This window comes from Saccharopolyspora taberi, assembly GCF_039534165.1.
GTDB lineage: Bacteria > Actinomycetota > Actinomycetes > Mycobacteriales > Pseudonocardiaceae > Saccharopolyspora_D > Saccharopolyspora_D taberi.
In genome coordinates, this window is record NZ_BAAAUX010000016.1 from 332,233 (window position 1) to 389,903 (window position 57,671).

Annotated in this window: 47 protein-coding genes (2 of these 47 only partly in view); 34 read left to right on the forward strand and 13 right to left on the reverse strand. The window is 71.4% G+C overall.

Annotated elements, in window-relative coordinates:
• From ABD691_RS20460 to cydC, 4 genes are all read left to right on the forward strand, one after another.
• Window positions 1-519 carry the 3' portion of a cytochrome ubiquinol oxidase subunit I gene (locus ABD691_RS20460; RefSeq protein WP_344682052.1) on the forward strand. 924 nt of this gene lie to the left of the window's left edge, so the window shows 519 of its 1,443 coding nt (coding positions 925-1,443); the start codon falls outside the window, past its left edge; its stop codon occupies window positions 517-519.
• Between the two features lie 19 nt (window positions 520-538).
• A complete protein-coding gene (gene cydB, locus ABD691_RS20465; protein ID WP_344682054.1) occupies window positions 539-1,543 on the forward strand; it encodes a cytochrome d ubiquinol oxidase subunit II in 1,005 nt (334 codons plus the stop codon).
• Between the two features lie 107 nt (window positions 1,544-1,650).
• Window positions 1,651-3,351, forward strand: coding sequence for a thiol reductant ABC exporter subunit CydD (gene cydD / locus ABD691_RS20470; RefSeq protein ID WP_344682056.1), 1,701 nt, complete (start codon window positions 1,651-1,653; stop codon window positions 3,349-3,351).
• A gap of 54 nt (window positions 3,352-3,405) precedes the next feature.
• Complete coding sequence (gene cydC / locus ABD691_RS20475; protein ID WP_344682058.1) at window positions 3,406-5,124, forward strand: thiol reductant ABC exporter subunit CydC; 1,719 nt, start codon at window positions 3,406-3,408, stop codon at window positions 5,122-5,124.
• Between the two features lie 83 nt (window positions 5,125-5,207).
• On the opposite strand, the gene ABD691_RS20480 is transcribed toward cydC, so the two are convergent.
• Both ABD691_RS20480 and ABD691_RS20485 read right to left on the reverse strand, forming a co-directional pair.
• A complete protein-coding gene (locus ABD691_RS20480) occupies window positions 5,208-6,098 on the reverse strand; it encodes an IS630 family transposase (protein WP_344682060.1) in 891 nt (296 codons plus the stop codon).
• A gap of 111 nt (window positions 6,099-6,209) precedes the next feature.
• On the reverse strand, window positions 6,210-7,244 hold the full coding sequence (locus ABD691_RS20485; protein ID WP_344682062.1) for an IS4 family transposase: 1,035 nt from the start codon (window positions 7,242-7,244) through the stop codon (window positions 6,210-6,212).
• A gap of 635 nt (window positions 7,245-7,879) precedes the next feature.
• On the opposite strand from ABD691_RS20485, the gene ABD691_RS20490 reads away from it, so the two are divergent.
• The 6 genes from ABD691_RS20490 (at window position 7,880) to phzG (ending at window position 14,884) form a co-directional block, all read left to right on the forward strand.
• Complete coding sequence (locus ABD691_RS20490; RefSeq protein WP_344682063.1) at window positions 7,880-8,377, forward strand: PhzA/PhzB family protein; 498 nt, start codon at window positions 7,880-7,882, stop codon at window positions 8,375-8,377.
• Window positions 8,378-8,481: 104 nt separating this feature from the next.
• Entirely contained in the window at window positions 8,482-9,912 is a 1,431-nt protein-coding gene (locus tag ABD691_RS20495) for a 3-deoxy-7-phosphoheptulonate synthase (RefSeq protein ID WP_344682065.1), read from the forward strand.
• 26 nt (window positions 9,913-9,938) lie between these two features.
• Window positions 9,939-11,555, forward strand: a complete 1,617-nt coding sequence (locus ABD691_RS20500; protein WP_344682066.1) for a glutamine amidotransferase-related protein — start codon at window positions 9,939-9,941, stop codon at window positions 11,553-11,555.
• Between the two features lie 35 nt (window positions 11,556-11,590).
• A complete protein-coding gene (locus ABD691_RS20505; protein ID WP_344682067.1) occupies window positions 11,591-12,253 on the forward strand; it encodes an isochorismatase family protein in 663 nt (220 codons plus the stop codon).
• A gap of 11 nt (window positions 12,254-12,264) precedes the next feature.
• Window positions 12,265-14,160: an anthranilate synthase family protein gene (locus tag ABD691_RS20510; RefSeq protein ID WP_344682069.1), complete on the forward strand. Its 1,896-nt coding sequence runs from the start codon at window positions 12,265-12,267 to the stop codon at window positions 14,158-14,160.
• A 94-nt stretch (window positions 14,161-14,254) separates the two neighbouring features.
• The gene (gene phzG, locus ABD691_RS20515; protein WP_344682071.1) at window positions 14,255-14,884 is read left to right on the forward strand and encodes a phenazine biosynthesis FMN-dependent oxidase PhzG; all 630 of its coding nucleotides are present in this window, start codon (window positions 14,255-14,257) and stop codon (window positions 14,882-14,884) included.
• A gap of 67 nt (window positions 14,885-14,951) precedes the next feature.
• Here phzG and ABD691_RS20520 read toward each other — a convergent pair whose 3' ends face one another.
• Window positions 14,952-15,932, reverse strand: coding sequence for a LysR family transcriptional regulator (locus ABD691_RS20520; protein WP_344682073.1), 981 nt, complete (start codon window positions 15,930-15,932; stop codon window positions 14,952-14,954).
• On the opposite strand from ABD691_RS20520, the gene ABD691_RS20525 reads away from it, so the two are divergent.
• From ABD691_RS20525 to ABD691_RS20560, 8 genes are all read left to right on the forward strand, one after another.
• Entirely contained in the window at window positions 15,931-17,124 is a 1,194-nt protein-coding gene (locus ABD691_RS20525) for an MFS transporter (protein WP_344682075.1), read from the forward strand. The genes ABD691_RS20520 and ABD691_RS20525 overlap by 2 nt on opposite strands.
• Before the next feature lie 144 nt (window positions 17,125-17,268).
• Window positions 17,269-18,372 (forward strand): hypothetical protein, encoded by a 1,104-nt coding sequence (locus tag ABD691_RS20530; RefSeq protein WP_344682350.1) that lies wholly within the window; start codon window positions 17,269-17,271, stop codon window positions 18,370-18,372.
• 448 nt (window positions 18,373-18,820) lie between these two features.
• Window positions 18,821-19,378 (forward strand): class I SAM-dependent methyltransferase, encoded by a 558-nt coding sequence (locus ABD691_RS20535; RefSeq protein ID WP_425565132.1) that lies wholly within the window; start codon window positions 18,821-18,823, stop codon window positions 19,376-19,378.
• Window positions 19,379-19,535: 157 nt separating this feature from the next.
• Entirely contained in the window at window positions 19,536-20,207 is a 672-nt protein-coding gene (locus ABD691_RS20540) for a Crp/Fnr family transcriptional regulator (RefSeq protein ID WP_344682077.1), read from the forward strand.
• A gap of 99 nt (window positions 20,208-20,306) precedes the next feature.
• On the forward strand, window positions 20,307-22,094 hold the full coding sequence (locus ABD691_RS20545) for an FHA domain-containing protein (protein WP_344682078.1): 1,788 nt from the start codon (window positions 20,307-20,309) through the stop codon (window positions 22,092-22,094).
• Window positions 22,091-23,251 (forward strand): hypothetical protein, encoded by a 1,161-nt coding sequence (locus tag ABD691_RS20550; protein WP_344682079.1) that lies wholly within the window; start codon window positions 22,091-22,093, stop codon window positions 23,249-23,251. Before ABD691_RS20545 ends, ABD691_RS20550 begins: the two co-directional genes overlap by 4 nt.
• The gene (locus ABD691_RS20555) at window positions 23,248-24,117 is read left to right on the forward strand and encodes a putative Ig domain-containing protein (RefSeq protein WP_344682080.1); all 870 of its coding nucleotides are present in this window, start codon (window positions 23,248-23,250) and stop codon (window positions 24,115-24,117) included. The genes ABD691_RS20550 and ABD691_RS20555 overlap by 4 nt, the downstream gene beginning before the upstream one ends.
• A 39-nt stretch (window positions 24,118-24,156) precedes the next feature.
• The gene (locus ABD691_RS20560; protein ID WP_344682082.1) at window positions 24,157-25,848 is read left to right on the forward strand and encodes an SUMF1/EgtB/PvdO family nonheme iron enzyme; all 1,692 of its coding nucleotides are present in this window, start codon (window positions 24,157-24,159) and stop codon (window positions 25,846-25,848) included.
• On the opposite strand, the gene ABD691_RS20565 is transcribed toward ABD691_RS20560, so the two are convergent.
• Entirely contained in the window at window positions 25,812-26,687 is an 876-nt protein-coding gene (locus tag ABD691_RS20565) for a helix-turn-helix domain-containing protein (RefSeq protein WP_344682352.1), read from the reverse strand. The genes ABD691_RS20560 and ABD691_RS20565 overlap by 37 nt on opposite strands.
• Window positions 26,688-26,796: 109 nt before the next feature.
• Here ABD691_RS20565 and ABD691_RS20570 point away from each other — a divergent pair, with 109 nt between their 5' ends.
• Window positions 26,797-28,287, forward strand: a complete 1,491-nt coding sequence (locus tag ABD691_RS20570; RefSeq protein ID WP_344682084.1) for an MFS transporter — start codon at window positions 26,797-26,799, stop codon at window positions 28,285-28,287.
• Between the two features lie 122 nt (window positions 28,288-28,409).
• On the opposite strand, the gene ABD691_RS20575 is transcribed toward ABD691_RS20570, so the two are convergent.
• Together ABD691_RS20575 and ABD691_RS20580 are read right to left on the reverse strand one after the other, a co-directional pair.
• Window positions 28,410-28,784 (reverse strand): DUF397 domain-containing protein, encoded by a 375-nt coding sequence (locus ABD691_RS20575; protein WP_344682086.1) that lies wholly within the window; start codon window positions 28,782-28,784, stop codon window positions 28,410-28,412.
• 21 nt (window positions 28,785-28,805) lie between these two features.
• On the reverse strand, window positions 28,806-29,681 hold the full coding sequence (locus ABD691_RS20580; protein WP_344682088.1) for a Scr1 family TA system antitoxin-like transcriptional regulator: 876 nt from the start codon (window positions 29,679-29,681) through the stop codon (window positions 28,806-28,808).
• Window positions 29,682-29,876: 195 nt separating this feature from the next.
• Here ABD691_RS20580 and ABD691_RS20585 point away from each other — a divergent pair, with 195 nt between their 5' ends.
• Window positions 29,877-30,137 carry a hypothetical protein gene (locus tag ABD691_RS20585; RefSeq protein ID WP_344682090.1) on the forward strand — a complete coding sequence of 87 codons (261 nt, stop codon included), beginning with the start codon at window positions 29,877-29,879 and terminating at the stop codon, window positions 30,135-30,137.
• A 448-nt stretch (window positions 30,138-30,585) separates the two neighbouring features.
• Window positions 30,586-30,969, forward strand: a complete 384-nt coding sequence (locus tag ABD691_RS20590; protein WP_344682092.1) for a hypothetical protein — start codon at window positions 30,586-30,588, stop codon at window positions 30,967-30,969.
• Between the two features lie 82 nt (window positions 30,970-31,051).
• On the opposite strand, the gene ABD691_RS20595 is transcribed toward ABD691_RS20590, so the two are convergent.
• Both ABD691_RS20595 and pruA read right to left on the reverse strand, forming a co-directional pair.
• The gene (locus tag ABD691_RS20595; protein WP_344682094.1) at window positions 31,052-31,981 is read right to left on the reverse strand and encodes a proline dehydrogenase family protein; all 930 of its coding nucleotides are present in this window, start codon (window positions 31,979-31,981) and stop codon (window positions 31,052-31,054) included.
• A gap of 131 nt (window positions 31,982-32,112) precedes the next feature.
• Entirely contained in the window at window positions 32,113-33,741 is a 1,629-nt protein-coding gene (gene pruA, locus ABD691_RS20600) for an L-glutamate gamma-semialdehyde dehydrogenase (RefSeq protein WP_344682354.1), read from the reverse strand.
• Between the two features lie 166 nt (window positions 33,742-33,907).
• On the opposite strand from pruA, the gene ABD691_RS20605 reads away from it, so the two are divergent.
• The 3 genes from ABD691_RS20605 to ABD691_RS20615 are packed head-to-tail and all read left to right on the forward strand — an operon-like array spanning window position 33,908 to window position 37,300.
• A complete protein-coding gene (locus tag ABD691_RS20605) occupies window positions 33,908-35,560 on the forward strand; it encodes a PucR family transcriptional regulator (protein WP_344682096.1) in 1,653 nt (550 codons plus the stop codon).
• 37 nt (window positions 35,561-35,597) lie between these two features.
• Entirely contained in the window at window positions 35,598-36,143 is a 546-nt protein-coding gene (locus tag ABD691_RS20610; RefSeq protein ID WP_344682098.1) for a Chromate resistance protein ChrB, read from the forward strand.
• On the forward strand, window positions 36,140-37,300 hold the full coding sequence (locus tag ABD691_RS20615; RefSeq protein ID WP_344682100.1) for an MFS transporter: 1,161 nt from the start codon (window positions 36,140-36,142) through the stop codon (window positions 37,298-37,300). Before ABD691_RS20610 ends, ABD691_RS20615 begins: the two co-directional genes overlap by 4 nt.
• 495 nt (window positions 37,301-37,795) lie before the next feature.
• On the opposite strand, the gene ABD691_RS20620 is transcribed toward ABD691_RS20615, so the two are convergent.
• Complete coding sequence (locus ABD691_RS20620; protein WP_344682102.1) at window positions 37,796-40,090, reverse strand: ATP-binding protein; 2,295 nt, start codon at window positions 40,088-40,090, stop codon at window positions 37,796-37,798.
• 630 nt (window positions 40,091-40,720) lie between these two features.
• Between ABD691_RS20620 and ABD691_RS20625 the strand changes: the two genes are divergently transcribed.
• Genes ABD691_RS20625 through ABD691_RS20635 form a run of 3 tightly spaced genes read left to right on the forward strand, consistent with a single transcriptional unit; the run spans window position 40,721 to window position 42,852 of the window.
• Window positions 40,721-41,314 (forward strand): DUF6230 family protein, encoded by a 594-nt coding sequence (locus tag ABD691_RS20625; protein ID WP_344682104.1) that lies wholly within the window; start codon window positions 40,721-40,723, stop codon window positions 41,312-41,314.
• Between the two features lie 12 nt (window positions 41,315-41,326).
• Entirely contained in the window at window positions 41,327-41,719 is a 393-nt protein-coding gene (locus ABD691_RS20630) for a DUF6114 domain-containing protein (protein ID WP_344682106.1), read from the forward strand.
• The gene (locus tag ABD691_RS20635; RefSeq protein ID WP_344682107.1) at window positions 41,716-42,852 is read left to right on the forward strand and encodes a hypothetical protein; all 1,137 of its coding nucleotides are present in this window, start codon (window positions 41,716-41,718) and stop codon (window positions 42,850-42,852) included. Before ABD691_RS20630 ends, ABD691_RS20635 begins: the two co-directional genes overlap by 4 nt.
• A gap of 20 nt (window positions 42,853-42,872) precedes the next feature.
• Here the strand turns inward: ABD691_RS20635 and coaA are convergent, their stop codons facing one another.
• Both coaA and ABD691_RS20645 read right to left on the reverse strand, forming a co-directional pair.
• On the reverse strand, window positions 42,873-43,805 hold the full coding sequence (gene coaA / locus ABD691_RS20640; protein ID WP_344682109.1) for a type I pantothenate kinase: 933 nt from the start codon (window positions 43,803-43,805) through the stop codon (window positions 42,873-42,875).
• Between the two features lie 131 nt (window positions 43,806-43,936).
• Entirely contained in the window at window positions 43,937-45,391 is a 1,455-nt protein-coding gene (locus ABD691_RS20645; RefSeq protein WP_344682111.1) for an amino acid permease, read from the reverse strand.
• Between the two features lie 300 nt (window positions 45,392-45,691).
• On the opposite strand from ABD691_RS20645, the gene ABD691_RS20650 reads away from it, so the two are divergent.
• Both ABD691_RS20650 and ABD691_RS20655 read left to right on the forward strand, forming a co-directional pair.
• Window positions 45,692-46,144 (forward strand): universal stress protein, encoded by a 453-nt coding sequence (locus tag ABD691_RS20650; protein ID WP_344682113.1) that lies wholly within the window; start codon window positions 45,692-45,694, stop codon window positions 46,142-46,144.
• Window positions 46,125-47,102 carry an adenylate/guanylate cyclase domain-containing protein gene (locus ABD691_RS20655; RefSeq protein ID WP_344682115.1) on the forward strand — a complete coding sequence of 326 codons (978 nt, stop codon included), beginning with the start codon at window positions 46,125-46,127 and terminating at the stop codon, window positions 47,100-47,102. Before ABD691_RS20650 ends, ABD691_RS20655 begins: the two co-directional genes overlap by 20 nt.
• A gap of 122 nt (window positions 47,103-47,224) precedes the next feature.
• On the opposite strand, the gene ABD691_RS20660 is transcribed toward ABD691_RS20655, so the two are convergent.
• Window positions 47,225-47,800, reverse strand: coding sequence for a GNAT family N-acetyltransferase (locus tag ABD691_RS20660; RefSeq protein WP_344682117.1), 576 nt, complete (start codon window positions 47,798-47,800; stop codon window positions 47,225-47,227).
• Window positions 47,801-48,062: 262 nt separating this feature from the next.
• Between ABD691_RS20660 and ABD691_RS20665 the strand changes: the two genes are divergently transcribed.
• The 4 genes from ABD691_RS20665 to ABD691_RS20680 all read left to right on the forward strand — a co-directional run bounded on the left by ABD691_RS20665 (window position 48,063) and on the right by ABD691_RS20680 (window position 55,612).
• Window positions 48,063-49,445, forward strand: a complete 1,383-nt coding sequence (locus tag ABD691_RS20665; RefSeq protein ID WP_344682119.1) for an FAD-binding oxidoreductase — start codon at window positions 48,063-48,065, stop codon at window positions 49,443-49,445.
• Window positions 49,446-49,472: 27 nt separating this feature from the next.
• Complete coding sequence (locus ABD691_RS20670; RefSeq protein ID WP_344682121.1) at window positions 49,473-50,702, forward strand: class I SAM-dependent methyltransferase; 1,230 nt, start codon at window positions 49,473-49,475, stop codon at window positions 50,700-50,702.
• A 98-nt stretch (window positions 50,703-50,800) separates the two neighbouring features.
• A complete protein-coding gene (locus tag ABD691_RS20675; RefSeq protein ID WP_344682123.1) occupies window positions 50,801-54,667 on the forward strand; it encodes a tetratricopeptide repeat protein in 3,867 nt (1,288 codons plus the stop codon).
• 102 nt (window positions 54,668-54,769) lie between these two features.
• Window positions 54,770-55,612, forward strand: a complete 843-nt coding sequence (locus ABD691_RS20680; protein WP_344682125.1) for a metal-dependent hydrolase — start codon at window positions 54,770-54,772, stop codon at window positions 55,610-55,612.
• A gap of 36 nt (window positions 55,613-55,648) precedes the next feature.
• Here ABD691_RS20680 and ABD691_RS20685 read toward each other — a convergent pair whose 3' ends face one another.
• Window positions 55,649-57,058 carry a lipase maturation factor family protein gene (locus ABD691_RS20685; protein WP_344682127.1) on the reverse strand — a complete coding sequence of 470 codons (1,410 nt, stop codon included), beginning with the start codon at window positions 57,056-57,058 and terminating at the stop codon, window positions 55,649-55,651.
• Window positions 57,059-57,205: 147 nt separating this feature from the next.
• On the opposite strand from ABD691_RS20685, the gene ABD691_RS20690 reads away from it, so the two are divergent.
• A protein-coding gene (locus ABD691_RS20690) for a methyltransferase domain-containing protein (protein WP_344682129.1) crosses the window boundary here: on the forward strand, window positions 57,206-57,671 show its 5' portion. The gene runs 371 nt beyond the window's last position; 466 of the gene's 837 nt are visible here — the first part of the coding sequence; it begins with the start codon at window positions 57,206-57,208; the stop codon falls past the right edge of the window.

Below are 57,671 nucleotides of genomic sequence, written 5' to 3' on the forward strand. Positions count from 1 at the left end.
CTGGTGCTCTACCGCCGGGCGCTGGTCCGGTTCCTGCCGCTGGGGCTGCTGGTCGTGGCGATCGCGGCCTACCCGGTCGGCGAGTTCGTCGGCGGGATCATCTACTACGGCACCGCGGGCCCGAACCGGCTGACCATCTACATCGCCACTGCGGTCGTCCTGGCCGTGCTGCTCTGGTTCGGCGACCGGGTGGCCCGGGCGCGCTGGCTCGGTTACGTGCTGGCCGCGCTGATCCCGCTGCCGTTCATCGCCGCGCTGGCGGGCTGGCTGTTCCGCGAGGGCGGGCGGCAGCCGTGGGTCGTCTACGGCGAGCTGACCGCCGAGGAGGCGATCGGACCGGTCAGCACCGGAGCGGCGATGCTGTCGTTCGTGTCGTTCACCGCCGTGTTCGCGGCGCTGGCCGTGACCAACTGGATCATGATCGCCCGCTACGCGCGCCGCGGGCCCGCCGGCACCCAGCTCGGGACCGAGGAGCTCACCGTCCTCACCCCGCGCGAAGAACCCCGACCGACCTTCTGAGTTCAGGGAGAAAGTGGTTATGAGCCTGGAAACGGCGTGGCTGGCCCTGCTCGGGTTCCTGCTGTGCGGCTACTTCGCGCTGGGCGGATACGACTACGGCGTGCAGATGCTGCAACCGATCGTGGGTCGTGACGGGTCCGGCCGGAAGGCGATGCTCGGGGCGCTGGGCCCGTTCTTCCTCGGCAACGAGGTGTGGCTGGTGGCCTTCGCCGGTGTGCTGTTCGGCGCGTTCCCCTTCCTGGAGGGGACGCTGCTGGGCGGCATGCAGTCCCTGGTCGTGGCGATCCTGATCGGGATCGTCGTCGGCAACGCGGCGGTGCAGCTGCGCAGCCGGTCCGGGGACGCCGGCCGGAAGGTGTGGGACGGGCTGGTCGTCTTCGGCGGGCTGGTGCCCGCCCTCGCGTGGGGCCTGTTCGTCGGCGTGCTGCTCAACGGCGTTCCGATGGGCGCGGACCACCGGTGGGCCTTCGGCCTGTCGGAGCTCGCGAACCCGTTCGTCCTGCTGTCCGGGGTGACCGGAGCGGTCCTGTTCGCCGCGCACGGAGCGACTTTCCTGGCGCTGCGCACGCACGGCGACCTGGCCGAGCGGGCGGCGGGGATCGGCCGGTCGCTGCTGCTGGCGGCGATCGCGGCCTTCGCGGTCACCTTCGTGGTGGGCACCTTCACCGTGAACCTGACCAACGCGGTCGCCGCGGTGGTGTTCAGCGTGCTGGTCGCGCTGGCCCTCGTGGTCGCCCGGTTCTCGCTGGCGCAGCAGCGCCCGGGACGGGCGTTCGGCGCGACCAGCGTGGCGGCGGCGCTGCCGGTGCTGCTGCTGGGCTTCGGTCAGTACCCGTACGTGCTGGTCTCCAGCGAGAACCCGGAGCTCTCGATGACGGTGTCCGAGGGCGCCGCCGACACCGCGACCCTGGGGCTGCTGACCGGATTCGGCGTCGTGCTGATCCCGGTGATCATCGCCTACCAGGCCTGGAGCTGGTGGACGTTCCGGGGCCGGGTCGACCAGCAGAGCCCCAGCTACTTCTGAGGGTGTCCGTGAACTCGCTTTGCTTGGCGGTGTGGGTGGCGGAACCCGTTGCTGGGGTGGGCTAAGCGGCTGCGCCGCTTCGAAGACCGGAGGCTGAGGGCGCACTGATGAAACCGACCGAACGGCGGCTGCTCCGGGAGATCCCGGCGCTGCGGTCGCATCTGCTCACCAACGCGGTGCTGGCCGTTCTGGCCGCCGCGCTGGTGATCGGGCAGGCGAGCCTGCTGACCGGCGTGCTCGCCGACGGCTTCGGCGGAGTGCTGCCCATGCCGCTGCTGCTTGCGCAGATCCTCGCTCTAGCGGGGATCGTGGCGCTGCGGGCGCTGCTGGGCTGGGGATGCACGGCCCTGGCCCAGCGCGCTGCGGCGGCGGTCAAGGCGAACCTGCGCGGCCGGGTGCTGGCGCGGACGCAGCGGCTCGGCCCGGTGCGGCTGGCGGGCGAGCGGCACGGCGAGCTGACCACGCTGGTCACCCGCGGGCTCAACGCCCTGGATCCGTACTTCACCGGTTACCTGCCCAAGATGGTCGGCTCGATGATCACGCCGCTGGCGGTCATCGGCTGGCTCGCGCTGGTCGACTGGGCCTCGGCGCTGATCATCGTGGTGACGCTGCCGCTGATCCCGGTCTTCGGCGCGCTGGTCGGCGCGCACACCAAGCACCGGACCGCCCGGCAGTGGGGCCTGCTTTCCCGGCTCGGCGGGCACTTCCTCGACGTCGTGGCGGGACTGCCGACCCTGCGCGCCTTCGGCCGCGCGCACGCCCAGGCCGATGTCGTGCACGAGATGGCCGACGCGCACCGGGGCGCGACCATGCGCACGCTGCGGGTGGCGTTCCTGTCGTCGCTGGTGCTGGAGCTGGTCGCGACGCTGTCGGTGGCGCTGGTGGCGGTGCCGGTCGGGCTGCGCCTGATGGCAGGCGAGGTGGACCTGCACACCGCGTTGCTGGTGCTTTTCCTGGCACCGGAGGCGTACCTGCCGCTGCGCGCTGCCGGGGCAGCCTTCCACGAGAGCGCGGAGGGAATCGCGGTCGCCGAGCGGACTTTCGCGGTGCTGGACTCCGAAGAGGACGAACCCCGCGGCTCGGCGCGTCCCGCCGAGGTCACCGACGTGCGGCTGGAGCGGGTGTCGGTGCGGTACCCGGCGCGGGATTCCGCGGTGCTCTCCGAAGTCGACCTGCACGTGGGTGAAGGGGAGCGGGTGGCGCTGGTCGGGCCGAGCGGAGCGGGCAAGTCCACGCTGCTCTCGCTGCTGCTCGGGTTCGTGCCCGCCGAGTCCGGACGGGTGCTCGTCGGCGGCACCGATCTGTCCGAAGTGGACATCGAGTCCTGGCGGTCCCGGCTGGCGTGGGTGCCGCAGCGCCCGCACCTGTTCGCCGCGTCCGTCGCCGACAACATCCGGCTCGGGCGCCCGGACGCCTCGATGGAGGAGGTCCGCGAGGCCGCCCGCGCGGCAGGCGCGGAGGAGTTCATCGACGGCCTGCCCCGGGGTTTCGACACGCTGCTCGGCGAACGCGGCACCGGCGTGTCGACCGGGCAGCGGCAGCGGATCGCCATCGCGCGCGCCTTCGTCCGGGACGCGCCCCTGCTGCTGCTGGACGAACCGACCGCGCACCTGGACCCGCACAGCGAGTCGGTCGTGGCCGAGGCGTCCGCCAGGCTGATGGCCGGGCGCACGGCCATCGTGATCGCGCACCGGCCCGCGCTGCTGCACCACGTGGACCGGATCGTCCGGGTCTCCGGCGGCCGGGTGCGCGAGTTCACCGGGCACGAACCGGCCGGTGGTCCGGTCCTGCTCGATTCCCGGAGCTGAACGGGCGCGGCGGGGCAAGCCGAATTCGAAGACGAGGCACGGAGGAGCGGGCCCATGTCGTCCGAGGCACCCAGGTTCCCGACACGGCGGTTGCTCGGGCTGCTGACGCCGATCTGGCGCAGGCTGCTGCCCGCCGCCTTCGCGTCCTCGGCCGCCGAGCTCGCCGCGCTGGCGCTGATGGCGACGGCGGCCTGGCTGATCGCCAGCGCCGCCCACCAGCCGCCGATGGCGGCGCTGGCGGTGGCGATCGTCGCGGTCCGCGCGCTGGCGCTGGGACGCGGCGTGCTCCGCTACGCCGACCGCCTGGTGGGCCACGAGGTGGTGCTCGCCGCGATGGCGCGGCTGCGCGCCCGCGTCTACCGCGCGCTGGTTCCGCTCGCCCCGGCCGGGACGAACGCGTTCCGCAGCGGTGAGCTGCTGACCAAGCTCGTCGACGACGTCGACGCCGCGCAGGACCTGCTGCTGCGGTGCCTGATCCCGGCGGCGGTCGCGGGTGCGGTCGCGGTGACCGCGACCGGGCTGTCGTTCGCCCTGCTGCCGGCCGCGGGCGCGGTGCTGGCGACCGGCCTGCTGATCGCCGGAGCGGTGGTGCCGGCGGTGACCTTCGCGGTCTGGGCCCGGACGCGGGGCGCGGGCGACGACCACGGCGAACTCGCGTCCCGAACCGTCGACCTCACCAGGGGAGCGGCCGACCTCGCCGCGTTCGGCGCGACCGAGGCGGCGCTCTCGCGCGCCGCGCGGGCCAGCGAGTCGCTGGCCGCGGCGCAACTCCGCGAAGCGCGCACCACCGGCATCGCCGGTGCGGTCGTGCTGGCGGTCCAGGGCCTCACCACGGTCGCCGTCACGTTCCTCGCTCTGCGCACGGGAATTCCCGGTGACCCGGGGGACGTCGTGCTCGCGGTGGTGGCGCTGACCGCGTTCGAGGCCGTCGCCCCGCTGCCCGAGAGCGCTCGGCGGTTCGCCGACGTGCGCGCGTCGGCCCGCCGCCTGATCACCGTGCTGGACAGCGAGCCCGCGGTCACCGAACCCGAGCAGCCCGCCGAGCCCGTCGAATCGCCGTTCGTGGTGGAGGTCGAGGGACTGCGGGTCCGGCACCGGCCGGACGCCCCGCTCGCGCTGGACGGCGTCGACCTGCGGCTGGCTCCCGGCCGCCGGGTCGCCGTGGTCGGCGCCAGCGGCTCCGGCAAGTCCACGCTGCTCGCGGTCCTGATGCGGTTCGTCGAGCCGGAAGGCGGCAGCGCCACGCTGGCAGGCAGGCCGTTGCACAGCTACCACGGGGACCAGGTGCGGCGGCTGATCACCGGGGTGACCCAGGACGACCACGTCTTCCACGCGAGCATCCGGGACAACATCGGCCTGGCCAGGCCCGGGTGCGACGAGCGGGAGCTGCGCGAGGTCGCCCGGCGGGCGCGCCTGCTGGACTGGATCGAGTCGCTGCCGGACGGCTGGGACACCGTCGTGGGGGAGGGCGGCGCGGCGATGTCCGGCGGGCAGCGGCAGCGGCTCCAGCTCGCCCGCGCGCTGCTGGCCGATCCGCCGGTGCTGCTGCTCGACGAACCGACCGAGGGGCTGGATTCGGAGACCGCCGACGAGGTGCTGGCCGACCTGCTGGACGCGACGCGGGGGCGGACCACCCTGCTCGTCACGCACCGCCCGGCGGGGCTCGCGGCGGTGGACGAGGTGGTCGTCCTCGACGGCGGGCGGGTCGTCCGGCGCGGGACCCACACCGAGCTCCTCGCCGACCCCGACTACATCGGCGCGGCCCTCACCTGACAAAATCCGCCGCTGACCTGACAGATACGGCGCTGTAACGAGGTTCACAGCGCGGCGCGCTGAGTTGCAAGAGGGTTTACGGATCAACGGTCCGCTGCCGAGACCTCGGCGAACAACCGCTGCACCAGGCTGAGCCAGCCCGCCGAGGTCGGGGTGAAGTGCAGGTGGAAGCGCGGGTGCTCCAGCAGCCACTTCCGGACCGTGGGGTGCATCTGCGTCCCGTGGTTGTCGCAGACCAGATGCAGATCCAGTTCGGGCTGGACCCGGGTGTCGATCGCCTTGAGGAACCGGACGAACGCCCGGTGCCGGTTGCTGCGCGGGCCGATCACCTTGCCCGCCTCGTCCAGGGCGGCGATCAGGAACGCGGTGCCGTGGCGGTCGGGGCCCCGGGTGGTCCGCTCGGGCGGCGGCACGTGCTCGGCGGACTTGCGGTCAGCGGCCAGGATCAGCGCCTTCTTCGGCGGATCGATGCAGATCCCGACCACGTCCCGGACACCGTCCACCCGCAACGGGTCGGTGATCATCTGCCAGGCGTCGGCCAGGTGCGGTTCGAGGCCGAACTCCCGCCAGATCCGCGAGATCGCCGTCTGCGACATCCCGGTGGCCTCGGCCATCGACCGGGTCGACCAGGGGCCGCCGCGGCCTTCGGGCTGCTCCCGGAGGGTCTTGGTCACCACCAGCTCGACCTGGGCGGCGGTGATGGTGCGCGGCGCGCCGGGGCGGGGTTCGTCGTCGAGGCCGCCGATCCGGTCGGCCAGGAAGCGCCTGCGCCACTTGCCGACCGTGGGCAGCGACACGCCGAGCCGGCGCGACACCTCGCTGTTGGACAGCCCTTCCGCGCACGCCAGCACGATCCGGGCCCGCAGCGCCAGTGCCTGCGCGGTCTTTCCACCGCGGGCCAGCGCTTCCAACGTCTCCAGTTCCTGGTCGGTCAACTCCAGCGGTGCCAACTTCGGGCCACGGGTGTCTGTCATTCCTCGAAACTATCAACCGACTATTGACTCGGAAGGAGAACCGGGAGAATTCGATAGCGGAACTACGTCGGTCCGGAACTGCTGATCAGTTCACTATCCGTTACCGCTTACTTAGGTGCGAACCGCGCGCAACGCGTGGTGAACGAGGAGGAAACCGTAGAGTTCCTGCTCGACTCCCGCGGGTTGCCGGGATCGCAGCACGAAGTCCGGTCCCTGCAGCGCTTCGACTTCTTCCAGCGCGTTTTCGGTTTTCCGGAGTCCGTCGTGCAGATCGGCCAGTTCGCCTGCCGGGGCCTGGTCGGGCCGGAGAATGGTGGTCACCAGCCGCCCGGCGGCGGTTTCGACGACGCGGACGCGTACCGGGTCGCCGCACTTGGTGATCAGTTCGGAGGAGTAGGAGCCGTCGTCGAATCGCTCCACCACCGGCAGCGGGGTGCGGTGCCGGGCCCGCCACAGCAGGTCGGCGCCGGTGGCCGAGGCCGGGCACCACAGGTCGAAGTCCGGGGGCCGCCTGCCCGCCAGGAGCAGCATTCCCGGTCCCAGCCGGGAGAACAGCCTGCGGCGCACCGTTTTCTCCGGGGTGCGCAGCGGAGCCGTCTCGGCGGCGAAGACCGCGTTCGTCCCGCATTCGGCGAGCACGCCGACCCGCGCCTGCGGATAGGCGTTGCGCCCGGCATTTCCGGGACGACCGAAATGCTCCAGATTGCTGTCGGTGACCGGCAGGTCGAAAGTCGTGCTGTCCAGGGAAACCAGTCGCCTGCCGCGGTAGCGCGGGCCCGTCGACAGCCGGCACGCCCGGGCGAAAAGCGCTTTGAGCGGCTCCGGGCCGAGCCGGGCGCGCGCCCGGGACAGCGCCGCGGTGGTGGGCTCGCCGGGCTGCGTCCGGCCGCGCCGCGCCCACTCCAGACCATCGGTCAGCCGCCGGGTGACCGACTCGTATCCTTCCTGGTTGAACAAGCACATCGCGAGCACGAAGTACACGACCACCTGCGCGGGCAGCAGCCGGGACCGCAGCTGCGTGCGCCCGGTGCAGTCCACCGCCGCGTCGACCAGTTCCGGGGGAAAAGTCCGGATCAGCACCCCGATCGCGATCCGGTCCGGCAGGCTTTCGTCCGACAGCGGATGGCGTTGACCAGGTCTGGGCACCGCAGAAGCCTACAAGGGCAAAGTCAGCGGTAACAGCCTCGCGACGACCCATATGTGAACGATATTCATGTGATGTTCGGACAACTCGTCATCCGATGGACGCGCGGCCGTTCGGTGCATCCACTCCTGCGGCATTCGTTCTCCGGTTCTGGTACGAATCGTCCAGCGGTGCCGAGAAAATGCCGGTTCGTGCCGCCGGTGGCGAACTCCGGTCACCGCGGAGTGGAGGCCATGGAAGGGCGTCCGGAGCAGTCCGGGCAAGTAATATAACCGCCTCGATCTGAGCTCATTACTTCGCGCGAACGCGTCTTGTGACGACCCATAGCTGTTGTTGACACTCCGATACGGCGCGTGCATAGAATGGCTCCCGTCCAACGGCGGCCACATCTTAGGGGTTGTTGTCGGACCTCACTGGGGAGAATTGCGGTACGAGTGCCGATGCCTGTTCGCGGACGCGATGGGGGTAGGAATCGCCGCGCACGGGTATCGGCGCGGATGACGGTCGAAGAATGACGCGGTGCACGGGAAGAATTCGACGGCGGGAACCGGCGCGGCCACGGTTTCGGCGAATTCCGCCTCGAACCCGGACGCACCACTCGCGAACAACTCACGTCCGGATGATTGCGAGATCCGAAGTGTCGATTGACATCGAGCGAACCTGGTCCGACGAACAGGACGTGGTCCTGCGCGGCCGAAACCGGGAAACCGTCGAGAAGTTCATGCGGACCAGCAGGGAGGCGCGGCTCGGGCGCTACACCCTCTACACCGAGGACGGCAGCGCGGGGCTGTGGCTCACCGACGTCGGCAGGCCGATCGTGGTCCAGGGCAGGGAGAACCTGAAGACCCACGGCGAACTGTCGCTGAAGGTGCTGCCGGACTGGCAGTGGCTCGACGTGCGGGTGTTCGCGACCCAGGACCCGAACCAGTTCTGGGTGGAGTGCGACGGCGAGGGCGAGATCCGGTTCCCGGGCTATCCGGTCGGCCACTACCGCAACCATTTCGTGCATTCCTTCCAGCTCGACGACGGCCGGATCGTGCAGAGCCGCGAGTTCACGAATCCGATCGAGCACATGCGCGCGCTCGGCATCGCCACGCCGAAGATCGAGCGGGACTGGATCCCCAGCCACGACTGAACCACGGCGGTGCACCGCGGGGACGTCGCGATTCCCCCGGGGAGCGGCGGCGGTGCCCGCACCGATCCTGCAGTCCAAGACATCCAGAACCAGAGGGATTCCGCATGAAAACCGTTCAGCACACTTCTCCCGGGGGATCGTCCGGGGCTGCTGGGGACCGGACCGCGCAGGTGCTCGACCCGGCCGGGAACTGGCATCCGTCGATGTGGCGCACCCTCCCGGTCAAGCACCCCACCAGGTGGGCGTCGAGACCGGTCCTGAGCACGGTTCGCGACCACCTCCGCTCCGCTCCGGCGCTGACCACCGCCGCGGACGTCCGCGCGTCGTTCGACGCGCTGGCCGCGGTCAGCGCGGGCGACGCCTTCGTGGTGCAGGCCGGTGACTGCGCCGAGCCGTTCGGTTCCGAGCTGGTGCGCGGTGTCGCCGGGCGGGACCGGGTGATCGGGTCGATGGCGACCCGGCTCAGCGCGGTGCTGGACAAGCCGGTGGTCACGATCGGCAGGCTCGCGGGCCAGTTCGCCAAGCCCCGCTCCAAGCCGACCGAGGTGGTCGACGGCCGGGAGCTGCCGAGCTTCCGCGGGCTGATCATCAACGGCCCGGACTTCGAGGAGCGCTCCCGCACGCCCGACGCGCGGCGGATGATCGCGGGCTACTACAACGCCAAGGCGGTCTTCCACGAGCTGCACCGGATCGCCCACCACAACGCGTCGAACCTGCTCGACCTCCCGCTGCTGGTCGACCCGACCGGCACGCACGAGGTGGACGCCCTGCGGCACCTGGGCGAGCACTCCTCGTCCCGCCCGGCCGACGGTTCGCTGTCCTCGGCGCTGGCCGGATACGGCACGACCCGCCGCGCCGCGGCCGGATGGCAGCACCGCGGCCTCTGGACCAGCCACGAGGCGCTGGTCCTGGACTACGAGGAACCGCTCGTCCGGCGCGACCAGGTCACCGGGCAGTGGTACCTCGCCTCCACCCACGTCCCGTGGATCGGGGAGCGCACCCGCGACGTCGACAGCGCCCACGTCCGCTTCCTCGCCGGCCTGTCCAACCCGCTCGCCTGCAAGATCGGCCCCAGCGCGGACGTCGACGAGGTGCTGCGCCTGTGCGCGGTGCTCGACCCGCACCGGGAACCGGGCAGGCTCACGCTGATCCTGCGGATGGGACGGGCAAAGGCCGACGAGCGGATCGGCGCGATCGTCTCGGCGGTCCGCGACGCGGGCCACCCGGTGGTGTGGATGTGCGATCCCATGCACGGCAACACGATCGCCACGAAGTCCGGGTTCAAGACCCGCAGGCTCGACGACATCGCCGCCGAGATCAGCAGCTTCTTCCACCACGTGCGGGCCGCGGGGCAGTGGCCGGGAGGCATCCACCTGGAGATGAGCCCCGACGACGTCGGCGAGTGCCTCGACGCCGGCGCCGGGCCCGACGCCGACGTTTCCGGCTCCTCGTACGAGACCCTGTGCGACCCGCGCCTGAACGGCTCGCAGGCGCTGGTGATCAACGAGATCGTCGGGGACCTGCTCGCAGGCTAAGCGATCACCGACGACTAGGACGCCCAATGCGCACTCTGCTGATCGACAGTTACGACTCCTACGTCTACAACCTCGCCCACCTGATCGCCGACGTCAGCGGGGCGGAGCCGGTCGTGGTCCAGCTCAAGGACCTCGACTCGCCGGACGCGATCGCCGGTTTCGACAACGTGGTCGTCTCGGGTGGTTCCGGCCGGTCGGACCGCAGCGCCGACTTCGCCGCGCTGGTGCGTGCGGCGGGTTCGGCCGTGCCGGTCCTGGGCCTGGGACTGCGGGAGATCCCCGGCTCGCGGGGCAGGCACAGCCGTTTCGAGGGCTCGGTGAGCGGGCACGGCAGGCTGAGCCGGGTTTCCCACTACGGCGCCGAGATGTTCTCCGGAGTGCCGGACGAGTTCACCGCCGTCTGCGGTCCGTCGTTCCAGCTCCCCGACCCGCTCCCGGAGGAGCTGCGGGTCGCGGCGCGCGACGGTGACGGCGGGGTCGTGGCGGTGGTCCACCGGGATCTTCCGCAGTGGTGGGCGCAGTTGCACCCGGAGTCGATCCTGACCGAGCACGGCGCGCGGCTCATCGAGAACTTCAACGCGCTGACCCGGCGGGTGGCGGGCGGCGTCCGCTCGGTGCCCGCGCCGCGCGCGCCGCTCACCGCGCCGATCGGCTCGGCGCAGGAAGCGCCGGGCAGGCTCGTCCACCAGTGCCACGTGCGGATCGTGGACCGCCGGGTCGACCGCGCCGCGGTGTTCGAGGAGCTGTTCGCCGACGCCGGCCACCGCTGCTGGCTGGACTTCGACAACTCCGGCGCGGGCGAGCCGCGGTTCTCGGTGCTGGCCGGGGGCGGGCCGCTCTCCGAGCTGATCAGCGGGCGGCCGGGCGAGCCGCCGGTGGTCGCCTTCGCCGACGGCCGTGCGGACGAGCGGGTCGAGGGCTCGGTCTTCGACCACATCGGACGGGAGCTGTCCCGGCGCGCCGTGCTCGCGCCGGAGCTGCCGTTCGAGTTCGCGGGCGGCTACCTCGGCTGGCACGCGGCCGACACCGGGGAGACCGACTGGCTGTTCGCCGACCGCATGGTGGTGGTCGACCACCTGTCGAGCACCACCTACGTGATGTGCCTCAGCGCCGACTCCCCGGTCGAACCCGAGGCCGCGCGGCAGTGGTGCGACGCGGCCGTCGCCGCGATCCGCCGCCTGCCGGGCGAACCGGTCGACGGCCGCTCCGGCTCGCACCTGGCGAACCTGCGGCTCGACGGCGCGGAGATCGCCTGCTCCGCCCTGGAACGCGTCGTGCGGGTGGACGCCGACGGGTGGGTGGAGGCCCGGACCGCGGTCGCACCGGCCGACGGCGAGGGCCTGCTGACCGTGGACCTGCTCCGCAACGAGCTCGGGCGGGTGTGCTCGGTCGGAACCGTGTCGGTGCCCGACCTGATGGACGCCGACGACCGCGCGGAGGTCGTGCCGACCGTCCGGGGACGGCTGCGCGCGGGAGCCGGCGCGATCGACGCGGTGCGCGCGGTGCTGTCCACGGCGGGCGACCAGCGCGGCTTCGTCGGCTGGTTCTCCAGCACCGGCGCGGCCCACCTGAAGTCCGCCGACCTGGTCGTCGAACGGTCCGGTCACGACGGCACGACCGTGCTGGACACAGCAGCCAAATAGCGGGCAGCCCAACAGAGAAAGGAAGGGGGATCACGGTGGGGATTCCGACCATCAAGCCCTATCCGATGCCAACGGCGGACGAGTTACCCGCCAACACCGCGCGGTGGACCGTCGATCCGCGGCGCGCGGTGCTGCTCATCCACGACATGCAGCGCTACTTCGTGCGGCCGTTCCCGGCAGGCGAGTCACCAGGCACGCCGCTCGTGGCCAACATCGCCGCGCTGCGCGACCGGTGCGCCGAGCTGGACGTGCCGGTGGCCTACACCGCCCAGCCGGGCGGCATGACCGAGGAGGAACGCGGTCTGCTCAAGGACTTCTGGGGTCCGGGCATGCGGGTCGAGCCCAGCGACCGGGAGGTGGTCGACGAGATCACCCCGGCGCAGCACGACTGGACCTTCACCAAGTGGCGCTACAGCGCGTTCTTCCGCTCCGACCTGCTGGAGCGGATGCGCGCGCAGGGCCGGGACCAGCTGATCGTCTGCGGTGTCTACGCCCACGTCGGGGTGCTGATGACCGCTGTCGAGGCGTTCACCAACGACATCCAGACGTTCCTGGTCGCCGACGCGGTCGCCGACTTCACCCCGGAGTTCCACCGGCTCGCGGTCGACTACGCCGCGCAGCGCTGCGCGGTCGTCGAGACCACCGGGTGGGTCCTCGGGCACCTCGACGCCGCGCTCGAAGTGGCGGCGACGTCATGAGCCCGGAACCCGTGAGCACAGAACCGGTGAGCCCGGAACCGGTGAGCGCAGACCTGCTGGACCGCGTGCTCGGTCCCGAACCCCCGCCCTTCGCGCTGATCCACCGCCCGGAGGCGAACGGACCCGACACGCTCGACGTGCTGGTCGGGGACGTGTCCACACCGGACGGACTGGCGGCGATCGACCTGCCCGGCCAGGGCGGCGGGCCCGGTCACGACGTGCTGGCGCTGATCCCGTACGGGCAGATCGCCGAACGCGGCTTCGCCGCACCGGCCGACGACTCCCCGCTGCTGGCCATGGCCGTCACCGAGCAGGCGACCACTCCGGTCGCCGCCGTCCTGGACCGGCTTTCCGGCCTGCGGGTGCGGATCCGGGGCGAGCACTTCGACCCCGACGACGAGACCTACGCGGCCACCGTCCGCAGGGTGGTCGACGAGGAGATCGGGGAGGGCAACGGCGCGAACTTCGTCATCAAGCGCTCCTTCGTCGCCGACATCGTCGACTACGACGTGCACAGCGCGCTGGCGTTCTTCCGCGCCCTGCTGGAGCGGGAGTCCGGCGCGTACTGGACGTTCATCGTGCACACCGGCGACCGCACCTTCGTCGGCGCGAGCCCGGAGAGGCACGTGAGCCTGCACGGCGGCACGGCCGTGATGAACCCGATCAGCGGCACCTACCGCTACCCGCCGTCCGGCCCGGCGCTCGACGGCGTGCTGGGTTTCCTGGCCGACGTCAAGGAAACCGACGAGCTGTACATGGTCGTCGACGAAGAGCTCAAGATGATGTCGCGGATCTGCGACGGCCGGGTGCGGGTGGTCGGCCCGTACCTGAAGGAGATGGCCAGGCTCGCGCACACCGAGTACTTCATCGAGGGGCACAGCACCCGCGACCCGCGAACCATCCTGCGGGAGACGATGTTCGCCCCGACCGTGACCGGCAGCCCGCTGGAGAGCGCCTGCCGGGTGATCAGCCAGTACGAGCCGGAGGGGCGCGGCTACTACAGCGGGGTGCTCGCGCTGATCGGCCGCGACGAGCACGGCGCCAGGACGCTGGACTCGTCGATCCTCATCCGCACCGCCGAGATCGACGGCGGGGGACGGGTGCGGGTCGGCGTGGGCGCGACGCTCGTGCGCCACTCCGACCCGGAGTCCGAGGTCGCCGAGACCCGGGCGAAGGCGGCCGGCCTGCTGGCGGCGCTGACCCCGTCCGGGGCGGTGCGGTTCGCCGAGCACCCGACCGTCCGCGCGGCGCTGCGGGAGCGCAACTCCCACATCGCCGGCTTCTGGCTTGCCGACGCCTCGTTGCACACGGGCGCGGCGGTCGCCAGGGGCGTGCGCCAGGTGCTGGTGGTCGACGCCGAGGACACCTTCACCGCGATGCTCGAACACCAGCTGCGGTCGCTGGGCGTGGAGGTCGCGATCCGCAGGTTCGACGAGCCGTACTCGTTCGGCGAGCACGACTTCGTGGTGATGGGACCGGGACCGGGCGATCCGCGGCGTACCGAGCACCCGAAGATCGCGCACCTGCACTCGGCGGTGGCGACCCTGCTCGAACAGCGCAGGCCGTTCCTGGCGGTCTGCCTGAGCCACCAGGTGCTGAGCCTGCGGCTGGGCCTGGAGGTGCGCCGCCGCGACGTCCCGAACCAGGGGCTCCAGCGCGAGATCGACTTCTTCGGGATCAACGAGCGGGTCGGCTTCTACAACACCTTCGCCGCGCACAGCACGCAGGACAAGATCACGTGCGACGGTGTCGGGGTGGTGGAGGCCAGCCGGGACACCACCACCGGGGAGGTGCACGCGCTGCGCGGCCCGTTCTTCGCGTCGATGCAGTTCCACGCGGAGTCGGTGCTGACCCAGGACGGCGTGCGGATCATCGCCGAGCAGATGAACGCGGCTCTGGGGGCGTGACGGACGCGACCGGATCCGGTGGGATGGCTGCCGGAAACCGACAGCTCGAAACCGGCAGCTCGAAACCGAGACTGCGAACCGACAGGAGAATTCAGTGAGCAACAGCAACGGCACGATCGCGCCCGAGCTCTCGATGCCGGAGTTCTACGACCCGCCCGCCGAACCGATCGGGCTGTACAACCGGTGGTACGAGCGCGCCGTTGAGCACGGCGTGCAGGAGGCGAACGCGCTGGCGTTCGCCACCGTCGACGAGCGGGGCCGGGCCTGGAGCCGGATGATCCGCGTGATCGAGGTCAGTGAGGAGGGCCTGCTGTTCGCCACCCACGCGCACAGCCAGAAGGGCCGCGACCTGGCGACCACGCCGTGGGCGTCGGGGGTGCTCTACTGGCCGGAGCTCAAGCAGCAGGTCATCCTCGGCGGCCCGGTTTCGCGGCTGTCCGACGAGAAGTCCGACGAGCTGTGGTACCGCCGCCCGCCGGCGACCAACGCGATCTCGGTGGTGGCGAGGCAGAGCGACCCGCTCGACGACGAGGACGCGCTGCGCGCCGAGGCGCGGAGGCTGGCCGACCGCGGCGAGCAGCTGCCGCGCCCGAACGGCTTCGGTGCGTACCGGATGGCGTTGCACGCCATCGAGTTCTGGCACGACGGCACCGAGCGCCTGCACCTGCGCTTGCGCTACGACTGGGAGAACGGTGCTTGGAGGAGCAACCGCCTTCATCCGTGAGTGGTCCTTTGTGGACCCTCCTGGGGGTCGGCCCTTGAGGGGCCGAAGCGGTATTGGCTTCGGCCCCTCAAGGCGCGGTCTCGGCGAGTGCCTGGGCGAAAGCGCGCACCCGAGCGGTTTCGTGCCCGCGGTGCCAGACCGGTCCCAGCACCGAGTCGGGCAGCCCGGTGACCGGGACGTACCGGATGGTGCTGCGGTGGTGGTAGGCCGACGTCGGCTGGCACAGCAGCATCGCGCCGCGACCGGCCGCGACGAGCGTCAGCCCTTCCTGGAGCGTGCAGACCCGCGGTCCCCGCGCAACGTCCAGCCCGCCGGGCGTGGTCTCGGGCGCGGTGGCGCGCCGCCAGTACTCGGGAGCCGGGCCGGCGAGCCCGATCAGCGTGCACTCGGCGAGGTCCTCGGCGCTCAGCGCGCCGCGCCCGGCCAGCGGGTGGCCGGCGGGGACCGCGAGGGTCTGCTGGGAGCGGGAGAAGACCGGACCGGCCACCAGGTCGGGTTCGGCCACCGGGTGCACCAGCATCGCGAGGTCGACCTCGTGGCCGCGCAGCGCGCTGAACGGGTCGGCCAGCGGGATCTCGATGACTTCGGTGGTGCAGCCGGGATGCCGCTGCTGGAAAAGCGCGATGGCACTGGTGATCTCGTCGTGGACGCTGCCCTGGAACCCGATGCGCAGCGTGCCCTCGACCCCGCGCGCGGCCGAGCGGGCGTCCTCGACGGTCCCGGCGAGGACGTCGTAGGCCGGGCGCAGGCCGGTGACGAAGCGCTGCCCGAGCGGGGTGAGCCGGACCCGGCGGCTCGTGCGTTCCACGAGGGTCGCGCCGATCCGCCGCTCCAGGGCCCGCAGGAGCTGGCTGACCCTGCCCTGCGACACGTGGAGCCGTTCGGCGGCGCGGCCGAAGTGCAGTTCCTCGGCGAGCGCGAGGAAGCACTCCAGCTCGCGGATCTCCAGTCGGTCCACTCCCGGCCTTCCATCGATGAGTCCCGCTAATACAAGCATCCAGAACTCGTCGTTGTTCCCAAGCGCCCGCGGCAGTTGGCTGGGACGCATGGTGCAAGTGGAAGAAACCGCTGGTACGCGGGGAATGGCCGCGGTCGTGGCCGTGGCGCTCGGCACGTTCGCGGTGGTCACCTCCGAGATGATCCCGGTCGGGCTGCTCACCCCGATCGGCCGAGCCCTGGCGGTCACCGAGGGCGTCGCCGGGCTGACGCTGACGATCACCGGCCTGGTCGCCGCGCTGTCCGCGCCGCTGCTGACGCCGGCGCTGGGCCGGTTCGACCGCCGCGCGGTGCTCGTGGCGCTCATGCTGCTGCTGGCCGCGGCGAACCTGCTTTCGGCGTGGTCGCCGAACTTCGGCGTCATGGTCGTGGCCCGGGCGCTGGTGGGCGTGGGCATGGGCGGCGTGTGGGCCATCGCCGCCGGGCTGGGCGGCAGGCTGGTGCCGCCCCGGCTGGCGGGCACCGCGACCTCGCTGATCTTCAGCGGAATCGCGGTCGCGTCGGTGCTGGGCGTGCCCGCCGGCACTTACGTCGGGGAGCTCGCGGGTTGGCGAGCGGCGTTCGTGGCGATCGCGGCGCTGGCCTTCGCCGTCGCGCTGGCCATGGCCGTGCTGCTGCCGAAGTTGCCCGCGGAGCAGGAGATCCGCGTCGGCGGGGTGTTCCGGCTGCTCGGAAAGCCCGAACTGCGGACCGGACTCCTCGTGGTGGCGCTGGTGGTCACCGCGCACTTCGCGGCCTACACCTACGTCCGCCCGGCCTTGGAGCAGCTGTCCGGTGTCGGCGCGGGAATGATCGGCACGCTGCTGCTGGTGTACGGAATCGCCGGTGTCTTCGGCAACTTCCTCGCGGGCGCGGGAGCCGCGCGGTCGCCGCACCGGACCCTGGTGGTGATCGGCGTGGTGTTGGCCGCGACGTTGCTGCTGATCCCGCTGCTTGGTGGGTCGGTGCTGACCGCGGGCGTGCTGCTTGTGGTGTGGGGCCTGGCCTACGGCGGTGTCTCGGTGAGCACGCAGACCTGGGTGCTGCTGTCGGCGCCGGAGGCCAAGGAAGCGGCGTCCTCGCTGTTCGTCGCGGTGTTCAACGGCGTCATCGCGCTGGGCGCGCTGGTCGGCGGTCAGGTCGTGGACGCCGCCGGGGTGTCCGCTGTGCTGTGGCTGGGAGCCGCGCTGGCGGCGGTCGCGGCGCTGACCTCCCTGGCCGGCCGGGCGCCCCGGGTCAGTTCGGCTCGCCCAGCGGATCGGTGACGAACGGCCCGCCGAGGTCGACGCGATGCTCGACGTCCTCGGCGGCGGAACCTCCGGTGTCCCGCAGGAAGCGAGCCGACGATGACCCCGGACGGCCCGACCCTGGTCAGCGCGGCTGCGGTCATCGCGGCTGCGGGAGGCCGGATGAAGGTCACCGGCTACTGCTACCCCTGGGACGTCGAGCCCGGCTTCGCCGACCGGGTGCTGGACCTCGGCGTGGACGAGGTCGCCGTCGCGGTTTCCTACCACAGCGCCCGGGCGGCCACGCCCTGGTCGCGGGAGCGGACGTCGGTGGTGGCGCGGCACGCGGCCCTCTACCGGCCGGTGCGGAGCGGCGCGTGGGGCAGGCTCCGGCCCGCGTCGGCGGACTGGGTCTCGGAGGACAGCGCAGGCGACGCCGTGGCCGCGCTGCGCGAGGCCGGGATTCCGGTCGCCGCCTGGCTCGTGCTGACCCACAATTCCTTGCTGGGAACGGAGTTTCCCGACCTCGCGGTGCGCAACTGCTTCGGCGAGAGCTACCCGTGGGCGCTGTGCCCGGCGTGGGAGGACGTGCGCTCCTACGCGGCGACGCTGACCGCCGAGGCGTTGGCCGATCTCGACGTCGGCTCGGTGGTGCTGGAAGCGTGCGGCCAGCTGGGCGCGATCCACCAGCACCAGCACGAGAAGACCGACGCGGTGTGGTCACCCGCCGTGGCCCGGCTGCTGTCGGTGTGCTGTTGCACGGCGTGCGCGAGCCGGTGGGGCGATGACGCGCAGGCGATCCGCGGTCTCCTTCGCGCCGAGGTGTGGCGGCTTCTCGCCTCGGGAGACCTGGACGCGGTGGACGACGGATTGCCCGCTGAAGTCCGGGATCTGCTGCTGGCGACCAGGCACCGGTCGGCCGACGAGCTCCGGCGCGCGGTCCTCGGCCGGGCAGGGGAGCGGCGGGTGGTCCTGCACGGAGCTGCCGATCCTTGGGCGACGGGTGCGCTGCCCGGGCTCACTGCGTCGGCAGCCGAGGACGTAGACGCCGTCGTGCTGCCGTGCTGGACTCCCGGTCCCGGCACGCTCGCCGCTGTCCGATCGATGTCCACAGTGGAGGTCGGAGCATATGTGACCGCTGTGGCGGTGAATCCGCTGCCGGACGGCTACGTCAGCGATCTCCGGGCCGCCGGCGCGGACGAACTGCACCTCTACCACCTCGGCCTTGCGGGCCCCGCGCGCTGGGGGCACCTGCGCGGCGCTGTGCGGGAGGCGCGTGCGGGGTGACTCCGAGACCGGGGGCTCGCTCGGGAACACGGCGGCGGGAGCGGGCCCCCACCCTCGTGGAGCGGGTGCCGTCCGGCGGCACCCGCTCCACCGGCGGTTCAGAGCGTCCCGTCGCTCACCTTGAAATCGCGGAACTGAACTGCCCCACAAGCTGCCCGGCCTCTACGGCGGACCGCCCGGGCACTCCAGCGGCGGCGAGCCCAAGGCCACCGTCTACGTCTACGACCCGTCGCAGGGCGGCGGCTACGGCGAGGAAGGAACGGGCGGCGGTTCGGCCGTGACTGGTAATTGCCCGTACGCCAGGCAGCAGACACCGGGGAGACGGTTCCCGGTCAAGGCGAACCCGGGCGCCCGCTGTCGGACCCCGGCTCTAGTCTCGTCGCCCGTGACCGATCATCTCCGTGCGACCGCGGACGCCTACGACGCCGTTGCCTCCCTCTACACCGAAATGGCCCGAAACGAGCTCGACGACCTCCCGCTGGACCGCGCGGTGCTCGCCGCGTTCGCCGAGCTGGCGCGTGGCGCCGGACCCGTCGCCGAGCTGGGGTGCGGTTCCGGCAGGGTGGCCGCGCACCTGCGGGACCTGGGCCTGGACATGTCCGGCGTCGACCTCTCGCCCGCGCTGATCGAGCTGGCCCGCCAGGAGTACCCGGACCTGCGGTTCGAGATCGGTTCCATGGACGCGCTGGACCTGGCCGACGGTGCGCTGGGCGGCATCGTGGCGTGGTACTCGGTCATCCACGCCCCGCCTCAGGAGATCCCCTCGTACTTCGCCGAGTTCGCCCGGGTCCTCGCACCCGGCGGCCACCTGCTGCTCGGCTTCTTCGAGGGCGAGCCGCTCACTGCGTTCGACCACAAGGTGGTGACGGCCTACCGCTGGCCGATCGACGAGCTGGCGAAGCTCGCGGGCGAGGCCGGCTTCGCCGAAGTCGGGCGGATGCTGCGCGAAGCGCGCGAGGGGGAGCGGCCGTTCCGCCGCGGCCACCTGCTGATGACCCGCGGCTGACGGATCGCGATTTCGCCGCCGCCCATCGCGATTTCCCTGAATTCCGCTCAAAAGAATACCGAGGCGCGCACTTCCGCCGAAGGTACCGCCGAACGACCGCGGCCGCGTGCCACAATTTCGCGAGAACTGCTGCTGATTCGGCCGGGTGGGTGGACTGATGGCAGATCTGTCGGGCTTCGGCGCTTCCATGGGACCCGGTCGCTGGGCGGAGCTGGTGGAGCTCGGAGTACCGCGCACCTACGAACCGGACGAGACCCTGATGCGCGAGGGGGACGAGGGCCACGCGGTCCACGTCCTGGTGAGCGGCAGGGTGAAGGTCCGGATAGCGCGCTCCGAGCGCGGCGAAGTGCCCAGCGCGGTCCGCTTTCCCGGCGAGGTGCTCGGCGACATCGCCGTCTACAGCGGCGGGCGGCGGACCGCGACGGTCGTCGCGATCGACCGGTGCGTGGTGCGGGTGGTGGCGGCGGCGGATTTCCGCCGCTTCATCGAGGACAACGCGCTGGGCTGGCTGGTGGCGCGGCACTTCATGAACCGGGCGCAGGAAGCCGAGCGGCACTGGACCGAACTCGCCGTGGTTCCGCTGCCGCAGCGGATGTGCCGGACGATCCTGCGGTTCGCAGCCGACGACCGGGAAGGCCGCCGCGTGCTGGACCTGAACATGTCCCAGGAGGAGTTCGGCCGGATGTGCGGCGCGTCGCGCAACGCGGTCGGCGAGGTCCTGCGGCAGCTGCGCGAGCGGGCCATCGTCGAAACCCAATGGCGGTCGATGGTCGTCCTGGACGTTCCCGCGCTGGAACGGTATGCCAATGGGGATATTCCAGGCGATTGATGACGAAAAAATTCCATCTTATGCCCATTTCTGGGCAGTGGTCCTCGGAAGATCGGGTCACAGTGGCGTCCGGATGGCCCACCTTTCCCGAGGAAACCCATGGAATCTTTCGGACCCCGGTTCAGCCGGGAGCTGCCCAACTACGTCGCGCTGCTGGCGGTGGACCTGGAGAGGTTCAGCAGGCATCCCAGCAGCGAACTGCCCAAGCTGAGCACCGCGATACCGCGGATCCTCGAAGAAGCGATGCGCAGGTCCGGCCTGGACTGGTCGGCGGGGAGGTTCCCGCAGTCGACCGGTGACGGCTACGTCCTGGGACTGCCCGCCGAGCAGACGCCGTTCCTGCTGCACCCGTTCCTCGGCGAACTGCAACGGGTGCTGGCCGAGGAGTCGGCGAAGTCGACCGCGGAGAGCTTCGGCCTGCGGATGCGGGTCGGCATCCACCTCGGCGCGCTGCCCGACAGCGGCGGTGCCCGGCCGGGAGACGGCGTCGGCAAGGCAATGAACGACGTCCACCGGCTGCTGGACTGCGCGCCGCTGCGCGAGGTCCTCCAGCGGACGGACCCGGAGGTCACCCTCATGGCCGCCGTGGTGTCCAAGCGCGTGTTCACCGACGTGGTGGAGGCCGGGTACACCGCGCTGAAGCCCGGCGAGCTGATCCGGGAGCACGTGCGGGTCAAGCAGTTCGCGGAGGACGCGTGGCTGTACGTGCCGGCGCCGTCCGCGTCGTCGGCGGACGCAGCCGAGCCCGAGCCGACCCCGGCGGCGATCACGAACACCAACGACGGCAATCCGAGCGGATTCCTGCTCCAGAGCGGGGAGATCACCAACAGCCACATCAGCTACTCCGCCGAGCCCGGGCCGTCGGTCTACCCGGTGCCCGGAGCCGAGATCACCTCCGCGCGCGACTGGTTCGTGCCGCCTCCGGGGTTCGACCGGGCCAGGGAAGTGCTGCACGCCCAGCACCTGCTCGTGCTGATCGCCGACCCCGGCGGACGCCGGGTCACGGCGCTGCACCTGCTCGACGAGCTGTCCGCCAAGACCGGCATCAGCCTGGTCGACGTGGTGCCGCGCTGGACCCGCCCAGAGGTGGGCGGCCTGCCGCTGCACACCGGGTGCGGGTACGTGCTCAACCTCAACGACCCGGTCACCGACCGGACCAACGACTCGTTCGCCGAGGACCTGCGGACCCACGCGGCCAGGCTGGTGGACCGCGGGTCGTACCTGGTCGTCACGGTCCCGCGCGAGCTCTGGCGGGACTGCGCGCCCGCGGCCGGGCTGGCGGTCGAGCTGGGCAGGCCCGATCCGATGGCGGTGCTGGCGGCCCACCTGGAGCGGCTGGGCGCGGACTTCCCGGCCGAGCTGCCCGCGCTTCCGCCGGACATCGCCCCCGCCTCGGTCGTCGAGTGGGCCGAGCTGCACGCGTCCGGATTCGCACCGGGACCGCCGAAATCCACCGCGCACCACCGGGAATCCCTGCGGATCACCGATCCGGACGGCGCGTACAGCGAGTACCGCCTGTGGGACGGCCACCGGTGCCGCACCGAGGTGACGCTCGGCCGCGAGGTCCCGGGCAGCGCGGCGCCGGACATCATCCTCGACGCAGGCCAGTGGAGTTGGGTGAGCCGGGACCACGCCCGCGTCGTGCGCGAGGGCGGCCAGTGGTGGCTCGACCCGCGCGGCCAGAACCCGCCGACGCTGCACCGCCGCGGAGCGTCGGGGCCGGAGACCGCAGGCACCCGCACGCGACTGCGGGACGGGGACGTGATCCGCATCCAGCTCCGGCCGATGGACGGCCGGTCGCGGCACTGGAAGCTCGAGTTCCTGGACCCCCAGGAAACCGGCTCCGGTGCACCAGAACCCGAGGAACCAGAAGGAGAACAGCGATGACGTCAATGTCGCCCCGGCCCGGCCGGCCCGTCGGCGGGGTTCCCGCGCCGGGCAACGGAAACCCGCCGCCGGGCAACGGGCATCGGCCGCCGGGCGAGGTTCCGCCGCGTCCGGAAGACAGCCCGCCGGGCCGGGGGTCCGCTTCGTTCCTGCTCATCGGAGTCGTGGCGGTGGCGTTCACCGCCGTCGCCGTGCCGCTGGGGATGCTGAACTGGGTCCCCTCCCTGGGAGAACTGATCAACAGGCCGGGAGGTGTGAGCACGATCGTGACCCTGGTGCTGGCGATCGCGCTGTGGGTCCTGCTGTTCGCCTTCGGACGGCTGTTCCAGGGAGGCCGCGAACACACCGCGAATGCCGAGGTCCGCAAGGCCCTCGGCACCGGCCCGTCGTCCGGATCGCCCCGGCGGATCGGCGGCCACGTGCAGGAGTCGCTGCGCGACACCCCGTTCCGCAACTCTGCGATCGCCCGCCGGATCGACGCCCTCGCAGGCAGCAGCGGCACCGGGAAGGAACAGGCCAAGGGGGCGCTGGCCGCGCGTTCTGAACTCGACCACGCACGCGGTGACGTGTCCTACGGCCCGGCCCGCGCGCTGGTCTGGGCACTGCCCGCGCTCGGATTCCTGGGCACCGCGGCCGAGATGTCGCGCGCGGTGAGCGGTCTGGGTGCAAGCGTGAGCCGGACGACCGAGTTCGCCGACCTCCGGACCGCGTTGACCACGCACGTCATCGGGCCGCTGGCCGACGCGTTCAGCGTGACGCTGCTCGCGCTCGGCGCGAGCGTGATCTGCCACCTCGCGCTGACCTGGGCCCACAACCGGGAACAGCGGATCCTGCTGGAGGTCGAGGAGGTCACGCTGGAGGTGCTGCACCGGGTCAACGGACCGGCACCTCCCGCGCAGCAGCCGGGTACCGCCTCCCTCAACACCGAGATCTCCAAGCTCGGCGACCAGATCGAGCAGGCGAGCCGGGCGTTCGACCGGTCGGTGCGGGCGATCGCGAGCATCGACCTGGACCAGCTCCAGCACCTCCGTCCGGTGGCCGAGCTGGGGGCCGCGGTGCAGTCGATCGAACAGCGCCTCGGCCTGATCCACGCCGAGATGTCCCAGGAGATCGTGGTCACCCGCCGCGGTGCGGCTTCGCCGGAGCCGCCGCGATGACGACCACGGTGTTCGCGCGGCGGAGGGCCGGGAACCCGGAACCTCCGGTGGAGATGCGGTTCGTGGACATGCTCCTGATCATCATCGCCGCGGTGATGTTCGTGGCGATCCTGTTCAGCGTGATCAGCGCCGCCAACAGCGGCGTGCGGCCGGACACCCCGCCCCAGCTGCGGACGAAGTCGGCCCCGGCCGCCATGGCGGGACAGTCCTACGAACTCGCGCTCGCCGTCGTGGGCGGTGACGGCCAGTACCGCTGGCAGGCCATCGGGCTGCCGGACGGGATGGGGCTGAGCGAGGACGGTGTGGTGCAAGGAACGCCGATCCGGGAGCAGACCGCGGTGGTCTGGGTGTCGGTCACCGACGGCGCGGGGCGCCGGGGCGAGGGCGAGGTGCGGTTCGAGGTGCGCCCGTCCGGTTCTGGCGCGGTTCAGCAGGTGCGGCCCCGGATCGTCGACAAGGTGCTGCTGCTCGACGGCGCCACCGCCGGTAGGCCCTACGAGCACCAGTTCCGCTCCGAGTCCGGGATTCCGCCGTACCGCTGGACAAGCAGTCCCCTCCCGGACGGGCTGAAGCTGCTGCCGAACGGAGTGCTGACCGGCCGGGCGGACGAGGCGGGCACCAGCACCTTCGCCGTGTCGATGATCGACGGGAGCGGTGCGCTGGTGAGCCAGGAAGTGCGGCTGGTCGTGCGGGAGGCTCCCGAGTCGTGGTTGTGGTGGTTCCTCGGCTGGGTCAAGACGGTCATCGAGTGGCTGGGCTACTTCTGCGTCGCGGTGAACTTCGTGTTCTTGATCTTCGGCGTTCCGGCACATGCCGGAACGCCCCCGATCTGGAAGATCTTGAAGATCCGGAAGCGCTCCGCGTGACGGTGCCGGACTGAATGACAACGAGAACGGAGGAACCAGATGGGGCTTTACGAAGGCAGGGTGCTGTCGACGGGCGAGACCGTGGTGGAGGTCCGGCACGGCGGGTTCGCGGAAGTGGGCGTGCTCGACGACGAGTTCGAGGGCAGGAAGAAGGTGGTCAAACGGCTCAGCGACCGGGTCCTGGAGACCGCGGGCAAGGCGGTCGCCGACTCGTTCTTCCACGAGTGCAAGACCGTGTTCGCCAAGCTGGAGGGCGTGCCGCACGTCGCGCCGTCGATCCTGGCCATGCGCAACCTCGACGACCTCGGCCCGGTGCTGTTCGTGTCCTATGTGGATGGACCGGCGCTGCGGGAGCTGATCCGGGCCGGGCGGCAGTCGCTGACCCAGACCGTGCGGATGGGCGGGCAGATCGCCAGGGCGGTCGCGGGCGCGCACGATCGCGACGTGCGGCACCGGGATCTCAAGCCGAGCAACATCCTGCTCACCACCGGCAACGAGATCCGGCTCATCGACTGGGGGTTGTCCCGGGCGCAGGAGGCGACCGAGCTGACCGTCGGCGTGGTCGACTACCTGTCCCCGGAACGGCGCGAACAGCCCATTCTGGACGCCGCGCCGGACGACGTCCACGCGCTGGGCGTGATCCTGCACGAATGCCTCACCGGCGGATACCCGGACACGTCCGCGGGTCCGGTGCGGCTCCGGGCCGGACTGGCCGCCGCGCGCGCGTTCGCTCCGGCACGCCTGCTGGACCTCGTGTGCGGGATGCTCGACCCGAGACCGCAAGGGCGTCCCACCGCGCGTGACGCGGCCACGGCGCTGACGGATCCGGTGCTGGTCGAGGACATCACCGCCCGCGAGGTCGAGGACCCCTTCTGCCGGAAGTGCGGCTTCGTCGCGGCGGACGCGCACCGGTCCGCCTGCCCGGTCTGCGACCACGTGCTCTACGCCCGGTTCGCGACCCCGCCCAGGGCGGGCATGGTCCGGATTCCGCCGGGGGTCTACATCCAGGGGATCGACCAGAACCAGGCGCGGCAGGCGCTGATGGCGGCGGGCATCGACGCCGACTCGAAGCACCTGGAATGGCTGGCCCCGCCGGACGACCAGCCGAAGGAGGTCTTCGTGCCCGGCTTCGACATCGACGTCGAGCCGGTCACCAACCTCGCCTACGCCGAGTTCGCCGAAGCCACCAACTACCCGGCCCCGGAGGGCCTGCTGCCGGGGAGCTCGAACCTCCCCGACCATCCGGTGGTGCACGTGACCTGGCGGGACGCGCTTTGCTACGCGCTGTGGGCCGGCAAGCGGCTGCCCCGCCCGCAGGAGTGGGAGAAGGCCGCGCGGGGTGACCGGGACAACCGGACCTACCCGTGGGGAGACGTCTGGCAGGAATCCCGGTGCAACCACTCCAGGTATTCGGGCAACCAGTTCCCCCGGACCAACCCGGTCGGCGCGTTCACCAGCGGGGAGTCCGACGGCCGGTCGCCGTTCGGGGTGGCGGGGATGGCGGGCAACGTCTCCGAGTGGGTCTCGCACAGCAAGCCTTCGCACGCCCAGGGCCGGGACGCGCGGATGCGGGCGGTCTGCGGCGGCGGGTGGAGCGACCCGGTGGCCGTCTACGGCGCGGTGTCGGTGCAGCTTCCGGCCGAGATCGACTACGAGAGCCCGTCGGTGGGCTTCCGCTGCGTGGCCGACATCGTCTACGAGGAGAGGCGGATCGACGAGATCGGTTCCTGAGCGGCGATGTGACCGGACAGCAGCCGCAGCGCGTCGGCCGAGCCGCGGTCGTTCGGGGTGTAGACCTCCAGCCGGTGGTCGGGGCTGTCGGGCTGGAGCCACACCTGGTAGTCGACGTCGAGCCTGCCGACCGTGGGGTGCCGCAGGCGCATGGTCCCGACGGTGCAGTCCGCGACCTCGCCTTCGGCCCACAGCGCGGCGAACTCGTCGCTGCGCATGGCGAGCTCGCCGATCAGCTCGGCCAGCCGGGCGTCGGTGGGGTACCGGCCCGCGGTGAGCCGCAGGTAGGCGACGTGGATCCGGGCCAGCTCGTCCCAGTTCCGGTGCAGGTCCCGGAAGTGCGGATCGAGGAAGAACATCCGCGGGACGGACGGCCGCCGCTCGGGATCGCGCGGCGCGCCGAAGTCGACGTGCTCGGCGAACAGCGCGTGCCCGGTGCGGTTCCAGGCCAGCACGTCACCGCGCCGGCCGAGCACCACCGCAGGCGTGGTCTCGCCCAGGGACTCCAGCAGCGCGAGCACTCGCGGGTGCGGCTGTTCCGGGTCGGGCCGGACCAGGCTCGGCGCGGCGGACTGGCGGGCGAGGTTGTGCAGGTGGGCCGTCTCGACCGCGTCGAGCCGGAGCACCCTGGCGAGAGCGTCGAGGACCTGGTCGGAAGCGGTTCCGGCCTGCCCCTGCTCCAGCCGCGTGTAGTAGCCGACGCTCACCCCGGCGAGGTGTGCCAGCTCCTCGCGGCGCAGGCCGGGGACGCGGCGGGCGGTGCCGTGCAGGCGCAGGCCGACGTCGGCGGGCGTGACCCGGTCGCGGCGGCTCTTGAGGTAGGCCCCGAGGTGCTCCAGCTGCATGTCCCCGAGCTTAGGCGCGGTCGGCCGGACGAGGGTGTCCCTGCCAGGTGTACCCATGGCGCGGGGCTGGTTGCCGGGCGGATCGCACCGCACCGTTCGAGTCATGAACGCTTCTAACTCACCCGGTCCGCGGGAATGGCTCGGTCTGCTGGTGGTGCTCGGGCCGGTGCTGCTGGTCGCGATGGACGGTTCGGTGCTGTTCCTGGCGATGCCGAAGGTCACCGAGGCGCTGTCGCCGACCGCCGACCAGGCGCTGTGGATCCTGGACGTCTACGGGTTCGCCGTGGGGTCGCTGCTCATCGCCTTCGGCAACATCGGCGACCGGTACGGGCGGCTGAAGCTGCTGATGGCCGGAGCCGCCGCGTTCGGCCTCGCCTCGGCGGGAGCGGCCTTCGCGCCCGGACCGGAACTGCTGATCGCCTTCCGGGCGCTGATGGGCGTGGCCGGTGCGACGCTGCTGCCGTCGGCGCTGGCGGTGCTCAGCGAGCTGTTCACCGATCCGCGCAAGCGGGCGAACGCGATCGGCATCTTCGCGGCCACCTTCGCCGCCGGGTTCGCGATCGGCCCGGTCGTCGGCGGGCAGCTGCTGAGCAGCTTCTGGTGGGGATCGGTCTTCCTGATCAACCTGCCGGTGGTCCTGCTGTTCCTGCTGCTGGCCCCGGTCCTGCTCCGCGAGGTCCGCGCCACCAGCACCGGCCGCATCGACGTCCCGAGCGTTTTCCTGTCCGCCGCGGGCATTCTGCTGACCGTCTACGCGATCAAGCACGCCGCCGCGGAGGGTCTGGACGTCGTCCCGGTGGCCATGGGGATCGTCGGCGTGATCGGCCTGGTGTGGTTCGTCCGGCGGCAGCTGCGGCTCGAACACCCGCTGATCGACTTCCGCCTCTTCCGCGACCGGGTGTTCGCGGTCGCGGCCGTCACCGGGCTGCTGCCGCTGGCCGCGTGGTCGGCGATGGCCTACCTCGGCGGCATCTACCTCCAGTCGGTGCTCGGGCTGCCGGTCCTGGACGCGGCGCTCGTCGCGGTGCCCGGCGCCGTCGTGCTCACCGTGACCTGCATCGTGACGCCGTGGGTGGTCGCGCGCACCGGCACCCGCGCGGCGCTGATCGGCTGCCACTTCCTCATCGCGGCGGGCCTGCTCCTGCTGCTGCCCATCAGCGCATCGGGCGGGATCGGCTGGTACATCGCCTCGACCGTCCTGGCCGGGATCGGCTACGGCATCTCGTTCAGCGTCGTCGCCGACACCGCGGTCGCCGCGGTCCCGCCGGAACGCGCCGGTGCGGCGGCGGCGATCGCCGAGACCAGCAACGAGATCGGCAACGCCCTCGGCATCGCGCTCCTGGGCTCGCTGGCCGCCCTGATCTTCCGGCTCCAGGGCCCGGATCTCGCGGGGACGCTGAACGAAACGCTCCAGGTTCCCGGGCTCGCACCGGCGGTGATCGGCGACGCCAAGACCGCGTTCGTCACCGGCCTGCACGCCGCAGCCGCCATCGCGGCGATCGTGCACGGCGCGCTTGGCGTCTTCACGCTGCGGCGGGTGCCGAGAACTCTGGGCGCCGAAGGGGAAAGCGCTCAGCCGGCGATGTCTGCTTGAGATGTGCGAACGGGTGCCCGTCCGGACCGGACGGGCACCCGTTGTTCCGAGTGTCGACTGTGCTGTGTCGACTGTTCTGGGGGCCGACGCTCGTGGCCAGTACGAGTCGGCCGGGGTTGAACCTATGCGGCGTAAGCCAATGCGTCGAACTCGTGCTTGTCGATGCCGTCGCGGAACGCGTCGACCTCGGCTTCGGTGAAGACGAGTTCCACGGTCGGCTCGGCGCTGTGGCGGAAGGTGTAGTTGCCGTCCGCACGGCGCGTGATTTCCAGGCACAGACCGCTGGTTTCGCCCAGGCGGGTGGCCGAGAGGAAGGCGTCGAACTGCTCGGCCGTGAAGACGAGCCGGTGGTCGTCAGCGGCACCGAAGGTCGTCTTGTCGTCGCGCATCTCGACCCAGCCGCCCCGACGAGCGACCCGGACGCAGGACTTTTCCGGCTCGCTGCGGGTTGCCTTCCGGAAGTCGTGTTCAGCGAACGGCGGTGGGGTTGTAGTCATTCGATCTCCTTCGAGGTGGGTTTACTTCTTGAACTCGCGTGCGACCTGGCCGATGAACTTGCGGCTCTCGCTGAAGCTCAGAGCGGCCGAGGTCAAACGTGCCCAAGCGTTGTCGTGTGCCGCAAGCGCCTTCTTGTCGTCGAGGTAGCGGATCTCGCCTTCGCCCTCGACGTAGGCCAGCTCCAGCGGTCCGGCCGCGCCCGGTGACGGCACGCGGAGCAGGACGAAGCGGTTCCCGATCGGAGACCGGCGGCCGGGCGGGGACTTGAACGGCAGCACCTGGATCATGACGTTCCGCCGGTTCGAGATCTTGACCAGGTAGTCGAGCTGTTCCCGCATGACCTCGGCGTCGCCCCACATCCGGCGCAGGCAGGACTCCGACAGCACGAAGTGCGCAGTCAGTGGCTCCGACGTGCTCAGGATGTCCTGCCGTGCGAGCCTTGCGTTCACGCGGTCGTCGATCGTCAATCCCTCGACCTCGGGCCAGTCGGCGTGCATGGCGCGGACATACGCCTCGCACTGCACGAGTCCCGGAACGATCTCGACTTCCGCCCATCGGATCTGGTCGGCGTGCTTCTCCAGGTCGACCAGCAACCGAACCTCGTCGCGGTACGCGCGGTTGTGGCCGGTGGTCCAGAAACCGCGCTTGCTGTTGTCCCGCCGAAGTTCGCGGAGCGCTTCCTGATAACCCTCGTCGGTGAACCCGAGCTTGTTGGCCAGCAGGACGAGATCGCCCGGACTGATGTTGCCGCCACCGCTGATCAGCCCGGCGATCCTGGGCTGGCTGGTCTCGATCAGCCGGGCGGCTTCGGCCTGCGAGACTCCGGCGGTCTCCAGCATGTGCGCGATTTCGCGCCCCAGCAACAACTTCCTGGCGGTGCGGACGGTGGCGGACATCGGTGTGGGCTCTCCGTGGGTTGGACGGGCTGCGATCTCTTCGAGGTCGTACCCCACCATCTTTCCGGCTGAGGGTAGCTCCAAGCACCACTCGATCGGATGCCCGTCTTGGGCTTGATTATCAACACTCGCAGTATCAAGCTAAGAATCACTGCGGACGTGATGAGTCTAACAACCCTGTTGCGGAGGAGATCGATGGCCGTCCCGCCCATTCCCGCCTTCTGGCACCCGATGCGGAGGAAGGTCGACTGCGTCGACGGGTTCGAGCGCCCGAGGACCGTGTCGACCTACCTCGGCGCCGGCCGCATCGTGCTTCTGGCGCCACCCGCCGAAGTTGCCCTGCTGACCCCGGAATCCGCGCGCGAGCTCGCGGAGGACCTGTGCGCGCACTCCGACGTGATCGAGGTGCGACGACGGCGCGAGGCCGCGCGGCTCATCCGGGTCCTACGCGGCTGAACGGTTCCGCGCCGCCGGACGATCCGCCCCGCGCAACGATTCGCGTCGTTGATCGGCTCTGCGGCACCGGATTGTCCGCGCCACCGAACGAGTCCGTCCCCACCGAACGAGTCCCCGTCGAACAATGCCCGCCCGGCCGGTCCAGCCCCCAGAGCGGCCGGGCGAACGGGGCGGGCGGCGTCGCGTCGAGCCCGCGGTTGGCCAGGCCGCTGCTCCGCGCGTCGCCCGCCCCACCCTCGGCGATTCCGGCGGCCCGGAGTTCCCGCCTCCCGGCCCCGCTCCGCAGCCGGTTTTCGCCACCACACCAAGGATTTCCCAGACGCTTCGGCCGGTCCGCGACTCCCCGGATCCTCCCCCCGCGCGGACCGGCCGGGGCCCGATCACGGCGGCCCTGCCGAGACCCCGACCTCCGGTAGGGCCGCCGTGCACCACGCAGAGAGGAACGCCCATGCTGCTCGCCGCGCCCGCGAACGACGAAGCTCCGCATCTCGCCGCCCTGCGGCGCGGCGTCGAGGCCGGTTTCAGGTTCCGGCACTTCCGCGATCCCGGCGGCGAGGTCGCCGTGATCTACGCCGAGCGGTGGTGTTCCTACGGAGTCGTCGAGAACTGCACGCTGCGTGCGATGACCGAGGCGGTCGCGGCCCGGTTCCGGATCGAGGACCATCCCGGTGGGGATCCGCTGTGGCAGGCGACCGGCTCGGTCGCCGAGGTGCTGACGGCCCTGCTCGACCTCCCGCCGCATGGCCACCCCGGGGCTCCGACGAGCCCGCGGCGGCCTTCCAGCGCCCTGTGGCTCCCCGGCAGCCCATGCCGACGGTTTCCCTCTCGCTGAACGGAAAAACACCGCCAATGAGCGGAAAAACACCGCGGCCCCCGTCCGAGGGGGGAGAACGGGGGCCGCGGGAGCGCTCCGGTCAGCGCGAGCTGACCAGCGAGCGCAGGAAGAACGCCAGGTTGGCGGGGCGCTCCGCCAGCCGGCGCATGAAGTAGCCGTACCACTCGTCGCCGTAGGCGACGTAGACGCGCAGCTTGTTGCCGTCGGCGGCGAGCCTGCGCTGCTCCTCGGGGCGGATTCCGTAGAGCATCTGGTACTCGAAGGTCTCCGGAGAGCGCCGGGCGCGGGCCGCCAGGTCACCGGCGATGGCCACCATCCGCGGGTCGTGCGTGGCGACCATCGGGTAACCCTCGCCGTTCATCAGGACCTTGAGGCAGCGGACGTAGGAGCGGTCCACCTCCTGCTTGTCCTGGAAGGCCACCGACGCGGGCTCTGCGTAGGCGCCCTTGCACAGCCGCACCCGCGACCCGGCGGTGGCCAGGTCCCGGCAGTCGCCCTCGGTGCGGTGCAGGTACGCCTGCAGCACCGCGCCGACCCAGGGGAAGTCCACCCGCAGGTCCGCCAGGATGCCCAGCGTCGAGTCGGTGGTGGTGTGGTCCTCCATGTCCAGGGTGACCGTGGTGCCCGCCGCGGCGGCGGCCTCGCAGATCAGCCGGGCGTTGTCCAGCGCGATCTTCTCGCCGTCGGTGGGCAGGAACTGGCCCACGGCCGACAGCTTCACCGAGACCTCGGCGCGGTCGGCCAGCCCCGCCTCCGCCAGCTCGGCCAGCATCCGCTGGTACGCCCGGACCGTGCCCGCGGCCTGCGCGGAGTCCAGGGTGTCCTCGCCGAGGTGGTCGAGGGTGACGTGCAGGCCCTGGTCGCGCAGCGACCGGGTGGCGCTCACGGCGTCCTCGGGGGTGGTGCCCGCGACGAAGCGGTCCACGACCGCGGCGGTCAGCGGGTTGGCCTCGACGAGCTTGCGCACGCCTGTGGAGCGGGCCGCGGCCAGCAGAGGAGTACGGAGCATGGTGCTCTCCTTTTGGACTTTCCAAAGCCTGGATGCGGGACGGGACACCGGTACGGGCGTCCCGCCCCGAACGAATCCGCGCTGGCGCACGGATGGCGCTGCGCGCCATGAGAAGCGCCATCGGGCGCTTCTCAGCCCATGTGCGGGTAGGTGTGCTGCGTCGGAGCGTTGAAGGTCTCCTTGATGGCCCGCGGGCTGGTCCAGCGCTGGATGTTGAACAGCGAGCCCGCCTTGTCGTTGGTGCCCGAGGCCCGGCTGCCGCCGAAGGGCTGGCGGGACACGATCGAGCCGGTGGGCTTGTCGTTGACGTAGAAGTTGCCCGCGGCGTGGCGCAGCTTGCGGTGCGCCTCGTCGATCGCGCGGCGGTCGGTGGCGAACACCGCGCCGGTCAGCGCGTACGGGCTGGAGGTGTCGACGACGTCGAGGATCTCGGAGTACTTGCTGTCGTCGTAGACGTGCACCGCGATGATCGGGCCGAAGTACTCGGTGGTGAACACCTCGTCGGCCGGGTCGGTGCCGACCAGGACAGTGGGCTGCACGAAGTAGCCCTCGGAGTCGTCGTAGCCGCCGCCTGCCAGCACCTCGATCGACGGGGTCTGCTTGGCCCGGTCGAGCGCCGCCTTGTGCTTGGCGAACGCGCGGGCGTCGATGACCGCGCCGCCGAAGTGGGAGAAGTCGGTGACGTCGCCGTAGCTGATGGTCTTGGTCAGGTCGGCCAGCTGCTCGCGCAGGCCGCCGTCCCAGATCGAGCGCGGCACGTAGGCGCGGGAGGCCGCCGAGCACTTCTGGCCCTGGTACTCGAAGGCACCGCGCACGAACGCGGTCGCCAGCGGCGCCGGGTCGGCCGACGGGTGCACGACGATGAAGTCCTTGCCGCCGGTCTCGCCCACGATCCGCGGGTAGCTGCGGTAGCTGTCGAGGTGCTCGGCGATGGTGCGCCACAGCATCTTGAACGTCGCGGTGGAACCGGTGAAGTGCAGCCCGGCCAGGTCCGGGTCGGTCAGCGCGACCTCGGAGACGGCCTGGCCGCGGCCGGTGACCAGGTTGATCACGCCGGGCGGCATGCCCGCGGCCTCGAACAGCCGCATGGTGAAGTGCGCGGCGAACTGCTGCGACGGCGTCGGCTTCCACACCACGGTGTTGCCCATCAGCGCCGGGGCGGTGGGCAGGTTGCCCGCGATGGCGGTGAAGTTGAACGGCGTGATGGCGGTGACGAAGCCGTCCAGCGGCCGGTACTCCATCCGGTTCCACTCGCCGGGCACCGACTTGGGCTGCTCGGCCATGATCTGGCGCGCGTAGTGCACGTTGAACCGCAGGAAGTCGATCAGCTCGCAGGCGGCGTCGATCTCGGCCTGCTGCACCGACTTGGACTGGCCGAGGATGGTGGCGCCGTTGATGGTGTCCCGCCACGGACCGGCCAGCAGGTCGGCGGCGCGCAGGATGACCGCGGCGCGCTCGTCGAACGGCGTGTTCGCCCAGTCGTGCGCGGCGTCCTTGGCGGCCTTGACCGCGTCGGCGACGTCTTCGCGGGTGGCCTCGGCCGAGGTGCCCAGCACGTGGGAGTGCTTGTGCGGCTGCACGACGTCGAAGCTCGCGCCACCGGCCATGCGCTGCTGCCCGGCGATGGTGGAGGTCAGTTCGAGGCGCTCGGACTCCAGCTCGGCCACGCGCTTCTGCAGCGATTCCCGCTCCGGCGACCCCGGAGCGTAGGTCTTGACCGGTTCGTTGGACGGGACCGGGACCGATGTGATGGCGTCCATGGCCATTTCGCCTCCTTGCGAGAAGTCGCTGCGTAGCGCTGGGGAGGGCAGAGCGCCCCCAGCGGCGGTGTCACCTCGGAGGTTAGGAGCTTCCCGACCTCCGGGATTTGTGTGATCGGCTATCTTTGACTCAAACGGCTTGTCCGGTTGAACAAAGGAATGGGAAGTGCGGGAAATCGGGGTCGGCGCGGGGCAGCTGGGCGTGCCATTGCGTCAACTCCTCATCGCCGTCGGCGAACCCCTGGTCGACGTGCTCGCGGCACCGCGCGGGTTCGACGTCGGCATCCGCGATGTCGTCATTGTCGACCCGGAGGACGACTCCGGCACCCGGCGCGGAGACCTGGTGCTGGTCATCGGCGCCCGTGGTCGCGCGGCGATGCGGCTGGTCCGGGCGGCGGCCCGGGACGGCGCGGCGGCGGTGGCGGTCAAGGTGCACGGCGAAAGCGACGCGCACGCGCTGCGCGACACCGCCATCGACGGCGGCGTGGCCCTGCTCGGCGTGCGGCCCGAGGTCCGCTGGGAGCAGCTGGAGTCCTTCGCCCGCTCGGCCGTCGACAACGCGCGGCTGACCGTCGACGCCGACGTGGGGGAGGCGCTGGGCGACCTGTTCGCGCTGTCGCAGACCGTCGCGGCGATGACCGACGGCATCGTCAGCATCGAGGACACCGCGAACCGGGTGCTGGCCTACTCCCGCTCCGACGACGAGGTCGACGAGCTGCGCAGGCTGTCGATCCTGGGCAGGCAGGGGCCGGAGCCCTACCTGGCGATGCTGCGCGACTGGGGCGTCTACCAGCGGCTGCGCGCGGGGGAGGAGGTCGTGCGCATCGACGAGCGGCCCGAGCTGGGGATCCGGCGCCGGATGGCGGTCGGCATCCACGCGGGCAACCAGCCGCTGGGCACGATCTGGGTGCAGGAGGGCAAGCGCCCGCTGTCCGAGCGCTCGGAGAAGGCGCTGCTGGGCGCGGCGCGGGTGGCGGCGTTGCAGCTCATCCGCCAGCGCACCGAGGCCACCGCCGGGCCGCGGTTCCGGGAGAACCTGCTCGCGGGTCTGCTGGAGGGCCGGGTCGACGCGCGTTCGGTGGCCGACAACATCGGCGCGGACCCGAACAAGGCGGCGCTGGTGGTGGTGTTCACGCTGCGGCCGGTCGACCAGTCCAGCGGCTCGGACCGCTCCGAGCTGGAGCTCCAGCGCTCCGAGATGACCAGCCTGATCTCGGTGCACGCCTCGGCCTACCGGCGCAGCGCGCTGGTCACCACCATCGGCTCCCGGGTCTACGTGCTGCTGCCGGATCTCCAGCAGCGCTCGGCCGCGGCCTCGGCGCTCGGCCTGACCCGCGAGATCGTCGCGGCGGGCCGCCAGCACCTGCGCGCGCGGGTGCAGGCCGGGGTCGGTTCGGCGGTGCCGACGCTCGACGAGATCGCCGAGTCCCGCGCGGAGGCCGACCGGGTGCTCGACGCCCTGGCCCACGACGTGGGCACCGAGATCGCCACCATCGCCGACGTGCGGGCGAAGGTCGTGCTCAGCGAGGTGCTCGCGGTGCTCCAGAGCAACGAGCGCTTCCGGGATGCACGGCTGGCCGGACTCCTTGAGCACGACAGCGAGCACGGAACCGACCTGGCTCGCTCGCTGCTGGCGTACCTGGAGGCGTTCGGCGACGTGCGCGCGGCGAGCGAGCGGATGCACGTCCACCCGAACACGCTGCGGTACCGGGTGCGGCGGGCCGGCGAGATCACCGGCGTCGACCTGGGCGACCCGACCGAGCGGCTGAGCGCGCACCTGCAACTGCTGCTGGCCCGCCGGAGCTCCTCCCGGTGGTGAGGACCTCGCTGTTGTAACAGGTGCTACATTCCGGGTCGTGACGAAAAGGTCCTGGCTGGTCCTGGTGGTCAAGCTGCCCGCGGAGCCGTCGCGGCACCGGGTCGCGGTCTGGCGGGAGCTGCGCAAGGTCGGTGCGCTCTCGCTGGGCCAGGGGGTCTGGGCGGTGCCGGAGGTGCCTGCCTTCGCCGACGGCGTGCGGCGGGCGGTGGAGCTGGCCGAGCGTTCCGAGGGGCAGGTCGTGACGCTGCGCGCGTCCGGGCGGGAAGCCGAGGACGAAGCCCGGTTCGAGGCCATGTTCACCGCCGCCAGGTCCGAGGAGTGGTCGGAGTACATCGCCGACTGCGGCAAGTTCGAAGACGAGATCGCCAAGGAGATCCGGATCGGCAAGTTCACCCTCGCCGAGCTGGAGGAGGAAGAGCAGAGCCTGGAGCGGCTGCGCCGCTGGCACCGGGACCTGACGGCGCGTGACGTGTTCGGCGCGCCGGAAGCGGCAGAGGCGGGCGAGCGGCTGAAGCGGTGCGTGGAGGTATGCGAGGACTACGCGGAACGCGTCGTCGCCGCGCTCCACGGGGAACAGCGGTGAAGCGAGCGATGTGGCCGCTGTACGCGGCCGGTTTCACCACCGCGTTCGGCGCGCACGGCATCGCGGCCAACCTCGGCGGCTTCGGCTCGGACGCGGTCACCTCGCTGCTGGTCCTGGGCGGGCTGCTCGCGCTCTACGACGGAGCCGAGGTGCTGCTCAAGCCGGTCTTCGGCACGCTCGCCGACCGCGTCGGAGCGCGACCGGTCCTGCTGGGCGGGCTCGTCGCCTTCGCCGTGGCGTCGGCGCTCTACGCGGCGATGCCCGGCCCGGGCTGGCTGTGGGCGGCCCGCCTCGGCCAGGGTGCCGCGGCCTCGGCGTTCTCCCCGTCGGCGTCGGCGCTGGTGGCCCGGCTCAACCCGGCGGCCAAGCACGGGCGGGCCTTCGGCAGTTACGGCTTCTGCAAGTCGATCGGCTACACGCTGGGCCCGCTCCTCGGCGGTGTTCTGGTGTGGGCCGGTGGTCTTCAGCTGCTCTTCGCGGTGATGGCGGTGCTCGGCGTGGCCGTCGCGGCCTGGGCGGCGACAGCGGTGCCGCACGTGCCACCGCTGCCGCGCCGCCGCCAGACCGTGGTCGACCTGGCCAGGCGGCTCAAGTCCCGCGCGTTCCTCGCCCCAACTGCTGCGCTCGCGGGCGCGACCGCAGCGCTGTCCGTCGGCGTCGGCTTCCTGCCGGTGTCCGGCGCCGCTGCCGGACTCGGCACCGTGGCCACCGGAGCGGCGGTGTCGGTCCTGGCCGCCTGCGCGGCCGTCGTCCAGCCCGCGACCGGGCGAGCGCTGGACGCGGGCCGCCTAACCACCCGCACCGGCCTGACGGCCGGACTGCTGATCACAGCCGCCGGACTGGCCTGCGCGACGATCCCCGGCCTGACCGGTGTCCTGGCGGGTGCGGCGCTGATCGGCATCGGAACCGGACTGATCACACCGGTCGGCTTCGCCGCCCTGGCGGCGTCGACACCGCAGGAACGCCTCGGCCAAACCATGGGATCGGCCGAACTGGGCCGCGAACTCGGCGACGCCGGAGGACCACTCCTGGTCGCAGCGATCGCGACCCTGACCGCACTCACCTACGGCTTCGCCGCCATCGCAATGCTCCTGGCAGTCCTCGCACTAGCGACGAGGCCGAGGGCAGGGGCAGACCAGCCGGTCACCAGTCGCTGAACCGAACCAAACCAACACAAACGCGCCCAGCAAATGCCCCCACCCACAAGGGCGGGGTTTGGTTCTCATCCCGTCGACCTGGCGCAGCCCGATCAGGCCGTGTCAAGGGGGCACAAGCCCGAAAACCGCAGCGCGCCAACACAAACCGCCCCCTTGACGCGGTCTGATAGCCCTCCGTGGAGGTCGACGGGATGAGAACCACCCCAACCGAACCGCAGCGGACAGCGGAGACTCATCCCGGAGACCTGCCGGGGGCCTGGGGGCGGCGAGCGCCCCAGAACAACGAGCCCTACCGGACTCCGAACCGGCAGAGCCGCTTCGGTCCCGGAGACCTGCCTGGGGTCTGGGGGCGGCGAGCGCCCCAGAACCACGAGCCCAAAAGAACCCGAACCGGCAAAGCCGCTTCGGTCCCGGAGACCTGCCGGGGGTCTGGGGCCGGCGAGGACCCCGGAAACCACCCGCGCAACGAAACCCGAACCACCAAAGCCGCTTCGGTCACCGCGAAATAACCCAAGCGGCGATCTGACTCCGAGAAGTGAACCCGAGCTTGGTCAGGATGTTCTCGACGTGCCCCTCGGCGGTCCGGTGCGAGATGACCAGCCGGTTGGCGATGTCCCGGTTGGTCATCCCTTCGGCGACCAACTCGGCGATCTCCAACTCCCGCCGGGTCAGCGGCGACTCCGGGGTCGCCGGTGCTGACGCCGCGGGCGGCGACTCCAGCGCGAAGTCCACAGCCTCGACGGGCGACATCTGGAACCCGTGGTCGAAAGCCCGCTCGTACCCGTGTTCCCCCAGCGCCGACCGGGTGCTGCCGACGTGCTTGTGGTGCTGCTCGGTGAGGGCTGAGTACAGCTCCGGCGAACCGCCCAGTTCCGCCCACATCGCCCCGGCGATGCCGAACAGGGTGGCGGCGCGGACGTGCTGACCGCGGCCTTCGGCCACCCACGCCAGGGTTTCCAGGGTGAACGTCATCGCCGACCTGTCGGCCAGGGTCTGCTCCAGGCTCAGCGCCTCCTTGCCGGACCGCTCGGCGTCGTCGAACCGGCCGTCGGCGACGTCGATGGCCGAGCGGGACCACAACGCGTAGGAGCGCCAGTACACGTCGCCGATCCGCACCGTCTTGCCGACGCACGTGTCCAGCAGCGCGCGGCCCTTCTCCGGTTCCCCGCCGAGTCCCACCACCAGGCCGCGCATGAACAGCGCGAACAGTTCTCCGCGCAGGGTTCCGGCTTCCTGGAACAGCCGGTGCGACTGTTCGAACAGCTCCCCGGCCCGGCTCAGATCGGCGTCGATCATCGCCTCCATCCCCCACACGTGCCGGAGGTACGCCTCCTGCTCGACGTTGCCGACCCGCCCGGCCAGCTCCTGCGCGTCGGCCAGGCACCGCCGCGCCGTCGCCGGTTCGCCCTGGTGCAGCGCGAACCACCCGTCGAGCACCAGCCCCGACATCCGCTCCCGTGACTCCGCGGCCACCGAAGGCAGCAGCCGGTCCAGCCACATCCGGGCCTCGGTGAGGTAGCCGCGCAGGGTCCAGTAGTCGACGAGCTGGATCGCGGTGCGCAGCCCGGTCGCCGCCTCGCCCGGTTCCCGGGCGCAGAAGTCCAGCGCCACCCGGATGTTGTGGTGCTCGCGCCGCAGCCGGGTGATCCACTCCGCCTGGTCCGGGCCGGTCCACTCCGCGGCGAAGCGCTCGGCCAGCCGCGCGAACCAGTCCCGGTGCTTGCGGCGGGCGGTCTCCTGCCCGGTCAGCTTCTCCTCGCCGTAGGCGCGGGTGGTCTCCAGCATCCGGTAGCGGACCCGGTCGCCCGCCAGCTCCCGCAGGAAGATCGACTTGTCCACCAGCGAGTCGACCAGCCCGAGCACCTCGGCAGGCGGGACCCTCGCACCGGACACGACGTGCTCCACGGCATCCAGGTCGAAGCTGCCGGAGAACACCGACGCCCGCGCCCACACCCGGCGCTCCGGCTCCGAGCACAGCTCGTAGCTCCAGTCGATCAGCGCGCGCAGCGTGCGCTGCCTGGGCGGCAGCCCGCGCACCCCGGTGTCGAGCAGCCGGTGCCGCTCGGTGATGCGCTCGGCGATCTGCGCCAGCGACAGCGACCGCAGCCTGGCCACCGCCAGCTCGATGGCCAGCGGGATCCCGTCCAGGTCGTGGCAGATCCGGGCCAGCGCCCGCGAGTTGGCGTCGGTGACCTCGAACTCCGGGGCCACCGCGGCGGCCCGGTCCAGGAACAGCCGCACCGAGTCGAACCGGGCGACCGAGGCCGCCGAGCGGACCCGCTCCGGATCGGGCACCTGGAACGGCGGCACCGCGAACGTGCACTCGCCGACCAGGCCCAGCGACTGCCTGCTGGTCGCCAGCACCCGCAGGTTCGGGCAGGACTGCATCAGCACGTGCACCAGCGACGCGCACGCGTCGACCAGGTGCTCGCAGTTGTCCAGCACCAGCAGCAGGGGATCACCGTCGAGCCGGTCGACGAGGGTGTCGATCACCGGGCGGGCGGACTGCTCGTGCAGGTCGAGCGCTTCGGCGACGGCGTGCGGGACCAGGTCCGGTTCCCGCAGCCCGGCGAGGTCGGCGAACCACACCTGGTCGTGGAACGCGCGGCGCACGTCGGCGGCGGCGCGCAGTGCGAGGCGGGTCTTGCCCACGCCGCCGGGGCCGGTGAGCGTGGTCAGCCGGTACGCCGACAGCAGCCGCTTGACCTCGCCGAGCTCCTGGCGCCGTCCGACGAAACTGGTCGTGTCGGCGGGCAGTCCGCTGCGCCGTTCGGATGCGGAACGTGTCACCTGACCAGCCTAGTAGCGACAGTCGCTGTGCGTAGTCCTCGTCGATCAACGCGTGAGGGCACTTGACCGAACAGGTATTTGCACGGATCCCTCCGCGGCCCGGATCCAGCAGGCTCGGAGGTGCCCTGAAATCCCTCCCAGGACGGGGCACTCGCGATCGCCCGGCTCATTCCCCGGCGGGCCGGGCGATCGTGATCAGGTTTCCGCGCGGGGATCGCCGGTTGGGCCGAGCAGCCGTGCCCGACCTCCGCTTCGAACCGCCAGCGCCGACCCGCTCCCACACCAGGTAGACCAGGCGGCAGCGGTTCCTCGCCCCGAACCCGGCGAACTCCTGGCCGGCGGGGCAGCAGCGCGCGGTGATCGGCCGGGCACCGGGCGTCGACTGCGTAGCGGACCGGGTATTTCCCCGGGTCCTTCCCGGGCCGGGATGGACCAGTCTCGTCACACCCGAGGTACTCGGGAGTAGGAAACGAGACGCCGGTGAGCGCCGCCAGTGCTTCACCGGCCGACGGAGAGCGGTGGCCCGCGACCCTCCCAGGGCGGGGCACCCGCGGTCGTCCGGCTCCATCCCCCCGGCGGGCCGGACGGCCGCGCTCCGCGCGCCCGGATCGCAGAGGTGGATCAATGGTGATGGACAGAGCGATCGGCCGGACTCGCTGGCGGATCTTCGCGCTGGTGTTCGTGGCCGGCCTGGCCGGCGTCGGAGTGATGTTCGGGGGCCTGTCGCAGGGGGCGCTGGCCGCGTCCTTCTCGGTGTCGGGCATGACCTACAAGGCCAGCGGCGACAAGCTCGTCGGCGAGGGCGTCGTCCAGTACGGCTCGGTCGACCAGGGCGGCAGCGGCGCGCACCCGGTGCTGGTCAACGGGTTCCGGCAGGCCAGGATCGACAACTTCTGCCAGTCCTTCGTCGTTCCGGGGCTGCCCGTGGTCGGCGACATCTCGGTCCGCATCGCCGCGCCGGCCATGTCAGCCGAGGACCTGGTGATCGGCATCGAGCAGGTCACCGGCGACCTGACGCTGAGCAACGTCGAGATCGGCCGCGACGCCGGGACCTTCGACAAGGGGCCGAACGGCCAGACCGGGCAGCCGGGGACCTTCGGCATCCAGTCCGACGGCGCCCGGATCGACAACCTCCGGCAGACGGCGTGGTCGACCACGGCCTCGACGCTGCGGCTCGACCAGGTCCGGATCTCGGCCGACACCGGCCGCAACGAGTGCTACTGAGGGGTGATCGCGGTGCGCGAGCAGAGCAGCGCGAAGAAGTGGCGGCGGGGCAGGCCGTTCTGGGCGGGCGTGTGCACGCTCGCGTCCGGGCTGCTCGTGCTTTTCCCGCCGTACGCGTCGTTCCGCTTCGGTGACGCGATGATCTCGCTGAACACGATGGGCGGGGTCTCGTCGCTGGTGATCGGCGTCGTGCTGATCAGCTGCGGGATGTCGCTGTGGATCCGGCCGGAGTTCCGGGTCGCGGCGGGGGTGGTGACGCTGCTGCTGTCGCTGGTGGCGATCGTGACGTCGAACCTGGGCTCGTTCCTGGTCGGGACGCTGCTCGGGATCACCGGCGCCGCGCTCGCGCTGGCCTGGACGCCGAAGGAGCGCCGGGCCGGCACCGCCGACCGGGTGGGTACGTGAGGCGCGGACGCCGCGGGGCGTTCGTCCTCGTCGTGGCGCTGGTGACCGGGGCGCTCACCGCGCCGGCCGCCGCAGCGCAGGGCGGGGTGCTGTGCGACCTGCTCGGGCTGCTGACGTCGTGCCCGGCGCCCACCACGTCGACGTCGCCCGCTCCTGCTTCGCAGCCACCGGGCCGGGAGCCGTCGCGGGAACCCGAGCCGACGAGTTCTCCCGGCAGCACGGCGGAACCGTCCCCGGCCCCGCCGTCCGGCTCGGCGCGGCGACCGAGTCCGGCGACGCCGTCCGACTCGACACCGCCGTCCGACGCGACGCCGCAGCCGACCCCGACATCGCTGCCCGATCCGGCACCGCGACCGAACCCGGCGCCGCAGCCCAATCCGGCGCTGCCCTCCGGCTCGGCTCCGCGGCCGAATCCGGCTCCGCTGCCCGACTCGGCGCCGCAGCCGACCCCGACGCCGCGGCCCGATCCGGCGCCACCCTCCGGCTCGGCTCCGCCGTCCGACCCAGCGCAGCTGCCCAATCCGGCGACGCCGCCCGGCTCGGCGCCGCTGCCCAACCCGACCTCGCCGCCGAACCCGGCGCCGCAACCGAACCTGCTTCCGCTGCCCGTCCCCGCACCGCTGCCCGTCCCGGTTCCACCGCCCGTGGCCGGGGGCGGGCTGCCGCCCGCCGAAGCCACCGGCACGGCGCCGGGACCGGGCCGGATCTGGACCATGACCGGCAGCCGCCTCAAGCTCAGCGGCATCCGCTACCGCGGCGTCGCCGACCAGGACTCCGGCGCCGGACCGGTGCGGACGCTGCACTTCACCGTGGACCGGCTGGAGATCACCGATCTGGTCCAGCGCGGCCGGCTCGGCAACGGCCGGGTGGTCCGGGCCGCCGGCGCGCCCGGCGGGGTCTCCACCGTCAGCGGTCCCGCCGAGCTCTACACCGTGCAGCTCACCGGAACCCCGGAGATCGCGGGTGTCCCGCTGGTCCCGATCACGCTCTCGCCGGACTCGCTGCTGCTGCCGAACCTGGACCTGGGCCTGCTGAAGCTGCCCGAGCTGAGCTTCACCGGCGTCACCACCCGCAGCACCGACCTCAGCGGCGGCACCCTGCGCATCCCCGGCGCCACGGTGCGTCTGGAGTGATTACGGCCAGCCTGGAGTGACTACAGCTTGCGCAGCCGGACCCGGTTGATCGCGTGGTCGCCGTCCTTGCGCAGCACCAGCGTCGCGCGCGGGCGGGTCGGCAGGATGTTCTCGACGAGGTTCGGCTCGTTGATCGTGCGCCACAGGTGGCGGGCCTCGGCGCGCGCGTCCTCGTCGGACAGGTCGGCGAAGTGGTGGAAGTGCGAGCCGGGGTTGGCGAACGCGGTGCGGCGCAGGGTGAGGAACCGCTCGACGTACCAGCGCTCGATGTGCTCGGTGTGGGCGTCGACGTAGATGGAGAAGTCGAACAGGTCCGAGACCGCCAGGCTCGGCCCCGGCTGCAGGACGTTGAGCCCCTCGATGATGAGGATGTCCGGGCTGCGCACCACGTTCTCCTCGCCCGGCACGATGTCGTAGGCCACGTGCGAGTACACCGGCGCACTGACCTCGCTCGCCCCGGACTTGACCTCGGTGACGAACCGCAGCAGCGCCCGCCGGTCGTAGCTCTCCGGGAATCCCTTGCGGTGCATGATCCCGCGCCGCACCAGTTCGGCGCGCGGGTGCAGGAAACCGTCGGTGGTGACCAGGTCGACGCTGGGGTGGTCCGGCCAGCGCGCGAGCAGGGTGCGCAGGATGCGCGCGGTGGTCGACTTGCCGACCGCGACGCTGCCCGCGATGCCGATGACGAACGGGACGCGGGTGCGGTTGTTCTGCTCGCCGAGGAAGGTCGTGGTGGTCTGGTGCAGCCGCTGCCGGGCCGCGACCTGGAGGTTGATCAGCCGCGACAGCGGCAGGTACACGTCGGCGACCTCGGCGAGGTCGACCTGCTCGCCGAGACCGCGCAGTGCGTCGAGCTCCGCTTCCGACAGCGGTAGCGGCATGGAGCTGCGCAGCTCCCGCCACTGGTCCCGGTGCAGCTCGACGTACGGGCTCAGTTCGCGAACGCGCGTCACGGGACACCTCGTCGTTGAGGACGGCTCCGCAGAGCAGCTTGCGGCGCCGTCGACTTTTTGCCGACAGCGCCGCAAACTCTAGGTCGCGCGCACCGCGCAGCGCAGTGACGCACTGCACGATGAGAGCTGCGTTATTCGCCTTGATCGATTGCGGTTTCCCGCCCGGACTGGTTCAGCTTGGACTTGCGGTAGCCGTAGGCGAAGTAGATCACCAGGCCGATCGCGAACCACAGCCCGAAGCGCAGCCAGGTCTCCGGGGCCAGGAACGTGACCAGCCAGATGGAGAACACGATGCCGATGATCGGCACCACCGGCATGCCCGGGCACTTGAAGCCGCGCGGCAGGTCCGGCCGCCGGTAGCGCAGCACGATCACCGCGGCGCACACGATCACGAACGCCAGCAGGATGCCGATGTTGGTCAGCTCGGCCGCCTCGCCGATCGGCAGCAGGCCGGCGATCAGCGCCGAGGCGATGCCGATCAGCCAGGTGAAGCGGGACGGCACCTTGCGCGTCGGGTGGGTCTTGGCGAACCACTTCGGCAGCAGGCCGTCGCGGCTCATCGCGAAGCCGACGCGGGTGACGCCGAGCATGAAGGTGAACAGCACCGTCAGGATGCCCAGGATCGCGCCGATCGCGATGACCGCGCCCAGCAGCGGCAGCCCGACGTCGGTGAAGGCGGAGGCGAACGCGCTCTCCCCGCTGATCTGCTGGTACGGGATCATGCCGGTGAGCACCAGGCACGCCAGCACGTAGAGCACCATCGAGATCGCCAGCGAGTACATGATCGCCTTCGGCATGTGCTTCTGGGCGTCCTTTGACTCCTCGGCCGCGGTGCTCATCGCGTCGTAGCCGAACACCGCGAAGAACACCGTCGCCGCACCGGCGAACGCGCCGCTGATGCCGAACGGGAAGAACGGGTTGTAGTTGCCCGCGTCGATGTGGAAGGCGCCGACGACGATCACCAGCAGGACCACGCCGACCTTCAGATACACCAGGAACGTCTCGAACCGGGCGGCGCTCTTCATGCCCTGGTTGAGGATGAAGGCGATCAGCAGGCACAGCAGCGCGGCGAACAGGTTGATCTTGTAGCTGCCGGGCGGCGCGGCGCCGTCCTCGGTGCCCGGCGCGCCCATCATCCAGGCGGGCAGGTCGATGCCGAGGAAGCCGATCAGCTCGTTGAAGTAGCCCGAGATGCCGATCGCGACCACCGCCACGATCGCGGTGTACTCCAGCAGCAGGTCCCAGCCGATCAGCCAGCCGACGACCTCGCCGAGCACCACGTAGCCGTAGGTGTAGGCCGAGCCGGCCTTCGGGATCATCCCGGCGAACTCGGCGTAGGAGAACGCCGCCGCGGCGCTGGCGATGCCGGCGATCAGGAACGACAGCAGCACCGCCGGTCCGGCCTTCTCGTTGGCGACCGCACCGGCCAGCGAGAAGATTCCGGCGCCGATGATGCCGCCGACGCCGATGGCGGTCAGCTGCCACAGGCCCAGCGAGCGCTGCAGGCCGGTGTCGGAGTCCTCGACGATGTCACCGACCGGTTTGCGGCGGAATATCCCCCTGCCGGGGTGGAGGTTCGTGGTCACGGGTTCTCCCTGGGCAGTGCGGTGGTGCGTTGGCCGGATGGCCGACGTGTCCCGGCTCACCATCGTGGTCCGTCACACGTTCTGGCGAAACCTACGCCGCAGGTCTCCGCGGCCAGGTTGTGGGGTCGGACGACAAATGGCGGCTGTCGTTGTCCGTTCGCACGAACCAAGCTCAAACCGGGCGCAATCCGGAACACATCGCGGCTCCCCCGCTCGCCAACCGTGACGGGCGGCGGGCCCGATCGTTAGTGTTCACGTCCGCGTGCACCGCAGCCCGCAGTTGTCCGGAAGTGAGGATCGATGCCCAGTTACCGCAAGGTCGTGGTCGGCACTGACGGCTCGCCGCCGTCGTTGCGCGCGGTCGCCCGGGCCGCCGAGGTCGCCAGGGACGCCACCGCCGTGCTGGTGATCGTCTGCGCGTACTACCCGAACACCGACCGCGACGTCGAGCAGGCCAAGCAGGAGCTGGGTGGCGAGGCGTTCCAGGTGATCGGTTCGACGCCGGCCGAGAACACCCTGCTGGACGCCACCGACCGGGCGAGGGCGGCGGGCGCGACCGAGATCGAGACGGTGCCGATGGTCGGCGCTCCGGTCGCCTCGCTGGTGGAGGTCGCCGAGAAGCACGGGGCCGACCTGCTCGTGGTGGGCAGCCGGGGGCTGAACACGGTGAAGGGGCGGATCCTCGGCTCGGTGCCTTCGGAGGTTTCCCGCCGCGCGGAATGCGATGTGCTCGTTGTACGAACCTCGCGATGACGCGTCGGCCGCCGGCCAGGAGGTGCAGGAGGCACTGCTGGGCGGCCCGGCCCGCTACACCAAGGCCGATGTGGCCGAGGCCGTCGGGGTCGAGCTGGTCCGCGCCGAACGGCTCTGGCAGGCGATGGGCTTCGCCCACGTCGGCGACGACGACGTGGTGTTCACCGACGCCGACGTGGCCGCCCTGCGGCGGCTGGCCCAGCTGGTCTCCGCCCAGGTGCTGATGCCGGAGGTGGAGACCGCGGTCGCGCGCTCGCTCGGGCAGGCCATGTCCCGGCTGGCGGAGTGGCAGGTCGGGATCTTCAAGTCGGTGCTGGGCGACCAGTTCTCCGGGGACCTGGCCACCACCGCGCAGTTCGCGGGCGCGGTGATGCCGGTGATGGAGGAGCTGCAGGGCTACGTCTGGCGGCGGCACCTCACCGCGACGGCGACCCGGGAGATGGCCGACGACGGGGCCGACGAGCGGACCCAGGTGATCGGCTTCGCCGACATCGTCGGCTACACCCGGCTGATCCGGGACTTCACCGAGCTGGAGCTGGCCCGGCTGATCGACGAGTTCGAGGAGCTGGCCACCGGCGTGGTCGCCGAGAACCACGGCCGGATCGTCAAGACCGTGGGCGACGAGGTCCTGTTCGTCACCGACGCCCCGGCCGAGGCGGCCGAGATCGCGCTGAACCTCAACGAGCAGATCGCCGAGTCGACCCGGCTGCCCCCGCTGCGGATCGGGCTGGCGCAGGGCGTGGTGCTGGCCCGCTTCGGCGACGTCTACGGCTCCACGGTCAACATCGCCAGCAGGCTGACCTCGGTGGCCCGGCCCGCGTCGGTGCTGGTCGACCGGGAGCTGTCGGCCGCGCTGCGGCACCGCCCGGAGTACGCGCTGATCTCGATCGGACCGACCAAGGTCCAGGGGTTCCGCGGGCTGCGCGCCTGGGCCTTGCGCCGCGCTCGCCTGCGCTGAACGGGTGACTTGACGGGTACTGCCGATGGCCGAGGAGTTCGGCCTGCCGGGCGGGAAGGCCGACGGGGCACCACGACCGACGAGCAGCCGAGCGCGCTCCGGTTCGTGAGCGGCTTTTCCGCTCACGAGCGGGTCGCGGGCACCTCGTGGCGGTCCGGGATCGGGATCTCGAAGTGGACGGCCGGGCTGTACCGGGGATCGGTCCGGCCGTCGTAGACCTCCTCGGCGACGCTGCGCCAGAACGGTTCCGCGCCCTCGATCGCGGTGTTGGTGTGCAGGTAGATCGTGTCGTACCCGGGCGTTTCGGCGACGAACCGGCAGGCCAGCCGGACCAGCTCGCGGGCGAGCCCGTGGCGGCGGTGCTCCGGGCGCACGTAGACGCGGAAGATCTGCGCGGTCGTCCCCGACGGGTAGCGCTCGGCGAGCCACGGCGGGTGCGGCGGGCTCTGCGGCCCGTCGGCCCGCACCGCGGCGGTGGCCACGATCCGGCCGTCGGCGGCCTCGGCGACGAACAGCTGCTGCCGCGGGTTGTCGAAGTAGGCCGCGTCCATGTCGATGACGTCCCGGTGCCAGCGCGGGATGAACCCGGTGCCCAGCACCTGGTAGAGCGTGTCGAGGATGACCGACCGCGCGCCGTCGGCGTCGGCGCGGGTGGCCGGGCGGACGACGTGGAGATCGGTGGTGCCGGTGTCGGACATCGCTGGTTCTCCCGGACTGTGATCGAAATCGCGCACTTGGCTGGGCATTGTTGCAAAGCATATGCAACAGTGATCCGGTCCGCTCTCCGACGGGTGTCCGCCAGGCTCGCGACCAGTGCGAACCGGGGTCCGGAGTGGACGGGCGTCCGACACTTGCGAAATGCATTCATCTCCGGTTCACCCGGCTTGATCGCCCAGGCGGCAGGTGCGCGGCATCCGCACGTGGGATGCCCCGGCGCGGTCCCCGACCTAAGGTCGACTCATGGGAGCCGAGCCCGGAACCGCAGTCCCCGCCAGTCATTCCGCCGAGGTCGCCGCGTTGCGGGACAGCTACGCCCGGCTGCCCGCCGGGTCACCGGTGCGGCTGGCCAAGACCACCTCGAACCTGTTCCGGTTCCGGGACCCGGCCGCCGGGCCCGGCCTGGACGTCGGCCGGTTCAACCGGGTGCTCGGCATCGACACCGCGGCGGGCACCGCGCAGGTGCAGGGCATGGCCACCTACGAGAGCGTCGTCGACGCGCTGCTGCCCGCCGGGCGGATCCCGATGGTGGTCCCGCAGCTGAAGACGATCACCCTCGGCGGCGCGATCGCCGGGCTCGGCATCGAGTCGACGTCCTTCCGCAACGGGCTGCCGCACGAGTCGGTGCGGGAGATGGAGATCCTCACCGGTGACGGCAGCGTCGTGGTCGCCCGCCCGGACAACGAGCACGCGGAGCTTTACCGCGGATTCCCCAACTCCTACGGCACGCTGGGCTACGCGCTCCGGCTGGAGATCGAGCTGGAGCAGGTGCAGCCCTACGTGCGGCTGCGCCACCTGCGGTTCGGCACGGCCGCCGAATGCGCCGCCGCGATCGCCGAGATCTGCCGCACCGGCTCCTTCGACGGCCACCCCGTGGACTTCCTCGACGGGACCGTCTTCACCGCGTCCGAGCAGTACCTCACGCTCGGCTCCTACCGGCCCGACGCGCCGCCGACCAGCGACTACACCGGCCAGGACGTCTACTACCGGTCGATGCGGCGCAGGCAGACCGACCACCTGACCATCCACGACTACCTGTGGCGCTGGGACACCGACTGGTTCTGGTGCTCGCGCGCCTTCGGCGTGCAGCACCCGCTGGTCCGCAGGTTCTGGCCGCGCCGCTACCGGCGCTCGGACACCTACCGGCGGATCGTGGCCTGGGACCGCCGGACCGGCCTGACCGACCGGATCTCGAAGCTGCGCGGCCTCGGCGGGAACGAGCCGGTGATCCAGGACGTGGAGATCCCGGTCGAGCGGCTGGCGGAGTTCCTGGAGTTCTTCCACACCGAGATCGGGATCAGCCCGGTCTGGCTGTGCCCGGTGAAGCTGCGCGACGGGCAGGGCTGGCCGCTGTACCCGATGGATCCCGACGCGCTGTACGTCAACGTCGGGTTCTGGTCCACCGTGCCGCTGCGCAGGGGGGAGGCGCCGGGCCGGTACAACCGGGCGATCGAGCGGGTGGTCGGCGAACTCGACGGCCACAAGTCGCTGTACTCGAACTCCTTCTACGAGGAGGAGGAATTCTGGCGGCTCTACAACCGTCCCAGCTACCAACGGCTCAAGGAGCGCTACGACCCGGACGGCCGGCTCCCGGGGCTGTACGACAAGTGCGTCCGGGAGAAGTGACTCCCGGCGGGGGAAGGAGTGTCGCTCATGGGTCTGGCAGAGGTGTTCCCGCGGATCCTCGGCAACGACGTCCCGGTCGAGTTCCGCGCCTACGACGGCAGTCGCGCGGGCAGACCGGGCGCGGAGGTCACCATCGAGATCCGCTCGCCGCTGGCTTTCTCGCACCTCGCGGCGGCGCCGGGGGAGCTCGGTCTGGCACGCGCCTACGTCACCGGTGCGCTGGAGGTGCACGGTGACATGTACACCGCGCTGGCGAGCTTCCCGAAGCTGACGGTCGGCGAGATCCCGCTCCGGACCCGGATCGGGCTGATGGCGCAGCTGGGGGCGCGGCGGCTGTGGTGGCCGGTGCGCCCGCCGGAGCAGGAGTACCGGCCGCGCGGGTGGCGGCACTCGAAGTCCCGCGACAGCAAGGCGATCTCGTACCACTACGACGTGTCCAACCGCTTCTACGAGTGGGTCCTGGGGCCGTCGATGGCCTACACCTGCGCGGTGTTCCCGGAGTCGACGTCGTCCCTGGAGGAGGCGCAGTTCACCAAGCACGACCTGGTGGCGCGGAAACTCGGGCTGTCCAAGGGGATGCGGCTGCTCGACGTCGGCTGCGGCTGGGGCGGCATGGTGCTGCACGCGGCGAAGCACTACGGCGTGCGCGCGCTCGGGGTCACGCTCTCCCGCCAGCAGGCGCAGTGGGCGCAGAAGGCCATCGCCGAGCGGGGGCTGGCCGACCTGGCCGAGGTCCGCCACCTGGACTACCGCGACGTGCCCGAGTCCGGTTTCGACGCGGTCAGCTCCATCGGGCTCACCGAGCACATCGGGCGCGCGCAGCTGCCGTCGTACTTCTCGTTCCTGCACGACAAGCTCAAGCCCGGCGGCAGGATGCTCAACCACAGCATCACCCGCCCGGACGGCAGCCACGGTTCGCGGCCCGGCAAGTTCATCGGCCGCTACGTCTTCCCGGACGGCGAGCTGGAACCGGTCGGCACGCTGGTGTCGGAGATGAACGACAACGGCTTCGAGGTGCGCCACGAGGAGAACCTGCGCGAGCACTACGCGCTGACGCTCGCGGGCTGGTGCGCCAACCTCGAAGCGAACTGGTCCGAGGCCGTCCGCGAGGTGGGCCCGGCCCGCGCCCGCATCTGGCGGCTGTACATGGCCGCCTGCCGCCTCGGCTTCGAGCTCAACGTCGTGCAGCTGCACCAGGTTCTCGGCGTCCGCCTCGATGGCGGCGAGGCGCGGATGCCGCTGCGTCCGGCCTGGTGATGCTGCGTCCGGCCTGGTGATCTTGGCGGAATCGGCCTTGCCCCGACCGCCGTCCTGGCACACTGCGCCGTTGTCGATGCTGCCAGGACGCGGTCGGGGTGAGGGCGATTTCCGAGCTGGACGACATCGATCTGCTCCGGCGCCGCTGCCGCTTCGCGGAGGCGGAGCAAGCGCTGTCGGTACTGGAAGACAGCGCGGAGGTACGCGTTCTGCGGGGCCGGATGGCGCTGGACCGGGAGCGCGGCACCCTGGCGTTGGAGCACTTTGAGAAGGCCGTTGAGCTGGATCCGGCTTCCGACGTGGCCGTGTCGTGGCGGGTCGCGGCTCTGGAGCGGGTGTACCGGTACGCCGATTCGGAGAAGGTAGCGCGGCAGGGGCTGGAGACCTTTCCGGACAGCGTGCGGATCCGCATCGCGCTCGGCTGCACGTTCCTTCGGATGCAGCGGCTGGAGGACGGGCTGGAGCAGTTCGACTCGGCGCGTGCTGTCGAGCCCCGTGATCTCGACGTGCTGGAGTGCCGGGTGATCGGGCTCCGCAGGCTCGGCCGGTTCGAAGAAGCGGGCGCAGCGGTGGAAGAGGCGTTGCGCATCCATCCGGACCATCCGGATCTGCTGTTTGCCGCGGGGCGCGTGCACGCCGTGCAGGGCAGGCCCGCAGACGCCCTTGTGCGGTACGAGGAAGCTCTGCGGGCCGATCCCTGGCACAACTCCGCGTGGGACCACAAGATCAGCGTGCTGCGACTGCTCTCCCGCTTCGAGGAAGCCGAGGACGCCGTCACGGAGGCGATTCACCGATTCCCCGGCTCGGTCGATTTCCGGACAGCACAGGCGATGCTGGCCCTCGACCAGGACCAGCACGACGAGGCGCTGACCAGGATCGAGCAGGCGCTGGCGATTGATCCCGAGTACCCTCCAGCGCTCCAACGGCAGCTCGACCTGCTGTACCGAGCGGACCGGCTGCCGGAAGCCGAAGCCGCGGCGGCGAGCGCGCTGGCCCGGTGCCCTGACGATCCCGGGCTCCTGCTCGAACAGGCGTGGCTGTTCCGCCGCCTCGGCCGGACCGGCGATGCTCTCGAATTGGCCACGCGAGCGGCCGAAATCGACCAGTACTGCGATTGGGCTTACATCACCGAGGCATTCCTGCTCCGCGTCACGCAGCGGCTGCCGGAGGCCGAACGACGCGTGCGGGAATCGTTGCGGCTGCTGCCGTTCTCCCCGGGGCTCCGGCTCCAACTGGCATACGTCCTGCATGATCAGCGGCGCTTCGCGGAGGAGGAGGACGAGATTCGGCGGGCGCTGGAGACCGAACCGGTCGCCAGCGCCCTGCACCGGCAGCGCACCGCCTTGCTGCGCAGCCAGAACCGGCACGACGACGTGGTCGACGAGGCGACCGCCACCGCCGGAAGGTTCCCCCAGGACCCGGACTTCTGCTACGAGCTGGGCCGGGTGCACCTGGCCAGGGACGAGCACTCGGAGGCGCTGCGCCGGTTCGAGCAGACCCTCGACATCGCTCCCGCGCACGGCGCTGCTCTGGAAAGCCGCGTGATCACCCTGCGAATCGCGGGGAAGCTGAACCAGGCGGAGCACGCCGCCCGCGAAGGACTCCGCAAGCGACCGCGGCACCATGGACTGCACGAGGAGCTGGCCCTGGTGCAGGACCGGCTGGGTCAGCACCAGGAAGTGCTTGCCACGCTGCGCAACGCGCTCTCGGTGTGCGGGGGCACGTGGTACCTGCGCTACCGGTTGGTGCAGCAGTACCTGACCCTGGGCAGGTACGAGGAAGCGCTGTCCGAGACCGACATCGCCCTGGAACGGGAGCCCCTCAACGCGAGGGCGATGTCGTATCGCATTCACGTGCTGACCCTGATGCGGCGGCTGGGCGATGCCGAATCGGCTGTCACCAGGGGAATCGAACTGTTCCCGGACGATCAGTGGTTCCTGCGCCGGGCTGCGTGGCTGGACACCGACCGGGGGAGGTTTGACGCGGCGCTCGACCGGCTGCGCGAACTCTGGGAGCGCAATCCCGCCGACGTCTTCGTGCTCATCGAGCAGGTGCGGGTGCTCCGGCACCAGCGCCGCTACGAAGACGCGCTGGCCCTGCTGCGACGCGAATCCGGCAGATTTCCGGAGTCCGCCGTGATGGAAAAGGAAATCGCCACGACGCTCCGGCTGGCGGGCCGTTACGACGAGGCGCTCGAGCACGCCCGCCGTGCGCGGGAACGGGATCCGTTCGGCACCTCGTGCCGCGTCGAGGAGATCTCGGTTCTGCGGGAGTCGGGCAGGTACCCCGAAGCCGAGCAAGCCGCCCTGGAAGCGGCGAAGGCCGAGCCGTCGCACTCGACGTTTCCACGCCAACTCGGGGAGATCCGCGACGAGACGAACCGCTTCGACCAGGCTCTGGAGTGGTTCGACCGGGCACTGGACCTGGATCCCTTCGGCTCGGCGACCACGGTCGCCAAGTCGGCCACGTTGCGATCGCTGCGTCGCTTCGCCGAGGCCGAACAACTGGTGCGCACCGCGTTGGAGCGCTTCCCGCTCGACCGCTCGCTGCGCGGCGAGCTGGGCTGGATTCTGCGGGACCAGGAGCGCTGCGCCGAGGCCGAGAGCGCGTTCGAGGCGCTGCGCGACGATGCGGTCGGGCCAGTCGAGGCGTCCGACGCGTGGTACGGGCTTGGCTGGGTTTCGCTGTCGCAGGGCAGATACGACGATGCCGAGTACCGGTTCCGCTACTCGCTTCGGGAATTACCGTGCTCTGATGAGTCACGGCTGGGCCTGGCGTGGACCTACCTGCGCAGCGGCAACAGCAAGCGCTACGACGAGGTGTCGGAACTGTGCCTGGCCGTGCTGCGGGACGATCCCCGCGACCACGTGGCGCACCTGTGCCTGGGCGTCCTGTCCTTCCGCCGCAACGAATATCCGGTCGCCGAACACCACCTGAAGCGGTCGATCGAACTGCACCCGCATCGGGGCAGCTACGTCGACCTCGGCGCGTTCTACGGGCACCTCGGGCGTTTCGACGAGGCCGAGGAGCTGTTGAAGAAGGCGCTGGACCGCGACTGGTACGACGTGCACGCGCACATCCAGCTCGGAAACCTCCACCTGCAACGGGATCTGGACGCCGCCGAGCCGGGGGAGTGGGCGAGCCTGGCGGTGCAGCGGTTCCGGCAGGCCATCGTGATCTCCCCGGGCAGCGCGGCGGCGGCGATCGGGCTGTCCACCGCGTTGTGGCGCGCCTCCGGCGACCTGGTCAGCGCCGAGGACGCGCTGCGGTTCGTGCTCAAGCGCCCCGACTGCGACCGGCCGCGCTGGCAGGTGCAGCTGGCGCTGGCCAGGCTGTTGGTGCAGCGCGGGGACGACACCCAGCGCGACGACCTGCACCAGGAGGCGCTGTCGGTGGCCACCGACGCGATCGAGCTGGCCTCCCGCGAACCCGAGCCGTACTTCGTCGCGGGCGTCGCGGCCTACAAGATCGGCGAAGGCGCCGACGTGCAGGCCCGCCCGCTGCGGCACCGCGTCGCGGTGCGGTACCTCAAGAAGGCGGTCCGGCTCGACCCCGGGCACGCCGAGGCCCACCGGGTGCTGGCGCTGGCCAAGCGGAGCCTGCGGGTGACCCGGACCAGCGTGCTGGGCAGCGCGGCGCTGATCGGCCTCTCCCTGGTGCTGCTCGTGGTGCTGTGGGGCGCTTTCCTGCTCCGCTACCAGGTCACCACCGTGATGATGGCGACCCTGACCCCGGTGCTCACCGCGATGGTGGCGGTCGGGTTCCTGCTGCCGTTCCTGGTCCGGCTCAAGCTGCCCGGCCTGGAAGCCGATCTTTCGGCGAGCCTGAACCAGGTCTCGGCCGGACCGACCGGAGAGGTGAGCCTCGGCCCGGGCCGGTTCGCCGGGCGCGGGACCGACAACCCGCCGTCGCACCCGGTGTCGCTGAGCGAAGGCCCCAGCGGCGCCCTCCCGCGGCTCGGCTAGCGGCGCTGCGTCCGTCCCGGTGATCTTCACGGATCAGGCGTCGATCCGGCCGCCCTCCTTGGCAGACTGCCGCTGTTTTCGATCATCGACGGGAGCGGTGGCATGGAGGCTGGGGGACACGCGTGCACGGGCGCGCTGGCGGGGGCGCTGACGTCGTCGGCGATCGGCGGGCTGACCGGTGCCGATCTCGGTGCGGCGGGCACCGCGGTGGGCGCGCTGCTGGGAGCGGGAGCAGCGTTGCTGCCGGACCTCGACGCCGACGGGGCGACCGCCTACCGCTCGGGCGGCCCGATCACCGGCATCGTCGGCGAGGTCTTCCAGGTCCTCGCACGGATCGCCTACCGGCGCACCCGGATGCCGCACGACCCCGCCGGGGACGGGGAACACCGCGGCCTGGTCCACACCCCGGTTTTCGCCCTCGTTCTGGGACTTCTGGTCGGAATCGGTGCCCAGATCACCCAGTGGGTCACGGCGGTGGTGATGGTCCTCGTGCTCGCGCCCGGGATCAGCGCGTTGTCGCGGTCCGGGCCGCGGTGGGTCCGCCGGGTCCTCAAGACCCATCGCGACCTGCCGGCGATCGCGTTCGCGCTGCTCATCACGGCGGGGTTGAGCATGTCGGGAGCGATGGCGGATCTCGGCTGGTACGCGGGCGCGTCGCTGAGCGTGGGGATGATCGTGCACTCGGCAGGCGATTCGGCGACCCGCAGCGGCATCCCGTGGTGCTGGCCGCTCCGCCGCCCCTGCGCCAAGTGCGCGGTCACCGACGCCGGGCGGTGCCGGGGCGCGCGCTGGCGGCGGTCGCACATCCTGCCGGAACCGATGCGCTGGCGGGTCGGCTCGAAGTCCGGCAAGCGGATCGAGCGGGTGATCGAGGTCGTCTGCCTGCTGGTGGTGGCGTGGTTGCTGCTGCCGGACCTGGCGGCGCTCGTGCGGGACGTCGCCTGACTTCCGGCCGCTTCGGATCAGCCCAAGTCCGCCAGTTCAGCCCAGGTCCGCCAGCGACACGGGCGGCACGAGCTCGCTCGACGGGGTCCGCACCCACCACGCCCCGGTCTCGCGCCGCTGGGCGCGGGTGGTGAACCGGTACCGGAACATCCGGATCCGCACCCGTTCCGGCGGTCGCTCGGGGAAGGGGTTGCGGCGCAACAGCTTCAGCACCTGCCGGTCGTTGCGCAGCAGTGCGGCCAGGAAGCGCGGCAGCCAGGTCCGGCCGTAGCCGGGGGAGATCGCGCAGAACCACATCAGCCAGTCCAGCCGCAGGTGGTAGGGGGCGACCTGGGGCGGCCTGCGCCGCACGTCGCCCGGTTTGCCCTTGAAGTCGTACTCCCGCCAGCCGGTGCCGTCGTCGCCCTCGACCACCAGCTCGTGGCGGGTGCGGGTGATGCTGCCGAACGCGCCGTAGGTGTTGCCGAGGTGGAACCGGTTGAAGCTGCGGTTCATCACCTGCTTCCTGCCGAGCATGTTGCGGACCGGCCAGTAGCTCAGCACCACGATCAGCACCGCCAGCGCCAGCACGGCGGCGAGGTGCCACGGCGGTGACGGCGTCGTGGCCGGGAGCGGGATCCAGCCCAGGGCGCGCGAGTCCATCGCGGCGAAGGCCAGCGTGATGGTGATCAGGTTGAGCCAGGCGAAGTTGCCGCTGAACATCAGCCACAGCTGCGTGATCACGATGATCAGCCCCGCGGCGGTGGCGACCGGCTGCGGGGCGAACAGCCCGAACGGGACCACGAGCTGGGTGAAGTGGTTCGCGGCGACCTCGACGCGGTGCAGCGGCCTGGGCAGGTGGTGGAACGCCCGGCTCAGCGGTCCGGGCATCGGCTGGGTCTCGTGGTGGTAGTACAGCGCGGTGAAGTCGCGCCAGCAGCTGTCGCCGCGCATCTTGATCAGGCCCGCGCCGAACTCCACCCGGAACAGCAGCCAGCACAGCAGCCACATCACCGGCATCGGCGCCGCGATCTGCGCGGGACCGAGGAACACCGCCAGGAACCCGGCCTCCAGCAGCAGCGACTCCCAGCCGAAGGCGTACCAGACCTGTCCGATGTTGACGATCGACAGGTACAGCGCCCACAGCACCGCCCACACCGCCATGTGCGCCCACAGCGGCAGCACGTCGGTGGCACCGGCCAGCGCCGCGGCGCTGAGCACCACCCCGGTCCACGCGACCACCGCGAAGAAGCGGTCGGAGTAGTGCAGGTGGAACAGGCTCGGCGACTGCCGGAACCCGGTGGCCGCCAGGAACCGGGGGACCGGCGTCAGCCCGCGCTCGCCGAGCAGCGGCCGGAACTGGTGCACCGCCGTCAGGAAACCCATCAGGTAGATCAGGGCGAGCAGGTGCTGGACCGCGAACCGCGCCTGCCCGTAACCGGCGGAGCCGAACCACGTCCAGTCCATCGCACCCCTTTCCGGTTTCCCTCTCTTCCGATTCCCCCTCTCTTCCGATTCCCCCTCTCCCGAACACCAGGGTGGCCGACTCCGGTCGGGTCCGAAACGTCCGGCCGGAGGCGTTAGCGTTGCCGGTCGACAGGGAGGAGCCCCGGCGTGCTGGACGACGTGGTGGACGTGCTGGCCTGCCCGCACTGCGGGCTCGGCCTCGAACTGGCCGAGCGCGGCCTGCGCTGCGCGGGCGGGCACGTGTTCGACCTCGCCCGGCAGGGCTACGCCAGCCTGCTCTCCGGCCACCCGAGGGCCGGTGCGGGCGACACCGCCGCGATGGTCGCCGCCCGCGCCGAGTTCCTCGCCGCTGGCCACTACGACCCGATCGCCGACGAGGTCGCCGACGCCGTGGCCGAGGTGGAACCGGCCCCGGCCCACGTCGTCGACATCGGCGCGGGCACCGGTTACTACCTGGCCCGCGTGCTCGACCGCGTCCCGGGCGCGGGGCTCGCGCTGGACGTGTCGAAGTACGCCGCCCGGCGCGCGGCCCGGATCCACCCGCGCGTCGGTTCGGTCGTCGCCGATGCCTGGCGCGCGCTCCCGGTGCGCAGCGGATCGGTGTCAGTGCTGC

What these genes read in the sequence shown, in the direction of transcription:
- cydB (WP_344682054.1), top strand. Translation starts at nt 539, where the DNA reads ATGAGCCTGGAAACGGCGTGGCTGGCCCTGCTCGGGTTCCTGCTGTGC.
- cydD (WP_344682056.1), top strand. Translation starts at nt 1,651, where the DNA reads ATGAAACCGACCGAACGGCGGCTGCTCCGGGAGATCCCGGCGCTGCGG.
- ABD691_RS20595 (WP_344682094.1), bottom strand. Translation starts at nt 31,981, where the DNA reads ATGCTCCGTACTCCTCTGCTGGCCGCGGCCCGCTCCACAGGCGTGCGC.
- ABD691_RS20530 (WP_344682350.1), top strand. Translation starts at nt 17,269, where the DNA reads ATGAAGGTCACCGGCTACTGCTACCCCTGGGACGTCGAGCCCGGCTTC.
- ABD691_RS20575 (WP_344682086.1), bottom strand. Translation starts at nt 28,784, where the DNA reads ATGACTACAACCCCACCGCCGTTCGCTGAACACGACTTCCGGAAGGCA.
- ABD691_RS20545 (WP_344682078.1), top strand. Translation starts at nt 20,307, where the DNA reads ATGGAATCTTTCGGACCCCGGTTCAGCCGGGAGCTGCCCAACTACGTC.
- ABD691_RS20535 (WP_425565132.1), top strand. Translation starts at nt 18,821, where the DNA reads ATGGCCCGAAACGAGCTCGACGACCTCCCGCTGGACCGCGCGGTGCTC.
- ABD691_RS20680 (WP_344682125.1), top strand. Translation starts at nt 54,770, where the DNA reads ATGGAGGCTGGGGGACACGCGTGCACGGGCGCGCTGGCGGGGGCGCTG.
- ABD691_RS20650 (WP_344682113.1), top strand. Translation starts at nt 45,692, where the DNA reads ATGCCCAGTTACCGCAAGGTCGTGGTCGGCACTGACGGCTCGCCGCCG.
- ABD691_RS20570 (WP_344682084.1), top strand. Translation starts at nt 26,797, where the DNA reads ATGAACGCTTCTAACTCACCCGGTCCGCGGGAATGGCTCGGTCTGCTG.
- cydC (WP_344682058.1), top strand. Translation starts at nt 3,406, where the DNA reads ATGTCGTCCGAGGCACCCAGGTTCCCGACACGGCGGTTGCTCGGGCTG.
- ABD691_RS20665 (WP_344682119.1), top strand. Translation starts at nt 48,063, where the DNA reads ATGGGAGCCGAGCCCGGAACCGCAGTCCCCGCCAGTCATTCCGCCGAG.
- ABD691_RS20670 (WP_344682121.1), top strand. Translation starts at nt 49,473, where the DNA reads ATGGGTCTGGCAGAGGTGTTCCCGCGGATCCTCGGCAACGACGTCCCG.
- ABD691_RS20625 (WP_344682104.1), top strand. Translation starts at nt 40,721, where the DNA reads ATGGACAGAGCGATCGGCCGGACTCGCTGGCGGATCTTCGCGCTGGTG.
- ABD691_RS20560 (WP_344682082.1), top strand. Translation starts at nt 24,157, where the DNA reads ATGGGGCTTTACGAAGGCAGGGTGCTGTCGACGGGCGAGACCGTGGTG.
- ABD691_RS20585 (WP_344682090.1), top strand. Translation starts at nt 29,877, where the DNA reads ATGGCCGTCCCGCCCATTCCCGCCTTCTGGCACCCGATGCGGAGGAAG.
- pruA (WP_344682354.1), bottom strand. Translation starts at nt 33,741, where the DNA reads ATGGACGCCATCACATCGGTCCCGGTCCCGTCCAACGAACCGGTCAAG.
- ABD691_RS20500 (WP_344682066.1), top strand. Translation starts at nt 9,939, where the DNA reads ATGCGCACTCTGCTGATCGACAGTTACGACTCCTACGTCTACAACCTC.
- ABD691_RS20520 (WP_344682073.1), bottom strand. Translation starts at nt 15,932, where the DNA reads ATGCGTCCCAGCCAACTGCCGCGGGCGCTTGGGAACAACGACGAGTTC.
- ABD691_RS20660 (WP_344682117.1), bottom strand. Translation starts at nt 47,800, where the DNA reads ATGTCCGACACCGGCACCACCGATCTCCACGTCGTCCGCCCGGCCACC.
- ABD691_RS20550 (WP_344682079.1), top strand. Translation starts at nt 22,091, where the DNA reads ATGACGTCAATGTCGCCCCGGCCCGGCCGGCCCGTCGGCGGGGTTCCC.
- ABD691_RS20495 (WP_344682065.1), top strand. Translation starts at nt 8,482, where the DNA reads ATGAAAACCGTTCAGCACACTTCTCCCGGGGGATCGTCCGGGGCTGCT.
- ABD691_RS20525 (WP_344682075.1), top strand. Translation starts at nt 15,931, where the DNA reads ATGGTGCAAGTGGAAGAAACCGCTGGTACGCGGGGAATGGCCGCGGTC.
- ABD691_RS20555 (WP_344682080.1), top strand. Translation starts at nt 23,248, where the DNA reads ATGACGACCACGGTGTTCGCGCGGCGGAGGGCCGGGAACCCGGAACCT.
- ABD691_RS20685 (WP_344682127.1), bottom strand. Translation starts at nt 57,058, where the DNA reads ATGGACTGGACGTGGTTCGGCTCCGCCGGTTACGGGCAGGCGCGGTTC.
- ABD691_RS20540 (WP_344682077.1), top strand. Translation starts at nt 19,536, where the DNA reads ATGGCAGATCTGTCGGGCTTCGGCGCTTCCATGGGACCCGGTCGCTGG.
- ABD691_RS20580 (WP_344682088.1), bottom strand. Translation starts at nt 29,681, where the DNA reads ATGTCCGCCACCGTCCGCACCGCCAGGAAGTTGTTGCTGGGGCGCGAA.
- ABD691_RS20590 (WP_344682092.1), top strand. Translation starts at nt 30,586, where the DNA reads ATGCTGCTCGCCGCGCCCGCGAACGACGAAGCTCCGCATCTCGCCGCC.
- ABD691_RS20480 (WP_344682060.1), bottom strand. Translation starts at nt 6,098, where the DNA reads ATGACAGACACCCGTGGCCCGAAGTTGGCACCGCTGGAGTTGACCGAC.